Raw genomic sequence first — 56,749 nt, 5'->3', positions numbered from 1 at the left:
TGAGGCGGTCCCCCTCGTCGTGCGCCGCGATCAGACCGGAGATCAGATCGTCGCCCGGCTCCTTGCGCCGCTCGGCGATCAGCTCGCGCAGGTACTCCGAGAACTCGACCGACGCCCGCACCGCCTTCGCCGCCACGTCCTTCGGCGGGTTCAGCTCGTACATCCCGCAGATGTCCGCCGACCAGGGCCGCAGCGGGGCCCGGTCGGACTCGGGGATGCCCAGCATCTCGGCGATCACCGCGACCGGAAGCGGCTCGGCCACGTCCGCCAGCAGATCACCGCCGCCCGCCGCCACCAGCGCCGACACCAGCTCCCGCGCCAGCCCGTCCACATACGGCTTCAGCCGCTCCACCGTGCGCGGCGTGAACGCCTTCGACACCAGCCGCCGGATCCGGGTGTGGTCCGGCGGTTCCAGATCCAGCATCCCGTGGTCGTTGAGCACATGGAACGGCTCGTGCTCCGCCGGCGGCGCCGTCCGCCCGAACTCCTCGTGCGTGAACCGGTGCTGGTAGGCCCGGCCGAGGCGCCGGTCCCGCAGCAGCGCCGACACATCGGCGTGATGCGGCACCAGCCACTGGTCGGTGGGCTCGTAGTAGATCACCCGCCCCCTCTCCCGCAACTCGGCGTAGGCCGGGTACGGGTCGGACACGAACGCCGGGTCCCAGGGGTCGAACGCGAGGTCATCAACAGCTGCCATGAACGGACGCTAGCCCGGCTGAGCCCCTCCTGACCAGGGGGGTCTCAGCGGGGACCTTTGGTCGGTTGGTCGGTTGCGGTGGGGCCACGCCCACTACCCCGGCGTGACCAACCGCGCCTCGTAGGCGAACACCGCCGCTTGTGTCCGGTCCCTGAGGCCCAGTTTGACCAGGACGCGGCTTACGTGGGTTTTGATGGTGGATTCGGCTACCACCAGGCGTTCGGCGATCTCCGCGTTGGAGAGGCCCTGGGCTATGAGGATCAGGACCTCGGTTTCGCGTTCGGTCAGGTCGCCGTAGGCCGCTTGGGCCGTGGGTGGGAGGCGGGGGGGCTGGGCCAGTCGGGAGAACTCTGTGATCAGCCGCTTGGTGATGGAGGGGGCCAGCAGGGCCTCGCCGGCGGCCACCACTCGTACGCCGTCGGCCAGTTGGCGGGCCGAGGCGTCCTTCAGGAGGAAGCCGGAGGCTCCGGCGCGGAGGGCCTGGTAGACGTACTCGTCCAGGTCGAAGGTGGTGAGGACCAGCACCTTCGCCGCGTCGTCCGCGGCGACGATCTCGCGGGTGGCCTCGATGCCGTTCAGCTCGGGCATGCGGATGTCCATCAGCACGACGTCGGGAGAGAGTTCGCGGACGCGGTCCACCGCCTCCCGGCCGTTGACGGCCTCGCCGACGACCTCGATGTCCGGCATCGCGTTGAGGAGCACCGAGAAGCCCTCGCGCACCATCATCTGGTCGTCCGCGATCAGTACCCGGATGCTCATGCGGTCCCTTCGCTCACCGGGGCGACCGGCAGGAACACCGACACCTCATAGCCGCCGTCGTCCACCGGGCCCGCCGTCATCTCGCCGTTCAGCATGGAGACGCGCTCCCGCATACCGGTGATGCCGTGGCCGGCCCCGGGTGAGGGCTTGAGCAGGGACGGCGCGGGCGGCGGGCCGTTGACTACGCGCAGGCCGAGCCCGCCGAGGACGTAGCCGATCTCGACGCGGGCGCCGGCTCCGGGCGCGTGCCGGAGGGTGTTGCTCAGCGCCTCCTGGACGATCCGGTAGGCCGACAGCTCGACGCCCTGCGGCAGTTCGCGTACCGCGCCCGTCACCACCTTGTCGACGGTGAGGCCGGCCTCCCGCACATTGGCGAGCAGGGCGTCCAGGTCGGCGAGGGTGGGCTGCGGGGCGTCGGGAGCCTCGTAGTCCTCCGCGCGGACGACGCCGAGGACGCGGCGCAGCTCGGTCAGTGCCGCCACCGCGTTCTCCCGGATGGTGGCGAAGGCCCGCTCCAGTTCCGGCGGCGGGTCCTGCACCCGGTAGGGCGCGGCCTCCGCCTGGATGGCGACCACCGACATGTGGTGGGCGACCACGTCGTGCAGCTCGCGGGCGATGGTGGTGCGCTCCTCCAGCAGCGTGCGCCGGGAACGCTCCTGCTCGGTCGCGGTCTGCTGGGCGGTCACCTCCTGCCGGGCGTCGCGGCGTATGTGCCAGACGGTGACGGCCAGCAGGGCCATCGCGGAGAGGACCAGGAGGGGGGCGCTGTTGGCGTTGTAGTGGCCGCCGCCGAAGAGGTACTCGGCGACGGAGCCGTACGCGGCGGTGATCGCCCACATCCAGGCCGCCGTGCGCGGGCGGGTGCGTATCGCGACGACGGTGAGAACCACCAGGTGGGAGACGAGGCTGCCGGGCTGCCACGGCCAGTCGCCCCAGCCGGGGTCCAGGGCTATGACGGCCGTCGCCGACGCGAAGGACAGCCAGAAGGCACCGACCGGACGGACCAGGGTGAGCAGGACCGGGATGGCGACGATCAGACCGCACAGCAGGGACTGCGGACCGCCGCCGGTGTTGCCCGACCAGCCCACCAGCATCGCCAGCACGGCCGCGCCGGCCACCGCCCAGTGCCGGGCCCAGGTCGCGAACTCCCGCCACTGGCCGGTGAGCCGTCCGGTGAGGGGACCGTCCACGTTCATCCGGGCCAGCGGGCGGTAGGCGAACGCGTCGTGGAAGAGGTCCTGCCTGAGCCCGCGCAGGGCGTCCGCGGCCAGCCGGTACTCCGGGCTGCGCCGGCCGGCGCCCGCGCCCGGCGGTGGCGGTGTCGTGTGCATGTGAGTCGTCTCGGTCACGTTCACAAGGTAGGCGCGGGAGGGGGTCGCGGTCGTCACCAGCGAGAGGGGTACTTCGGTGTCCGTCTCAGGTACTACGGGTCGCCCCTCGGGGGTCTCAGCGGCCCCCCGGGCGGATCAGCCCCGACTCGTAGGCGAACACCGCCGCCTGGGTGCGGTCGCGCAGGCCGAGCTTCACCAGGATGCGGCCGACGTGGGTCTTCACGGTCTGTTCCGCGACGACGAGCCGTTCGGCGATCTCCGCGTTCGACAGGCCCTGGGCGATCAGGGCGAGCACCTCCGTCTCGCGTTCCGTCAGGTCGCCGACGCGTTGCTTCAGCGGTGCCCGGGGGCTGCCGTCCAGCCGGGAGAACTCGGCGATCAGACGGCGGGTGATCCCGGGGGCGAGCAGCGCGTCACCGGCGGCCACCACCCGGACCGCCTCGGCGAGCTGGTCGGCGGAGGCGTCCTTGAGCAGGAAGCCGGAGGCTCCGGCGCGCAGTGCCTCGTACACGTATTCGTCCAGGTCGAAGGTGGTGAGGACCAGAACCCGCATGTCCGGGTACTGGGCGGTGATGCGGCGGGTGGCCTCGATACCGCCCAGTTCGGGCATGCGGATGTCCATCAGGACGACGTCCGGGGCGAGTTCGGTGACCTTGCCGATCGCGTCCAGGCCGTCCACCGCCTGGCCGACCACGTCGATGTCGGGCTGGGTGTTGAGCAGCACGGTGAAGCCCTGCCGGACCATCTGCTGGTCGTCGGCGATGAGGACGCGGATGGGGCTGCTCGTCATGCGGTGTCGTCCTTCGGGTCGATGGCAAGGTCCGGGGCGTCGGCGAACGGGACCGTGGGGAGGTACACGAGCACCTTGTAGCCGCCGTCCGGCAAGGCGTGCGCCGTTATGGAGCCGTCGAGCATCGCGACCCGCTCCCGCATGCCGAGCAGCCCGTGCCCGGCACCCGGTGACGGCGGTGTGGGCCGTGTCGGCCGTGAGTTGACGACCTGCACGATCAACCCGTAGGTATACCGGAGTTGGACGTGGGCGGTCGCCCCGGGAGCGTGCCGCAGTACGTTGCTCAGCGCCTCCTGCACGATCCGGTACGCGGACAGCTCCACGCCCGGCGCCAGCGGTCGCCGCTCACCCTTGACCTCCAGGGTCACGGTCAGGCCCGCGGCCCGGGTGTTCTCCACGAGCGCGTCGAGCCGGTCCAGGCCGGGCTGCGGGGCGTGCGGGGCCCCACCGGTGGCCGCCCCGTCGAGGGCGTCGCCCGTTTCGGGATGCTCCGAGCGCAACACGCCGAGCACCCGGCGCAGTTCGGTCAGCGCCTCCAGCGCGTTCTCGCGGATGCCCGCGAGGTTCTCCTTGAGTTCCTCGGGCGGGTTCTGCACGAGGTGCGGGGCGACCTGGGCCTGGATGGAGATGACGGACATGTGGTGGGCGACCACGTCGTGCAGCTCGCGCGCGATGCGGCTGCGCTCCTCCAGCAGGGTGCGGCGGGCGCGCTCCTCGGCGGTGAGCTCGGTCTGTTCGATGAGTTCCGCGCGGGCCTCGCGGCGTCCGCGCAGCGCCATGCCGAGCACCACGACGACCGCGGACAGGGCGATCGCGACCACCCCGGTGGGCTGGTAGTTCGCGGCACCCCACAGTCCTTCGAGGACATAGGTGACCAGCGCGGTGATGGCCAGCGCCTCCGCGGACACCCTGGTGGGCACCCGCAGCGCGAGCAGCAGCAGCACAACCAGCTGGGCGATGATCCCGGCCGCGGTCCAGGGCCAGGTGAACTCCTGCGTGCCCTTCACGGACAGCCGGCCGTGCATCCAGACGGCCCCCGCCACCGTGGCCACCGTGGACAGCCACCACGCCGGGATCGGCCGCCACAGGGCGAGGACCACCGCGCCGCCCTGCGCGAGGGCGATCAGGAGGGCGTTCCCGAAGCCGAGCCTCCCGTCCTCGCCGAGCTGGGCCGCGCCGCCGAGTGTGATCCCGAACGCGACCAGGCACAGCAGGCCGTGCGGCAGCCGGCGCACCCACGCGGAGGCGGGCAGCGGGTCCGCCCTGACGGTCCACAGGTCGTCGCGCAGCACCCGCAGGACACGGCCGACGAGCGCATGCTGGGCCCCCGGTTCCGTCACGCGCCCCACCCTAGACACGGCGCCCCTCCGCCCGCGCTCCCCGATCCGACGGTCTGTGCGCACGGACGACGTGTGAACGCCGGTGGCCGGGCTGCTCGTAGCAGCGGAACGCGGCCCGGCAGAGGGCGAGGGCGCAGGCGAACACCGGCAGCCAGGCCAGGCGGGACGCCATCCAGGCGAGGCCGTCGGGGACGGTGTGCAGGCCTGGCAGGCGGCCCGCCGGGAGGGCGGTGGCGGTGGTCGCCATCAGGGCCGTCTGGTGCCAGAGGAAGATCGTCATCGCGGAGAGGTTCACCAGGGCGACCACCGCCCAGGCCAGGGGGCGTCGCATCGCGCCGCGCAGGCGATCCCGCAGCAGCAGGGCCAGACCGCACTGAGCCAGGCCGAAGGTGACGACGGCCAGTGTCGGCGGGTCGAGGTTGGAGACGGACGCGCCCGGAACGCCGACCATCGACGCCGGGTAGCCCGCCCAGGCGACGAGCGCCGCCGTCGCCGCCGTGCCGCCGGTGAGCAGGATCCATCCGGCGCGGCGGCGTTCCAGCTCGCCGCGGGTCCAGGCCGCGCCCAGGGTGTAGGGCACCAGCCAGCCCGCGGCCACGTTGACCCAGCCGAGCCAGGAGGCGTCGGCGTGCAGGCCGAATCGCAGGAGGTCCACGTGGAGGACGACGGCCAGCGGCCACAGCGGGTTGAGCCGGGTGACCAGAGGGGTCGCCGCCGTCAGTACCGCGAACACCAGCAGGAACCACATCGGGGACAGGGCCAGTTTGAGCAGGGTGCGGACCGTCTCGAACGGGACTCCCGAGGCGAGCAGGGCCGTCGCCGCCACCGTCCACAGGGTCAGTACGGCCGCCACCGGGCGGAACAGCCGGGACAGCCGGCCGCGCAGCCACGCGCCGTACGTCATGCCCCGGGCCCGCGCGGAGTCGTACCCCCGGGTGGCCACGTGTCCGCCCACCAGGAAGAACACCGCGAGGGTCTGGAAGGCCCAGGAGACGGGCGCCAGCCAGGGCATGTGCTGGAGCGGGCTCGCCGCGTGCAGCGTGCCGTCGTCCACGACCAGGGCGGTGACCAGCCAGTGGCCGAGGACCACGCCGAGGACCGCGAGGGCGCGCAGGGCGTCGACCGCGCGGTCCCGGGAGGCGGGGGTGGCATCGTCCAGGCGGCGGGCGGCCTGCCGTATGCCGTGCGGGAACGGGGTCCGGTGGGCCGGCTCAGGCACGGGTCACCTCCGAGGTCTCGCCCAGGACGATCCGGGCCAGGTTGGTGAGGACGGTCGAGCCCGGGGTGAAGTAGCCGCTGTGTTCGGCGTCCTGGGCGTCGAAGACGCGGGCGCCGAAGGCCGGGGAGACCGGGTCGGTGCCGAAGCCGACGGTGGTGACGAGCAGGTCCGCCCTGACGTGCGGCACCTGAGCCACCCAGTCCTCGCTGCCCCGGGCCGCCCAGACCCGGGCGGGGGTGTGCAGGGCCGTGACCGAGTCGGCGCCGGTGCCGGGGCTGCCTATCAGGGCGATGTCGTCCACTTCCAGGCGGGCGGCGGCGCGACCGCAGACCACCGAGCCGTAGGAGTGGCAGACCAGGGTGAGGCGGGCGTGCGGGCCGGTGATGCGGTGGAGCTCGCCGACGAAGTCCCTGAGGTGCGGGGCGGCTTGTCCGGCACGGCCCGCGGTGAGGACGGTCCCGCTGACCGTGCCGGGTGTCCGGTAGCCGAGCCAGGCGACCACCGCGGTGCGGGTGCCGCGCGGGGCCTGCCGGGTGAGTTCGCGGTGCAGGGCGGCGGCGGCCGTGTGGAAGCGGGCGTAGGTGTCGAGGGAGGTGTCGGAGCCCGGGACCACGACGGCCACCCGGTCCGCGTGGGCGAGGTCGCCGAAGACCTCCGTCGCCAGGCCGGGGCCCCGGCCGTCGAAGGCGAGCAGGTGACGGGCCGGGCCCGCGAGCGAGCGGTCCGCCGCGGCGCGGTGCCGGTCCCCGTGCGCGGCGGCCATCCGCGACGCCCGCGCGGCGTTGGCGCGGTTGGCCGCGTAGGCCTCGTCCAGGGTGGCCGCCGTCACGGGGGCGAGGGCGGCCGGGGCCGGGGCGGGGATCTCCGGGTGGGCGGCGGCGGAGAGGGGGACCACTATGGCCGCGGTGATCACGGCGGCCAGAGCGGTGCGACGCCATCTGGGGCCGCGGCGCCCTGCACCGGTGCGGTCGCGTGCCGTCCGTACGAGCCCCATGTCGGATTCCCCCTCCAGTCCGCGCCCGGCCATCGGGCTCGTCTGCAGGGGAAGTTACGGACGAGGGCTCATCGCCCGCGTCCCGCCCGGGAGCTGTCCTCGGACGTAGCTCTCAGGTATTACGGGTATGACCGGGTGCGCCACGGCCACCGTCGCGCGTACCGCCACGGCCACTGTCGCGCGTACCGCCACGCCCCTCGTCACCACGCCAGCTGCGCGATCTCCTCAGCCACCACCGCGCACGCGTCCGCAGCCGGATCGATCAGCGGGAAGTGGCCGACGTCCTCCAGGAGCGTCAGGCCCACCATCTCGCCCGCCTTCGCCGCCGCCTCCGCGTAGGACTCGGCGACCGCCTCCGGGACGTCCAGGTCCGTGCGGCCCTGGACGAGCGTGGTCGCGATGCCGGTGGGGAGGAGGAGGGCGGGGTCGGCGTACGGCAGGCGTTCGGCGAACGTCTCCTCACCGCCGAGGAGTTGGAGCGCCGCGTTGCCGCAGACGTCCAGTTTCTCGGCGATCGTGAAGTCCGCGATCGGGGCGAGGGCGACCACACCGCGCAGCGGGGCGGGGCGGCCGGTGCGCCAGGGGGCGTCGGCGGGCAGGACATGGCGGGCCGCCGCCCACAGGGCCAGGTGGCCGCCCGCCGAGTGGCCGGTGAGCACCATGCGGCGGGCGTCGGCCTGCGGGAGGGCCTCGCGGGCGAGGGCGGGGAGTGCGTCCAGGGCCGCCGCCACGTCGTCGAAGGTGTCCGGCCAGCGGCCCGCGACCGGCCCGTCCCCGCCCTGACCGGGACGCGTGTCGCCGCGCCGGTACTCGACGTTGGCGACGGCGAAGCCCCTGCGGGCCAGGAAGTCGGCGAACGGGGTGATGTGGCGGCGGTCGTACGGGGCGCGCCAGGCACCGCCGTGCAGGACGACGACCAGCGGGGAGGTTTCCCCCGGGCCGCTGTCGCCGCGCGGGGCGTAGAAGTCGATGACCTGGTCGGGGTGGTCGCCGTAGGCGCTGGTGGCGTCGGGCTCGACGGACGGGTGCGAGAAGGCCGACTCCTCCTCGGCGGCGGCGCGGGATGCTGCGGCGTCGTCCGGCATGCTCCAACCTCTCAGCGATGTAACGGGTTTGGCGGACCAGGGTGGGAAATCGGCCGTTGGCGGGGACGGTACCAGGCCGATGACGTGCGAGGACCCGGGGATGTCACGCTCGGTGAGAGACAAACGGATCAGTACCGGACGCAGCCGGGCGGGGGCGGCCCACGCGGTGGGCGCGGTGGCCGCGGTGGGTGCCGCCCCCGCCCTCCCTCACGGGGTCACCGTCTCCCCCAGCACCCGTGCCGCCCGCTCCACGTCCGCGAAACTCACGTACAACGGGGTGAAGCCGAAGCGGAGCACGTCGGGGTGGCGGAAGTCGCCGATGACACCCTGGGTGATCAGCCGCCGCATGACGGACCCGGCGTCGGCGCAGCGCAGTGCGACCTGGCTGCCGCGTTCCTCATGGAGCGCCGGGGTGACGGACTCGACGCGGCCCGGCGGGACGTACCGCCGCACGCACTCCAGGAAGAAGTCCGTCAGAGCCAGCGACTTGGCCCGTACGGCCGCCACCGACACCCCGTCCCAGACCTCCAGCGCCGCCTCCAGGGCCAGCATGGAGAGGATGTCCGGGGTGCCGACGCGACCGCGCAGGGCGCCCGGCGCCGGTTCGTAGGAGGGCCGCATGCCGAAGGGTTCGGCGTGGGAGTTCCAGCCGGGCAGCGGGCTGTCGAAGCGGTCCTGGAGGTCGCGGCGTACGTACAGGTAGGCCGGTGAACCCGGGCCGCCGTTGAGGTACTTGTAGGTGCAGCCGACCGCCAGGTCCACCCCGTGCTCGTCCAGGCCCACCGGCAGGGCGCCCGCGCTGTGGCACAGGTCCCAGACGGCGATGGCGCCCGCCGCGTGCACGGCGGCGGTGAGCGAGGGCAGGTCGTGCAGGCGGCCGGTGCGGTAGTCGACGTGGTTCAGCAGCACCGCCGCGGTACGGGCACCCAGCGCGTCCGGCACCTCCGCCGGGGTGAGCGGGCGCAGGGTGCGACCGGTCAGGCGGGCGGCCGACTCGGCGATGTAGCCGTCCGTGGGGAAGGTCGTCGCGTCGACGAGGATCTCGTCGCGGTCGTCGCCCGCCATGCGTACGGCGGCCACCAGTGCCTTGAAGACGTTGACGCTCGTGGAGTCGCCGACCACGATCTGGCCGGGTGCCGCGCCGACCAGCGGCGCGATGCGGTCGCCGATCCGCTCGGGCGCCGTCCACCAGCCGCTCTCCTCCCAGGAGCGGATACGGAGTTCACCCCACTGGCGGCGGACCACGTCGGCCACCCGGTCCGGGACGCCTGCGGGCAGGGCGCCCAGGGAGTTGCCGTCCAGGTAGACAGCCTCGTCGAGGATGAACCGGTCCCGCAGCGGGGCCAGTTCGTCCGCGCCGTCGAGCTTCTCCGCCTTGGCCATGAGCTCAGACATGGGACCTCGCCGTCCACAGCTCCGGGAAGACGTTCTTCCGCGCGCGCTTCTCCAGCCAGGCCACGCCCGCCGAGCCGCCCGTGCCGGGCTTGGCGCCCATCGCGCGGCGGGTGGCGACCAGGTGGTCGTTGCGCCAGCGCCAGACCAGTTCGGCCACGTCGGTCAACGCCTCGCCCAGGCGGGCGAGTTCGGCGTTCTCGTCGCCGGAGTAGATCGCCGTCCAGGCCGCCTCGACGGCATCCGACGGGTCGTGGCGCAGGGAGACGTCACGGTTCAGGACGGAGGCGGGGATGGCGTGGCCGCGGCGGGCCAGCAGCCGCAGCACCTCGTCGTACAGGCTCGGCTCGTGCAGGGCCTTCTCCAGCTCGGCGTACACGCGCGGCGCGGCCCGGTGCGGGACGAGCATCGACGCGGACTTCTCGCCGAGCAGGAACTCCATACGGCGGTACATCGCCGACTGGAATCCGGAGCCGTCGCCGAGGGCGGAGCGGTACGAGTTGAACTGCGCCGGGGTCAGCTGGCCGAGCGGCGTCCAGGAGGCGTTGAGCGCCTCCAGCTCCCGTACGGACCGCTTGAGCGCGGCGATGGCGGTCGGGACGTCGTCCGAGCGCAGGGCGCGGGCCGCGGTCTCCCACTCGTGGACGATGACGGTGAACCACAGCTCCATCACCTGGGTGGTGACCAGGAAGACCATCTCTCCGGGGTCGTCGGAGAGGGTGTGCTGGAGGTGGGTGAGCACGTCCGCCTTGACGTAGTCCTCGTACGGCGTGGTGCCCGCGAAGTCGAGATGCGGAGCCTCGGGCTCATGGGCCTCAGGGGGCTGAGAGGTCTGGTGAGCCTGGTGGGACATCACTGTCTCCTGTTGTTACTCAGGGTAGCGGTCCGCCCCTGCCGATGCCGGCACGGGGGCCCCGGTCCCCACCCGCATCCTCCGCAATCACCCCGGATCCGGCAAGGCCCGTCTGCTGCCGGACGGGCCACACCGTGTGCCTCCCCGGCGGGTCGGCCCACGCTCTGGGCCGACCCGCCGGGGAGAGTTCTTCGCAAACTGCGTGCAGCGCTCGCGGTCGGGAATCTGATCGTTCCCATGATCAGCCCACAGAGAAAGGGACGTTGTGTCACGTGACGACGCCGACGGCGAAAGCCTTCCCCCCGCGCCGGTGCAAGGAGCGGGGGGCGCTTCGGCCAGTCCCACCGGCGGATCACGCCACGGCAACGCCGAGGAGGACCCTCACCCGGTTGCCGATCTGGTCGAGCGGGTGGCCGATCTGGTCGAGCCGATCAAGCCCAAGCTGCGTGGCTGGCTCCATGCCGGGATGGTTCCCGCCTCGCTCAGCGCGGGCATCGTCCTGATCTGCCTGACCCGGAACCAGCAGGCGGCCCTGGCCTGCGGCGTGTACTGCGTCACCGCCTGGCTGCTGTTCGGAACGAGCGCCGTCTATCACCTGGGCACCTGGGGGCCGCTCGGCGAGGCCGTTCTGCGCCGCCTCGACCACGCCAACATCTTCCTGATCATCGCCGGCACCTGCACCCCGCTGACCGTGCTTCTTCTCTCCTCGGACCGGCGAGCCGTCCTGCTGTGGATCGTATGGACGGGCGCGCTGGCCGGCATCGCCTTCCGTGTCCTGTGGGTGAGAGCTCCCCGCTGGCTGTACACCCCCTGCTACCTCGCCCTGGGATGGGCACCGGTGCGCTATCTGCCCGACTTCCTGCACACCGGCGGAGCGGCCGTACTCACCCTGATCGTGACGGGCGGTCTTCTCTACAGCGCGGGCGCGGTGGTCTACGCTCTCCGCCGTCCCGACCCCTCACCCCGCTGGTTCGGCTTCCACGAGGTGTTCCACGCCCTGACCGTGGCCGGCTTCACCGCGCACTACATCGCCATCTTCCTGGCCGCGCACTGACCACGGCGGGTACGGCGCGGCGAGGGCCGCGCGGCGTGCGCCGCGCGGCCCTGGAGGTGCACTGCGGAAAGGTCAGGCAGGGGTGATGTTCTCCGCCTGCGGGCCCTTCTGGCCCTGGGTGACGTCGAACGTCACGGCCTGGCCCTCCTGAAGCTCACGGAAGCCCGAGGCGTTGATCGCGGAGTAGTGCGCGAAGACGTCCGGGCCGCCGCCGTCCTGGGCGATGAAGCCGAAGCCCTTCTCCGCGTTGAACCACTTCACAGTTCCCGTAGCCATAGTCATGCCTTCCAGTCGATGAACGCCTGCCACTTTGCGTGGACGGCGGAGGTGATCGCCCTGGTCCCTGCGGCACAGCACAGCAAAACGCCCACACCTAAGGCGTGGGCAAAGGGGAACGCCGAACCACGACAGCTGACGTAGACGTTACACGCCAACACGCCCCGTCACCAGGGGGAAAGGTTCCGCGCCACCTCGGACAGGCGCGTGCGTGGGGTCCCTGCCGATACCGGCGGGCACGCTCGCCTCAGGCCGCGGCCGAGGGATCGGACGATCCGGCGGCGCGGCGGTACTCGGCGTTGATGCGCTGGGCTTCTTCGAGCTGGTCTTCCAGGATGATGATCCGGCATGCGGCGTCCACGGGGGTTCCCTGGTCGACGAGTTCACGCGCGCGGGCCGCGATGCGCAGCTGGTAGCGGGAGTAGCGGCGGTGTCCGCCCTCGGAGCGCAGCGGTGTGATCAGCCGTGCTTCGCCGATGGCGCGGAGGAAGCCGGGAGTGGTACCGAGCATCTCGGCCGCCCGGCCCATGGTGTAGGCGGGGTAGTCGTCGTCGTCGAGACGGCCCAGCGAGTCGTCTGCTGTCATTTCACCTCTCTGCGGAACACGTGGAAGGGCCCTGGTGCCGTACGGCACCAGGGCCCCGAAGGAACTGCAACCATCTGCCGGCCCTAGTGTCGCACCGGCCTTCTGTTTCCGCCCAGCCGCCTGATACGCCGACGGGGGTGCGGGGATCGCGAATGCGTGACCGGAGACCACCTGCCTATCGATGTTCCGCGGTACCCGGGCTCACGTCCTGTGCCCGGGCGATCCTGATGGCGCTCGACTCCTCCGTTCCCTCTGAACCAATCCCGGTCCTGCTCACGGCGGCCCCTGATCACTGCTGGCCACCCGGTCCGGTCGTCAGTCCCGTCGCCGTCGTGCAACAAGCCTGGCTTCGCGACTCCACCACCGCACCGTCACGCGCGTACCACTGCCCGGCAGTTCATGTCTGCCGGGCCTTGCTCGATCTCGGCTACGACAGAAACCATAACTGTGCGAGCACCTAAAGTCTACTTCAGTCAGTGCAGATTTCCGGTCGTTCGGCAACGAGGTTGTCCCCCTCGGTGAACAGAAGCGCAGCAGTGAGGGCCCGACCGGTGCGCACCGGTCGGGCCCTCACTGCTGCGCGACTCGCGCCTGACCTGTCGGTCAGACGGAGAGGGGGATGCCGGCCATCATCGCCTCGGCCCGCTGGAGCGGGGTGAGGATGACGGCGGGCGGGGCCTTGGGGCGGGTGCGGCAGGTGAAGCCGAGCCGGGCCATGGCCCTCAGGACTTCGTCGGCGCTGAAATCGCGGCGGTCCTGGCGGGTGATGACCTGGCCGACCTGCTTGGGAGGGTAGTGGCGTCGTCCGATGATCACGGCCGCGTCGCCGGCCGGCTCGGGCTTGACGCCCTTCATCGATTCCAGGACGCCGCTCTTGGTCAGGTCGAACGGGAAGCGGGCGATGACACAGCGCATGGGGCCTCACAGGGAGAGGGGGACACGGGACCGACCGTGGTGAGGCGGTTCAGCGGGAGAGGGCGAGCACGCCCAGGGCGCTGCCGTGCCGGCCGGCGGGCGCGTTGCCGTCGGCGAGGTCGCGCAGGCGGATCCGGTCCGTGTATCCGGAACCGTCACGGACGGCGTTGAGCCGGGCCTGGGTGACCAGACCGGTGCGCAGCCCGTCCTCGTCGCAGACGACCAGGTGACCCGTGCGGGCGGCGGCCATGACGGACAACGCCACCTCGACGGTCATGTCGCCCCAGACCCGCGGTCCGGCCTGGTCGGTCGCGTCGGCCACCGGCGTGTGCACCAGGTCGGCGCTCGCCGGGCGGTGCTCCATCTGGATCAGCGTCAAGAGGTGCCTCCTACAGAGATGGGTCGGCTGCCTGGACCACGAGGGTTCTACGCCGCCGCGTCGAGGGTGGGCCGCCGTACGGGCGCGCGCCGGGTCGCCGAAGCGGGACGGCGCCGGCCGCGGGAGGTGGTGCCGCGCTTCTTGGAGCGTTCGACCACCGGTGCGGTGATGACGACCGGGATGCCGGAGGGGGCCTGGGCGCCGGTGATGCGGTGCAGGGCCTGGTCACCGGCGCGGACCTGGGTGGTCTGCGGGACGATGCCGGCCGTTGCCATGAGGCGGGTCATGTCTCGCCGCTGGTTCGGAGTGACCAGGGTGACGACGCTGCCGGACTCACCGGCGCGGGCGGTGCGGCCGCCGCGGTGGAGATAGTCCTTGTGGTCGGTCGGCGGGTCGACGTTGACGACGAGGTCGAGGTTGTCGACGTGGATGCCACGCGCCGCGACATTGGTCGCGACCAGCACGCTGACATGCCCGGTCTTGAACTGCGTCAGCGTGCGGGTGCGCTGCGGCTGCGACTTCCCGCCGTGCAGGGCGGCGGCCCGTACCCCGCTGTTCAGGAGGTGCTCGGTGAGGCGGTCGACGGCGTGCTTGGTGTCGAGGAACATGATCACGCGGCCGTCGCGTGCGGCGATCTCGGTGGTGGCCGCGTGCTTGTCGGCGCCGTGGACATGAAGCACGTGGTGCTCCATCGTGGTGACCGCCCCCGCCGAGGGGTCGACGGAGTGCACGACGGGGTCGCTGAGGTAGCGGCGCACGAGCAGGTCGACGTTGCGGTCGAGGGTGGCGGAGAACAGCATGCGCTGGCCCTCGGGGCGGACCTGGTCGAGGAGCGCGGTGACCTGCGGCATGAAGCCCATGTCGGCCATCTGGTCGGCCTCGTCGAGGACGGTGATGGCGACCTGGTTCAGCCGGCAGTCGCCGCGGTCGATGAGATCCTTGAGGCGTCCGGGTGTGGCGACGACGACCTCGGCGCCACCACGCAGCGCGCTCACCTGACGGCCGATCGACATTCCGCCCACGACCGTGGCCAGCCGCAGCTTCACGGAGCGGGCGTACGGGGTGAGCGCGTCGGTGACCTGCTGCGCCAGCTCACGCGTCGGTACGAGGACCAGCCCCAGCGGCTGCCCGGCCTCGGCACGCTGCCCGGCCGTACGGGCCAGCAGCGCCAGCCCGAAGGCGAGGGTCTTGCCGGAGCCGGTGCGCCCGCGGCCCAGTACGTCGCGGCCCGCGAGGGAGTTCGGAAGGGTCGCGGCCTGGATCGGGAACGGTACGGTCACGCCCTCCGAGCCGAGCGCGGCCAACAGCTCCACGGGCATGTCGAGGTCGGCGAAGCCCTCCACGGCGGGAATCGCGGGGGTGATCGTCCTGGGGAGAGCGAACTCACCCTGGACCCGTGCGGACCGGCGGCCGGCCCCGCTGGAACGGCTCGGCCCACCGGAACGGCTCGGAGCCGGCGAGCCGAATCGGCCGGCACCCTTTCCGGGGGCGGCACTGCCGTTACGGGTGCGGGCGAAGCGGTCGTTCGTGCGTGTGCGGTTCATGCGGAACCTTCCTCGATGCGGCGCATATCAAGGAATTCCCGCAGCAATGAGCGGCACGGAGAATTGCAAGAATGGGCCGGATGGAACGTGAAAGCGAGTCTGCCCGGACGGGAATTCGTGCGGGCGCAGGCACTGAAATGGACAGCGCGACGTGGGCGCCAAATCCGGGCGTCGACCGCGGTCCAGGCGGTGAAGGGGTGCGTCTGCATCCCTTGAAGGGGGATCCGTGTGCGATGAGCCTGCGGATTCCTCGGAGTCGTCCCAGAGGTGAAACACTGCCGGGAGTTGCGTGCAGCTGGGGCCCGCACCCCGGAGGATGCGGGCCCCAGCTGGAGAATACGCGTCAGTGTCAGGCGGGAACGATGTTCTCCGCCGTCGGGCCCTTCTGGCCCTGCGCGATGTCGAAGGTCACCTTCTGGCCTTCGAGCAGCTCGCGGAAGCCCTGGGCGGCGATGTTCGAGTAGTGGGCGAAGACGTCGGCTCCGCCACCGTCCTGCTCGATGAAGCCGAAGCCCTTTTCCGCGTTGAACCACTTCACGGTTCCACTGGCCATGTCATATCTCCTTCGGGGCAGTCCATCGGGATCCGCACTGCGCGGACGCCGTGTCGCCGCGATGATCACCCCGCCCGGAAAAAAGACCGGAAATACAAAAGTGCTTCCAGCGGCCGAGGCCGACCAGAGGGCACTTGAAGTTTCGGGAACCACACTGCAACTGAGATAGACGGTAGCACGCCGGAACGACCTGTGGGCGTCAAATAATTGCGCTCTGTTCACTGTGGCAAAAACTCTGCGAGCGCGGTCCGCCAAACTCTCATCTCGCGGGCACAGATATATTCACCCCGAGTGGCTTCGTCCACTTCCGTTCGCGAGAACGGCACCAAAGGCACCATGACGTCTTCGGGCAGGTGCCGGTGCACCGGCAGGGGCATCCCGAATGGCTCCGCGCAAGTGGCAGACTGCTCGCATGACGACGCACAAGAACCTGCTCGGCGGCCCGGAGCCGACGTACCTGCCGGAGAACGTAGAGGCGTACCGCCTGCTGGGCGAGGAGTCCGAGGCGCCGGCCGAGGTCGCGGCGAAGTATCCGACGTTCTCGCTCGCCTGGGCGATGCTCGCGGACGACGCCTTCGAGGCCGGGCGAGTGGTCGAGTCGTACGCGTACGCCCGGACCGGCTATCACCGCGGTCTGGACGCGCTGCGCCGGGCCGGGTGGAAGGGGCATGGCCCCATCCCCTGGGACCACCGGCCCAATCGCGGGTTCCTGCGCTGCCTCGCCGCCCTCGCTCGTGCCGCGGGCGAGATCGACGAGAAGGACGAGACGGAGCGTTGCTGGCAGTTCCTCAAGGACAGCAGCGCCGAGGCGTACACCGAGCTGAAGCGGTAATCACCGCGAGTTGGAGGGAGCGGCCCCGCGTTCCAGCGGCGGGGCCGTCACGCTGCCGTGCCTGCGGCATTCGGGGCGTCGGCAGCCCGGTGCCGGGCGGCGTACGAAGGCGAAGGCCAGGGCGGCGCCGGCGACCAGGACGCCCGCGCAGATGGGCATCGCCCGGTCGAAGGCGGCGTCGAAGGCGGAGGGCGAGCGGTAGGCGTCGGGGCCCATGCCGGCCAGGAGGGGCAGGGCGGCGACGGCGACCAGCCCGGCCGCGCGGGCCGCGGCGTTGTTGATGCCGCTGGCCAGGCCCGCCCGGGTGGTGTCGACGGAGGCGAGGACGGTGGCGGTGAGGGGCGCGACCAGGGTGACCATGCCGGTGCCCATGACCAGCAGGGCGGGCAGGACGTCGGTGAGGTAGTCGGCGTGCTCGCCGACCCGGAGCATCAGGAGCATCGCCGCCGCGCAGAGCAGGGGGCCGACGGTGAGGGGCAGGCGCGGGCCGATGCGGTCGGCGAGGGCGCCGGAGCGGGCGGAGAACAGCAGCATCAGGGCGGTCGTGGGGAGCAGGGCGGTGCCGGCCGCGAGGGGTGAGTAGCCGGCCACGACCTGGAGCTGGAGGGCCGTGAGGAAGAAGAAGCCGCCGAAGGCCGCGTAGACGCAGAGGGTGACCAGGTTGACGGCCGTGAACTGGCGCGAGGCGAAGATGTCGAGCGGCAGCATGGGGTCGGGGCGGTGCTTCTCGACGTAGCCGAAGGCGGCGGCCGTCGCCACTCCGGCGAGCCCGGTCAGCGTCACGACCAGGGAGCCGCCGTGGGCCTCGATCAGGGCGTAGGTCAGGAAGGCCAGGGCCAGCGCGGCCAGGGTCGCGCCGAGGACGTCGAAGCGGCCGTGCTCGGCGCTGTCGGCGGATTCCGGGACATGGCGTACGGCGACGAGGACGCACAGCACGGCCGGCGCGATGTTGATCAGGAAGACCCAGCGCCAGCCGGGGCCGTCCACCAGCCAGCCGCCGAGGAACGGGCCGACGGCCGCGCCGATCCCGCCGAAGCCCGACCACAGGCCGACCGCCCTGCTGCGGTCGTCGGGGTGGAAGGAGGCCTGGATCAGGGCGAGGGAGCCGGGGGTGAGGAGTGCGCCGCCGATGCCCTGCAGGGCGCGGGCGGCGATCAGGACGCCCGCGTTCGGGGCGAGCCCGCACAGCAGGGACGCGACGGCGAACCAGACCACGCCGAGGACGAAGATCCGGCGGCGGCCGTAGCGGTCGCCCAGCGAACCGCCCAGGAGGATCAGGCCGGCCAGCGTCAGCATGTAGGCGTTGACCGTCCACTGCAGGGCGGCCAGGTCCGCGTTCAGGTCCTGGCCGATGCGGGGCAGCGCGACGTTGACGACGGTCGAGTCCAGCAGGGCCATGCTGGAGCCGAGGACGGTGGTCAGCACGATCCACTTGCCCTGCGGGGAGGCCAGCCGGACATCGGGCATGCCCCCAGGTATACAGCGAGCCCGGCGTCGTAGACAGACGCCGGGCTCGCCGGGAAGTGCAGTACCGCGAACGGTTACTTGATCTTGTTGCCCGCCGACCGCAGGTTCCGCGTGGCCTCGACGACCCGGGCGGCCATGCCCGCCTCGGCCAGCTTGCCCCAGGTGCGCGGGTCGTAGGTCTTCTTGGAGCCGACCTCGCCGTCGACCTTCAGGACGCCGTCGTAGTTCTTGAACATGTGGTCGGCGACCGGACGGGTGAAGGCGTACTGCGTGTCCGTGTCGAGGTTCATCTTGACGACGCCGTTCTCCAGCGCGGTCGCGATCTCCTCCTCCGTGGAGCCGGAGCCGCCGTGGAAGACGAAGTCGAAGGGCTGGGAACCGGCCGGCCGGCCGTACTTGGCGGCGACGCCCTCGTTCAGCTCCTTCAGCAGGTCGGGGCGGAGCACGACGTTGCCCGGCTTGTACACGCCGTGCACGTTGCCGAAGGACGCGGCGAGCAGGTAGCGGCCCTTCTCGCCCAGGCCCAGCGCCTCGGCGGTGCGGACCGCGTCGTCGACCGTGGTGTACAGGGAGTCGTTGATCTCGTGGGAGACGCCGTCCTCCTCACCGCCGGTCGGGGTGATCTCGACCTCGAGGATGATCCTGGCGGCGCGGGCGCGCTCCAGGAGCTCCTGGGCGATGGCGAGGTTGTCGGCGAGGGTCTCGGCGGAGCCGTCCCACATGTGGGACTGGAAGAGCGGGTTCTTGCCGGCCTTCACGCGCTCCTCGGAGATCGCGAGCAGCGGACGTACGTACCCGTCGAGCTTGTCCTTCGGGCAGTGGTCCGTGTGCAGGGCGATGTTGACCGGGTACTTCTCGGCGACGATGTGCGCGAACTCGGCCAGCGCGACCGCGCCGGTGACCATGTCCTTGCTGTACTGGCCGCCCAGGAACTCGGCACCACCCGTCGAGATCTGGACGATGCCGTCGCTGTCCGCCTCCGCGAAACCGCGCAGGGCCGCGTGCAGGGTCTGGGTCGAGGTCACGTTGATGGCCGGGTAGGCGAACTTGCCTGCCTTCGCCCGGTCGAGCATCTCGTTGTAGACCTCGGGGGTTGCGATGGGCATGGTCCGCTCCTTGTATGTGCGGGTGGCGTTCTGCGATTACGGCCCTGACCTAGGGAGTGACGTCATCGTCGGGGCCATCTTTCCAGACGTGGCGGGATGCTTCGGACACCCTGTCCAGCCTGTGGATAACCGCTCAGTCGAGTCCCAGGTCGTCCTTCGAGTAGGCGTACAGGTAGGGCACGCCGGCCTGCTCGGCGATGGCCTCGGCGGCGCCCGTCGCCCGGTCCACGATGGTCGCCACGGCCACCACCTCCGCCCCGGCCTCGCGCAGCGCCTCGACCGCGGTCAGCACCGAGCCGCCCGTGGTGGAGGTGTCCTCGACGGCCAGCACCCGGCGGCCCTCGACCTCGGTGCCCTCGATGCGGCGCTGCAGGCCGTGCGCCTTGCCCGCCTTGCGCACCACGAACGCGTCCAGCGTCTTCCCGCGCGCGTGGGAGGCGTGCAGCATCGCCGTGGCCACCGGGTCGGCGCCCAGGGTGAGCCCGCCGACCGCCTCGTAGTCGAGGTCGGCGGTCAGGTCGAGCATGACCTGACCCACCAGCGGCGAGGCCACGCCGTCCAGGGTGATCCGGCGCAGGTCGACGTAGTAGTCGGCTTCCTTGCCCGACGACAGGGTCACCTTGCCGTGCACCACGGCCTTGTCCTTGATCTGCTGCAGCAGCTCGCCGCGTACGTCCGTCATGCCGGACAGCTTAGGGCGTGTCCCTACAGCCGCCGCCAGCGCCAGGTCGTCGTGGCCTCCAGCGGCTCCAGCGGTGTGACCAGGCGCGGGAGCGTGTTGAGGCCGTTGGGCGGGCCCGTCTGCGGTTCCACGCACACCGCGGCCTCCTGCTCGTCGTAGACGACGGCCCACTCCTCGCGGCTGGTCACCCTCAGCTCCAGCTGCCCCGGCCAGGTGAGCGTGACGTCCACTCCGCCCGGCATGCCGAAGCAGTCGTCCCAGGGGCCGGGCTTCGGCTCGACACGGTTGCCGGTGGGCAGGTGGTCCTCGCCGCGCTCCTCCTGCCAGGCGGGGTGGAAGTCCAGGAGCACGTCCTCGCCGCCGAGGTTGCGGTTGAACCACGGGTGCCAGCCGATCTGCGCCGGGAAGGACGACTCGTACGTCTCCACGGACATGGTGAGCGTCAGGCTGTCCCCGGTCAGCGTGACCACCTGGGTGACCCGGCCGGTGAAGGGCCAGGGCTCCACCAGGTCGTACGTGAGGACCGCCTCGTCGGTGCCGGTGCGGGCGGTGCGCCAGGCACCGTCGCGGGCGGTGCCGTGGATGGCGTGCGGCGGGGAGTTGAGCGGCATCTGGTGGACGGTGGCACCGTCCAGGAAGCGGCCCTCCCGGATCCGGCCGCACCAGGGGACCATCGGGAAGCAACCGAAGCGGTCGCCCTGCCGGAGGAGTTCGAGACCGGCGACCTTCAGCCCGCCGACCCTGCCACCGTGGGCGGGCCGCAGGGTCGCTTCCGCGTCGCCCGCGGTCAGCGTGATGTCCTTGTTACTCACGTGACGACCCTAGCGGGACGATCAAGAGGGCGGCCGGGCTTCCGCCGACCCGGTCAGCGCCGTCGGCGCAGCGCCCGGCCCACCACGATCGCCGACGCCACCACCAGCGCCGCCGCCGGGGCCGCCCAGCGCAGCACGGAGTTCGCGGCGACGGTCTGCGGCGCCGGGACGGGGGCGTACCGGCCGCGCGGCGGCGCGTGGTCCACCTCCTCCGCGCTGCGCCCGATCATGGTCCGCCGTGCGTGCGCCGCCTCGGCGGGCGGTTCACCGGTTCCGGGGAGGCCCTCGGCGTGGATGTCCGCCTCGACACCGCCGTCCAGGTCGTCATCGGCCGAGGGGTCGAGGGAGGGCGGCGGGATCTCGGTGTCGAGGACGGGCGTGGGTACGGGGGTCTCCGCGACGGCCTCCTCTTCCGGCTCCGCCTGCGCCCCCAGCCCCTCCAGGAACCGGTTCAGCAGCCGCAGCGCCGCCGAGGCCACCGCGTCCCGGGGCAGTTCCGCGACCCGCCCGTCGCCGGAGGCGGTGCCGTCGACGGTGACGGTGGTGCCGCCGTCCGCGTCCTTCAGGCGGAGGGTGAGCGCGAGGGCGACCGAGCCGGTGCCGCGGGTCTCGGTCGCGTCGCCCTGGACGGCGTACGAGCCGTCCGGGCCGGGCGAGACGCGGAGCACACCGCGATAGGTGACGGAGTGGCTGCCGACGCGCACCTTCAGCCGCCCCGCGACGGGCTCGGCACCGGCGTCCTGCTGGAGACCGGGAACCGCCCGGGCGATGCGCGCGGGGTCGGCGAGCGCCTCCCTCAGCCGCTCGGCCGGAACCGGAAGGAAGACCTCGTGCTCCATGTCGGCTGAGCCTACCCAGGACTGGCGGTTGCGTACCCCGCTCAGTAGCGCGGATGCACCAACGTGGACGCGGGCAGCCCGGCGACCCGCGTACCGGCGGCCGAGCGGGCGGCGGCCAGCAGGCCGGCCCGGGTCAGGGTGTGCGGGAGTGGGGCGCGGGGGTCCAGGCGCAGCGGGGGTGCGGTCGCTCCCGGCGCGGCCAGCAGAAAGCCCCAGTCGGGCGGGGCGTGGGAGGCGCCGGCGGAGCGGGCGGGGCCGGGGACGCGGTAGGGACTGGTGGCGAGTCCGGCGGCGCGGAGCGTGGACCGCACCGTCCAGAAGACGCGGGGGCGGCCGGAGACCGGACCGGCGTGCACGACCAGGCGACCGCCCGGTGCCAGGACCCGGCGGGCCAGGCCGTAGAACTCCACGGAGTACAGCTTGGCGCTGGCCGTGACGCCGGGGTCGGGCAGGTCCAGGGCGACCACGTCGTACGCCGCCGGGGGCGCTCCGCGCAGCCAGCGGAAGGCGTCCGCCGTGGTGACGTGGACGCGGGTGTCGTCGTACACGTGTCCGTTCAGCCGGGACAGCGCGGGGTCGTGGCGGGCGAGGCGGAGCAGACCGGCGTCGAGTTCGACCACGTCCACGCGGCGCACGTCCCGGTGGCGCAGCACCTCCCGGGCCGCCAGCCCGTCCCCGCCGCCGAGAATCAGCACGCGCGCGTGGGGGCCGCTCATCGCGGGGTGGACCAGGGCCTCGTGGTAGCGGCGCTCGTCCCGGCCGGCGACCCGCAGCCGGCCGTCCAGGAAGAGGTCGAGCGGCCGGCCATGTGTGCCGCCGGTGAGGACGACCTCCTGGACGCCGGTCTGGAGGGCGACGCGTACGTCGTGGCCGTACACCGCGTGCCGGGCGGCCCGTTCGAAGTCGTCGACGAGTACGGCGGCGCAGGCGAGGACGCCGAGGACGGCGAGGTTGGCGACCAGCAGCAGCCGGCGGGCCCGGCGGGTCAGGTCGCGGCGGAACAGGCCGAGGACCAGGGCGCCGCCGGCCACCAGGTTGACCGTGCCGGTGAGCAGCGCGCCGGTCAACTGGCCGAGCCGGGGCAGCAGAAGGAAGGGAAAGGCCAGGCCGCCGACCAGGGCGCCGACGTAGTCCGCCGCGAACAGGTCGGCCACCGCGCCGCCCGCGTCCTGGTGCCGGATACGCTGGATCAGCTCCATCAGCAGTGGGACCTCGGCGCCGATCAGCAGGCCGATGGCGAGGGAGAAGACGACCAGGAGGCAGCGCGGGCCGTCGGCCCACATGCCTCCCCAGTCGCCGGTCCAGGCGAAGACCGCGTACAGGGCCATCGCGCTGCAGCCCCCGACCAGCGCGAGCGCCGCCTCGACCGCGCCGAAGCCGGCCGCGGCGAGCCGGCGCAGCCGCTTGGCGGCGAGGGAGCCGATGCCCATCGCGAAGACCATCACGGACAGCACCACGGAGGCCTGGGTGACCGAGTCGCCGATCAAGTAGGAGGCGAGCGCGACGAGTTCCAGTTCGTACACGAGTCCGCAGGCCGCGCAGACGAAGACGCCCGCGAGGACCAGGAAGCGTCCGGTCCCCGGCCGGACGGGCAGCCGCGCGGGGCCGCCCCAGGACGGCGGTGTGCCGGGCGGGGCGGGCGCGTGCGGATCGATCACGCTGCGACGTTACGTCACGGGTGCGCTGCGCTTCGTCACCCACACGTGTGAAACTCCTGGTGCCGTGGGGGCCTTGTTTCACTTCACCGCCAGGCCGCCCGCCGGTGTCCGCACCCCCACCTTCGTCCGGGTCGCCACCAACTGCCCGTCCTGCGGGTACGCGTGCCAGGTCCGCCAGTGCACCTGGCCCTCGTGCCGCTGGGCCAGGAGGGCGGTGAAGGCGTGGGGGCTGCCGGGGAAGACGCCGGCGAGGCCGTGCGGGTGTTCGGAGACCAGGGCCAGCAACTCCTGGGCGCGGCGCGCGAAGGAGCGGGGTGAGAGGACCTCCACGCGGGCCGCGAACTCGTACTCCCAGTCGTCCACCCGCTTGACGACGCCCAGCGGGAGCGGCGTGCTGGACCCCGCGAGGCAGGCCACCGTCTCCGAGCAACTCCCCCGCTCGTCCTCCAGGAGCACCTGGTGGGACGCGCCGAGGAGTCTCAACTGCAGCTTCGTGCCGGTCAGTTCCAGGTCGCGGGTGGCAAGGGCGGGGAGCGGCTCGCGTCCCAGGGCCCAGGCGAGGTCGGCGGCACGCGTATCGGTGTAGGAGGTGTTCAGGGTCGTGAGCATGGATCGGCTCCGCTAGCACGCAAAGAAAAGGAAGGAAGAGAAGGGGAGTTGGTCCGGCGCACCTCGGTCGACACCGGGCCCCAGAGGGTTTCGAGGGAATCATGAACGGTGGCGGCGCCAAAGCGTTTTTACCCAACTTCATGGGGTTTCCATCCCTCAGGGGGCTGCACAGCTCAACTGTTCAACCAGCGGGTACGGCACCCGTGCCCGAGTCACATGCCGGGTGCGCACACGGATGAGCGCCCGCCGGATGTCCTTCCCGGCGGGCGCTCGGTTGTGCGGCCCGGATGCGGCTTCCCCAGAATGAAGCTCAGCTGCCCCGTGTCAGCTGCCTCCGCCGCATCCGCCCCCGCCGCCGCAGGACGAGCCGCCACCGCAGGACGACCCGCCGCCACAGGAGGAGCCGCCCCCGCAGGAGTGACCCCCGTGACCCCCGTGACCGCCATGGTGACCGCCGTGTCCGCCCGACGACGAGCTGCACGACGTGGCGGCGCCCGCGCTCCCGGCCACCCACCAGCTGTTGTCGCCGTCGCGGGACGAGGACGTCCCGGACGACGACCGGGCGGGCCGGCCCCTGTAGCCCTTGCCGTAGGACCCCTTCCTGCGCCGGCCGCTCAGCTTGGCCGCGACGAACAGGACCGCGATCACTGCCAGGATGATGCCGATGGTCATGGCGTCACCCTCCTTCCGTTCCCCCGTGACTGTGGTGAACGGGGGATGCCCATCCGTCTCGCGGGCCAAAGCGGAGTTGAGGAAGTCCAGAGCTTCGGCGCAGGATGACCGGCATGACCTCCAGCGCTCGCCCTCTCCTCAACCGCCGGCTCGCCGAGTTCGGGACGACGATCTTCGCCGAGATGTCGGCCCTGGCCGCGCGGACCGGGTCGATCAACCTGGGGCAGGGCTTCCCGGACACGGACGGCCCCGAGGAGGTGCGGGAGGCGGCGGTGCGCGCGCTGCGTGACGGGCGCGGCAACCAGTACCCGCCGGGCCCGGGCGTCCCCGAGCTGCGCACCGCGATCGCCGCGCACCAGCGGCGGCGGTACGGCCTCTCCTACGACCCCGACACCGAGGTCCTGGTCACGGCCGGCGCCACGGAGGCGATCGCCGCCGCGCTGCTCGCGCTGCTGGAGCCCGGTGACGAGGTGATCGCCTTCGAGCCGTACTACGACTCCTACGCGGCGAGCATCGCGATGGCGGGCGGCACGCGGGTGCCGGTGACCCTGCGGCCGCACGTCGGCGAGACGGCGAGCTTCCGGCTCGACCTGGACGAGCTGCGCGCGGCCGTCACCGACCGCACCCGGCTGCTGCTGATCAACACCCCGCACAACCCGACCGGGACCGTGCTCACCCGGGAGGAACTCGCCGCCATCGCCGAGCTGGCGGTGGAACGCGATCTGCTGGTGGTCACGGACGAGGTGTACGAGCACCTGGTCTTCGACGAGGCCGAGCACCTGCCGCTGGCCACGTTCCCGGGCATGCGGGAGCGCACGGTGACGATCGGTTCGGCGGGCAAGACGTACTCCTTCACCGGCTGGAAGGTCGGCTGGGTGACGGCCGCGCCCGGCCTGGTCGCCGCCGTGCGCTCGGCCAAGCAGTTCCTGACGTACGTGGCCTCGGGCCCCTTCCAGTACGCGGTGGCCGAGGCGCTGTCCCTCCCCGACTCCTACTTCGCCGACTTCCGCGCCGACATGCTGGCCAAGCGGGACCTGCTGACGGCCGGGCTGGCGGACGCCGGCTTCGGGGTCTTCCGGCCCGCCGGCACCTACTTCGTCACCACCGACATCCGCCCCCTCGGCGAGAAGGACGGCCTCTCCTTCTGCCGCGCCCTGCCGGAACGCGCCGGAGTCGTCGCCATCCCCAACGTCGTCTTCTACGACGACCGCGAGGCCGGCGCCCCCTTCGTCCGCTTCGCCTTCTGCAAGCGCCGGAAGGTCCTCCAGGAGGCCGTGGAACGCCTGCGGCGCCTGTGAGGCTTAGGGGCTAGGCGTCGGTCGCCTGGCACCGGCGTACCAGGTCGGCCGCTGTCACCAGGCTCAGGCCGGGGTCGGCGCGGCGGACGGCGCGGATCGCGTTGATCTCCCGTTGCTTCGGGTCGATCCGTGCCTCGGCGAGGATCCGGCGGGTCCAGCGCACGCGTGGGTCGACGCCCGCGCCGATCCCGTCCGTTATCTCCAGGGCGAGGCGGAGGCCGGGCGCCGTCTGCGCGTCGGCTTCCTCCAGTGCCGCGCGCAGTGCCGCGCGGGCGTCGTCGAAGTCGTTGAGTACGACGACGTGCGTTTCCTTCTTGCCGAACATGTCGGCCCCCGTTCCGGTCGGCTGTGTGGTCGTGCCGATCTTGCCAGGGCCCCGCCGTCACACGCTCGGCGGCGCCCGTCTCGCGTCCGTGGCCGTCTCGCTGCAAGGTGCGGAGGTGTGACCCACGCCAGCACCGCCATCCCCGCCCCCGCAGTCCCGCACGACCCCGGCCGCAACAGGGCCCGCACCCGGCCGCCACTGTCCCTCGCGGCGGCGAGCGGAGTCGCCCTGGGGCTGTTCGCCGCCGCTCGGCTGGCCGGGGTGACCGTGCTCGCCCTGGTCGCCTGGGCCACCGGACGACAGCCGCTGGCGCTGCTCGGCCGGTCCTGGGACTCCTCCTGGTACCTGGGCATCGCCGCGCACGGCTACGGGCGCACTCTGTACTTCCACCCGACGGTCATCCACAGCGACCTGGCCTTCTTCCCGCTCTACCCGGCGCTGGTGCGGGTCGTCACCGCGCTGACCCCGCTGGGCGGCGGCGCGGCGGGGCTGGTCGTGTCGTGGACGGCGGCGGGGGCCGCCGCGTGCGGCGTGTACGCGGTCGGGGCCCGGCTGTACGGGCGGGCGGTGGGCACCGCCCTGGTGCTGCTGTGGGGGCTGCTGCCGCACTCGGTGGTGCTGTCGATGGCGTACACGGAACCGGTGCTCACCGCGTTCGCCGCCTGGTCGCTGTACGCGGTGCTGGCCGGCCGCTGGGTGTGGGCGGGCGGCCTGGCCGCGCTGGCGGGACTGTCCCGGCCCAACGGCTTCGCGGTCGCCGCCGCCGTGCTCGCCGCGGCGGGCTGCGAGGCGTACCGCGCCCGCCGCGAGCGCCGCCCGGTTTCCCACAGCCTGTGGACGGGCGCCGCGCTCGCCCCCCTGGGCTGGCTGGCGTTCGTGCTGTGGGTCGGCCGGCGCAAGGGAGACCTGCTGGGCGGCTACTTCGAGGTGCAGCGCCTGTGGGGGTCGCGGTTCGACTTCGGGCGGGGCTCACTGCACTTCGTCAAGCAGTTGCTGCTGCACGGCAACCGCTTCGTCTTCCCCATGACGATGGTGATCGTCGCCGTGGCCGTCCTGCTGTACGTACTGCTGCTCCTCGACCGCGCCCCGCTCCCCCTCCTGGTGCACAGCGGCGTGCTGCTGCTGATCGCGCTCGGCGGTTCGGGGTTCTTCGAGTCCAAGCCCCGCTTCCTGCTGCCCGCGTTCCCGCTGCTGCTGCCGCTTGCCCGGGCCCTGGTGCGGACGGCGAAAGCCCGGCCCTGGCACGCGACCGCGGTGGTCGGCGCCCTGGCCGGGCTCAGTTACGTCTACGGCGCGTATCTGGTCGTGATCGCCCACACGCCGCTGTAGGCCTTGAGCTCCTACTCCTCGTCGTCCTCGGGCTTCTCCGCCTCGTTGACCTCCTGCTCCAGGCCGAGCTGCTCGACCAGCCACTTGTCGAACTCGATCGCGGCGCGCACCCAGCTGACCGTGGAGGAGACGAAGTGGTTGAGGTCGACGCCGGTGCCGATCAGCATCTGCGCCTCACCGATGAGGCGGACGGTGCCGTCGTCGTGGGTGTGGGTGTACACCTTGGGCCACAGGGTGCGCCGGTTCCAGTCGTCGATGGACTCCAGCAGCTGCGGCTTCTCGTCGATCTTGTGGGGACGGTCGTAGAAGGTCCGCACCGAGAAGACGGCCTGCTCGTCCTCTCCCCGGAACATGAAGTACGTACGGAACTGCTCCCACGGCGCCGCGAGGTCACCCTCGTCGTCGACGACGTACTTGAGCTCCATCTGGTCGAGGAGCTGCTTCACGAGATCCTGATCCGGGACGACGGGGCCCGCCGGTCCTTGCGGCTGCGGCTCGGGCTGGCCCCCGAAGTTCGGAATCGAGGACGGGTCGATGGTCACCGTGATTTTCCCTTCGTACGGATCCCGCCATCCTCCCTCAGAGGGGGCGGGGGATGGCAACCCCGGCCCGCCCTGTCAGCCGTCGGCTGACAGGATCCGGCCGTCCGTCCCGTCCTGCCGTGCGGCGAGGCGGGCCGCCACCGCGCGGCGGTCGGTCTTGCGGTTGGCGTTCAGCGGGAACGCGTCGAAGTGGGTGAAGCCGCGCGGCAGCATGTAGACGGGCAGACGCTCCGCGAGGTGGGCGCGCAGCGCCAGGGGCTCCTGCGGGGTGCCGGTGTAGGCGGCCTCCAGGGCGGACTCGGCGCCCTCGGCGGCCCGGACCGTCACGACCGCCTCGGCGACGCCGGGGGCCGTGCGCAGGGCGGCCTCGATGTCGCCGAGCTCGATGCGGTGGCCGCGGATCTTCACCTGCTGGTCGAGCCGCCCCAGATGCAGCAGCGCGCCGTCCGCGCCGCGCCGCACCCGGTCGCCGGTGCGGTAGTACAGCTCCGCGCCGGGCGCCTGCCGCTCCTCGTACACCGTGCCGCGCCGCCCGTCGAAACGGAGGAACCGGCCGGGGTTCTCGGCGGGGTCGAGGTAGCCGGGGAAGCGCTGCGGGCCGCGCAGGCACAGCTCGCCCTCGTCCGCCGGGCGGCCGTCCTCGTCCAGGACGAGGGCGTCCAGGTGCGGGTAGGGCGTGCCGATGGGCACCGTGCCGTTGGCGGTGGCGGGCCAGTCGGCGGGGTCGGCGGGCAGGCGGTACTGGGTGCAGGCGACGGTGACCTCGGTGGGGCCGTAGAGGTTCTCCAGCACGCTGCCGGGTGCCGCGGCCCGCCAGGCGGCGGCCTGGTCCAGGGTGAGCGGTTCGCCGCCGAACAGGGTCCAGCGCAGCTCGGGCATGCTGTGCGGCGCGAGGTCGCGCAGCCGCCGGGCGTAGGAGATCACCGACGGGACGGAGAACCAGTGGGTGATCCGGTGGCGGCGGATGAAGCGGGCCGGCCGGACCAGTTCGGCGCGGGACGGCACGACGAGGGCCGCGCCGGCGCTCCAGGCGGTGAACATGTCCCACGCGGTCGGGTCGAAGGTGAGGTCGAAGGTCTGCGAGACGCGGCTGCCGGGTCCGATGCCGTAGCGGTCGACGGCGTAGTCGAGCATGGTCGCCGCGTTGCGCTGGAGCACCGGTACGCCCTTGGGGGTGCCGGTGGAGCCGGAGGTGAAGACGATGTACGCGACCGCGTCGGGGCGGGCGGCGTACGACGGGAGGGCGGCGGGGGGTTCCGCGGGGCCGGGCTCGGTGAACGGCAGGACGGGGCACGGGAACGCGGCCTCCCTCGCCGGGCCGGACGCCTCCGGCCCGGCGAGCACCGCGTCCAGTCCCGCCAGCCGGGCGATGGCGGTGAGCCGGGCCGGGGCCACCTCCGGGCCCAGCGGTACGGCTGCCGCGCCCAGCCGCTGGGCGGCCAGGTACCCGGCGTAGGCGGCGACGCCGCGGTTGGCGAGGACGCCGACGCGCTCGGGGCGCCGCCCGCCGGCGGCCTCCAGTACCCGGGCCGCGGTGTGCTCGGCGAGGCGGCGCAGGGCCGCGTAGTCGAGGACGCGGCCGGCGGTTTCCAGCGCGGGCCGCCCGGGGTGGGCGTCGGCGGACGCGGTGAACCGCTCGTAGAGGGTGCGCGCGTCAGCCACGGCCGCCGCCTTCGCCGTCCCGCGGTGCGGGCGTCACGTACGCGTCGTAGTACACCGGTGTACCGAGGAACGACGAGGTGAACACCCCGCCGACCCGCGAGCCGCTGACCGCCAGGTGCAGGTAGGAGAAGACCGGTACCAGCGGCACATGACGGCTCGTCAGGGTCTCGTCCAGGGCCGCCCATTCGGCGGCGGCGCGGTCGGCGGGCAGGGCGGAGATCCGGGCGATCTCGGCGTTGACGTCCGGGTCGTCGAGGTAGGTGTAGTTGGCGTTCCCGGCGGCCCGGAGGGTGCGTCCGTCGAAGCCGGTGAGCAGGGTCGACGCGCCGGGCCAGTCGGCGGCCTGGCACATCAGGTACAGGTCGTGGTCGTGGCCGCGGGTGAGGACCGCCGCGTTGTGCCGGGGCCGTTCGATCTCCACCAGTTCGACGGCGAAGCCGGCCGCCTCCAGGGCACGCCGGACCTCCCGGGCGCCGGCGGTGAAGTACGCGCCGTCGCGGCTGAGCAGCCTGAGCGTACGGCCGTCCCAGCTGTCCGGGATGCCGCGTGGGCCGCCCGCGTGCGGGTCCGGGTAGGGGCGGTGGCCGATGGTGGCCGGGGAGAGGATGGTGTGCGTGACCTCGCCCTGCGTGGCGCCGGCCATCGCGTGGAGTACCGCCTCCTTGTCCAGGGCGCGGGCGATCTCGCGGCGGACCTCCACGTCCGTCACCCGGGCCGTGTTGATCGCCAGGTACCAGACGAGCGGGGTGCGGTCGCGGCGCAGCCGGGGGGCCACGGACGGGTCGGCCAGCAGCGCCGCGGCGACCTCCTCGGGGGCGTTGTTCTCGGCGACGGCGAAGGCGTCCGTGCCCTCGTCGGCGTGGGCGCGCCGGTTCTGCGCGGCCCCTTCGACGCCGAGTTCGATCTCGATCCGGTCCGGGTGGTCGTGCCGTACGGCGTCGGTGGCCGGGTCCCAGTGCGGGTTGCGCTCCAGCACCAGGCGCTCGCCGGGGACGTGCGCGGCGATGCGGTACGGGCCGGAGGCGAGCGGCGCCTTGCCGTAGCTCTCGCCGGTGTCGGCGTCCCTGGGGACCGGCACGGTGGTCACCAGGGACGCGGCGAACGGCAGGTCGGGGCGCGGCTCGGGGAAGCGGAACACCAGGGTGCGCGCGTCCGGCACCTCCAGGCCCGGTACCTGGTCGGTGCCGTCGGTGAAGGGGCCCGCGTAGGGGCCGCCCGCGCGCAGCCAGTCCTGGAGGTGGTGCGGGCCGTCGGCGAGGGACTCCTCGAAGGAGCGGGCGATGCCGTGAGCCACGTCGGCCGCGGTGATCTCCCGCCCGTCCTCGTATCTGAGGCCCGGCTTGAGGGTGAACTCCCAGGTGCGTCCGTCGCCTTCGACGTCCCGGCCGGGGTGCTCGGCGAGGTCGCCGACCAGCCGCCAGCCGCCCTGTCCGTCCTCGGCGAACATCGTCAGGGTGCGGAAGAGGAGGTGGCCGAGCGCGGTGGCCTGGAGGGTCTGGATGCGCTGCGGGTCCAGGTGGTCGTAGTCGCCGTCGCGCAGGATGCGCAGGGTGCCGCCGCGCACCGCGCCCGGCACCGGGCGGGCCGGTCCCCGCGAGTCGCGCGGGTCCCAGGCGATGGATGCCTTGCTCATGTACGTGCTCCGAGGGGTCCGGGTGGGCTGAGGGAGGGGTCGGTGGCGGCGAAGGCGCCGTCGGCGAAGACCAGCGGGCGCTGGCCGCCGAGCGGGCCGAAGTCCTCCACCCGGCCGACGACGAGGGTGTGGTCGCCCGCGGGGTGGGCGGCGTGCACCGCGCAGTCGAAGTAGCCGACGCCGTCCGGCAGGACCGGGCAGCCGGTGACCGGGCCCGCCGTCCAGTGGTCGGCGGCGAACGCGGCCTCGCCGACGGGCCGCGCGGGGTCGGCGAACCGGCGTGCGGCGGCCGTCTGCCGGTCGCTGAGCACGGTCACCGCGAACCGGCCCGAGCGCAGCACATGGGCGTGTGCGCGGGAGCGGACGCCGATGCCGACGGCGACCAGCAGCGGGTCGAGGGAGAGCGTCATGAAGGCGTTGGCCGTCATGCCGTACGGCTCGCCGTCGGCGAACGTGGTCAGCACGGTCACCCCGGTCGGGAACCGGCCCGCCGTGCGCCGGAACAGCGCGGTGCGCTCGGCCGCCGTGGACACCGTCACGCGGCGGCCCCGCGCAGCGCGTTCAGGTGCTCCAGACCGGCGAGCACCTCGTCCTTGCCCACTCCGAAGTCGATCAGGCAGGCCAGTTCGTCGACCCCGGCGGCCCGCGCCCGTTCCACGACGGCCGAGGCCTGCTCGACCGTGCCGAACAGGCCGCTGGTCGTGTAGTACGTGTCGAAGGAGCGCCGGACCAGGAAGTCGATGTCGGACTCGCGCAGCTTGTCGGGGTCGAAGCCGGACAGGATGCTGCCCGCCGAGCGGGCGATGAGGCCGAAGGAGCTCTTCAGGTAGGCGGTGAACGGCTCGCGGACGGTCTCCTTCACCTTCTCGGGGTCCTCGCCCAGGTAGGTGTGGAGCATCAGCGCCACATGGCCGGGCCACCCGTCGTGGCCGGGGCGTTCGGCGAGCGCCTTGCGGTACAGGGCGATCTTCTCGGCGAGCTGGTCGACGTCCTGGCCGAGCAGATGGGTCAGCACCCCGGCGCCCGCCGCGCCGGCCGCGCGGAACGTCTCGGGGCCGCCCGCGCTGGTCACCCACACCGGCAGCTCGGGCTGGACGGGCGGCGGGAAGACGCGTACCTCGGCCGGGTTTCCGGCGCCGTCGGTGACGGAAAGGGGCTCGCCCCGCCACAGGGCGCGCACCTGTTCCACGGCGTCGATGACGGCGGTCTTGCGGCCCGCGTAGCCCTCGGGGCGCAGCGCGAAGTCGACCGCGTTCCAGCCGGAGGCCAGCGACAGCCCGGCCCGGCCGCCGGAGAGGTTGTCGACGACCGACCACTCCTCGGCGATGCGCAGCGGGTGGTGCAGCGGGGCGACCACGCTGCCCGCGCGGACGGCGACCCGTTCGGTGACGGTGGCGACGGCGGCGCCGGTCACCGACGGGTTGGGGTAGAGCCCGCCGAAGGGGTGGAAGTGGCGCTCGGGCGTCCACACGGCCGAGAAGCCGTGCGTGTCGGCGTACTTGGCGCCTTCGAGCAGCAGGTCGTAGCGGCCGGCGCCGCTGTCGCCGACGCCGTCGCCAACGCTTCCGTCGGCGAAGTAGAAGAGGCTGAAGTCCATCGCGGGGCCTTCCGGGGCGTGTCGTCGGTGCGGGTCAGCGCAGGCTGAGCGGGCGCAGGTCGGTCCAGACGGTCTCGATGTGCGCGAGGGCGTCGGCGCGTGTGCCCTCGAAGCCGGTGGCGCGCCAGCCGTCGGGCACGGGCAGCGGGGCGGGCCACACCGAGTACTGCTCCTCGTGGTTGACGACCACGAGATGGCGCGGCTCGGTGCTGTCGGGGGTCTCCTGGGTGTCGTACGACTGGGACATCAGGCTGCTTCCTTGCTCTCGGGCGTGGTCTCGGACGGGATCTGGGGCGGAAGGGCGAACTTGATCCGGGCCAGCGAGGACAGGGCCAGCGGGACCAGCGCCGAGGACAGGCCGATCGCGGTGATCAGGACCGTGGCGCGCAGGCCGAGGGCGCCACCGAGCAGGCCGCCGAGGAGGGCGCCGACGGGGGCGATGCCCATGGCGACGAAACGGTTGGTTGCGGCGACCCGGCCCTGGAGGGAGTCGGGGGTGAGGGTCTGCCGGATGCTGAGCACGGTGACGTTGTTGGCGACGCCGAAGGACGCGAACAGGAAGTTGATCAGCATCAGGGTGGCGACGGCCAGGAACCCGGAGCCGTGCACGGCGGAGAGGCCGAGCATGACGAGGTTGGCGATGGCGGCGGTGGTGAGCATGGTGCGGCCGTAGCCGAACCGCTGCGGCAGCCGGCCCGCGAAGGCCGCGCCGACCAGGAAGCCGGGGCCGAGCGCGGCCATCACCAGGCCGATCTCGCCTGCCGACAGGCCCAGGGTGCGCGGCATGAACTGGACGAAGGCGACCTCCAGCGCGGTGAACGACAGGTTGAAGATCGAGGCCATGATCGTCATGGCGCGCAGCGGTTCGTTGCCGAAGACGAACCTCAGGCCCGCCCACACCTCGCTCAGTGTCCCGGCGGGCGTGGCACCCTCGGCGTGCTCGGCCCGGTCCTCCTGGTGCCGGATGGTGGCGATGGTCAGCGCGGAGACCAGGTACGACACCGCGCCGGCCAGCACCGCGACGGGCGCGGTCAGCCACTGCACCAGCACACCGCCGAGCGCGGGCCCGCCGATGGTGGCGGCGGACTGGCTGGCGCCGAGCGCCGAGTTGCCCCGGGTGAGCTGCTCGCGCTCCACCAGCCGGGGGAGGTAGGCCTGTCCGGCCACGTCGAACAGCACGCTGCCGCAGCCGGCGAGGAAGCCGAGGACGTACAGCCAGCTGATGCCGAGCCGGTCGGTCCAGTACAGGACGGGCACGACGGACAGCACGAGCGCGCGGCCGAGGTCGGTGGCGATGAGGATGTTCTTGCGCCGGGCCCGGTCCACGAGCACGCCCGCGAACAACGAGACCAGCAGGTAGGGCAGTTTGACCACCGAGGTGAGCAGGCCGACCTGTTCGGAGCTGGCGGCCAGGGCCAGCACGGCGACCAGGGGCAGCGCGAGTTCGCTGACCTGGGCGGCGAACAGGGAGGCGGTCTGCCCGGTCCACAGCCGGGTGAAGTCGGCGTTGCGCCACACGCTGGGGGCGGGCGGGGCGGCCTGCTCCTCGGCGGTCGCGGCGCCGGTCGTGGGGCCCGTCGTGGCGTCCGTCATGGGGGTAACTCCTACGCAGGGGGTGGGTCAGGACTCGGCGAGGACGCCGCGCGGGCGGCCGGTGGCCGCGTCCTCCAGGCGGCGCGCGACCTCGGGGACGTTGGGCTGTTCGAGCATGCTGAAGTGGTTGCCGGGCGACTCGTCGATCAGGAGGGTGCCGCCGACGCGCGGCTGCCAGCCCATGTGCCAGCCCTCGAACAGCTCGGTCTCGGCGCGGATCAGCACCGCGTCGCCGCGCAGCGGCTCGCGCGGGGTGTCGCGGTAGGTGAGCAGGGCGCGGGCGTGCCGGGTGTAGAGCCGCACCAGGCGGCGCAGGTCCTCCACCGAGCGGGCGTCGGCGCGTTCGTCGCTGGTGCCCTGGGTGAGCCGTACGACGTGTTCGAGGCGGGCCTCGGGGTCGAGGGCCTCCAGTTCGGCCTCGGTGACGTCGAGGCGGCCGGCGAACGCGCCGAGGATGGCGGCGGACTCGCTGGTGGCGTAGCGCGGCGGGACCGGGTCGTCGATGCTGGCGCTGATGATGGTCAGCATGCCGACCTCCTCGCCGGCTGCCTCCAGTTGGCGGGCCATCTCGTAGGAGACCATGCCGCCCATGCACCAGCCGCCCAGGTAGTACGGGCCCTCGGGCTGGATGGCGCGCACCTCGGAGAGGTACAGCGCGGCGATCTCCTCGACGCTGTCCGGTCGGGGCGCGTCGGGGCCGGCGTACTCCGGTGCCTGGAAGGCGTAGAGCGGGCGGTCGGGGTCGAGGACGTCGACGAGTTCGGAGTAGCAGAAGACGCTGCCGCCGAGCGGGTGGACCAGGAAGAACGGCGCCTTGGTGCCGGTGGAACGCAGCGGTACCAGGGTGGAGGCCGCCTGCTGCCGTTCGCCGCTGACGATCCCGGCGAGCTTCTCGATGGTGCCGCCCTCGAACAGCGCCGCGACGGGCACCTCGACGTCCGTGATCTCCGGGAGCCGCATGATGACGCGCAGCGCGGAGATGGAGTTGCCGCCGAGGTCGAGGAAGGCGTCGGTGACACCGACCTCCGCGACCCCGAGGACGTCCCGCCAGATCGCGGCGATGGCCTCCTCGGTGGGGGTGCGGGGTGCGACGAAGGCGCCGGCGGTGGTCTCCTCGCGGCCGGGGGCGGGCAGCGCGAGCCGGTCGACCTTGCCGTTGGGGGTGAGCGGGAAGGCGTCGAGGAGGACGAAGGCGCTGGGCACCATGTACTCGGGCAGCGACTCGGCGGCCAGGGCGCGCAGTTCGGCCGCGGTGGGGGCGGTGCCGCCCTCTGGAGTCCCGGGGCTCTCGGGCGTCTCGGGGGTGAGGTAGGCGGCGAGGCGGGCGTCGCCGGGCTGGTCACGGCGGGCCATGACGACGACCCGGCCGACGCCGGGGTGGCGGGCCAGTACGGTCTCGATCTCGCCGAGTTCGATGCGGAAGCCGCGCACCTTGACCTGGTGGTCGGAGCGGCCGAGGAACTCCAGGCGGCCGTCGGGCAGCCACCGCGCCACGTCACCGGTGCGGTACATACGGGCGCCCGCCTGCTCGGCGTACGGGTCGGGCACGAAGCGGTCGGCGGTCAGGTCGCCGCGCCGGGAGTAGCCGCGGGCCAGGCCGTCACCGGCGATGTACAGGTCGCCGGGGACGCCCTCGGGGACCGGTGCGAAGGACTCGTCGAGGATGTAGACGCGGGTGTTGGCTATGGGGCGGCCCAGGGTGACGGGCTCGCCGTGCCGCACCCGGTCCAGGGCGGACCAGATGGTGGTCTCGGTGGGGCCGTAGGCGTTCCACACCACCGGGAAGCGGGCGGTGAGCTCCCGGGCGAGGTCCTCGGGGAGCGCCTCGCCGCCGGAGACCACCCGCAGCCGCTCGTCGCCGGTGAGGCCCGCCTCGATCAGCAGCCGCCAGCTGGAGGGGGTGGCCTGGACGACAGTCGCGCCGGAACCCTCCACCGCCTCGCGCAGCCGGGGCCCGTCCACCGCGATGTCCGGGGCGACGATCAGTTCGGCGCCGCTCAGCAGCGGCAGGTACACCTCCAGGGCGGCGATGTCGAAGGAGAGGGACGTGACCGCCAGCAGCCGGTCTTCCTCGGTGAGTTCGAGGTCGCGGCCGAAGGAGTACAGCAGGTTGAGCAGCGCGCGGTGCGGGATCTGCACGCCCTTGGGACGGCCGGTGGAGCCCGAGGTGTAGATCGTGTACGCCAGGTGCTCGGGTCCGGCCTGCGGCAGCGGGTCGGTCTCCGGCCGGTCCGCGGCGACCGTGCGGTCCACCTCGACGACGACGGTGCCCTCGGGGACGGCGGGCGGGGCGAGCGCGGCGCCGGTCAGCAGGACCGGGACGCGGGCGTCGTCGAGCATGTACTCCAGGCGCTCGCGCGGGTATCCGGGGTCCAGCGGCACATAGGCGCCGCCCGCCTTCAGCACCGCGACCAGGGCGACGATCAGCTCGGCGGACCGCTCCAGGTGGACGCCGACCAGGGTGTCGGGGCCGACGCCGAGGCCGCGCAGCTCGTGGGCGAGGCGGTTGGCCCAGGCGTTGAACTCGCCGTAGGTCAGGGCGGTGTCGCCGAAGCGTACGGCGGTGCGGTCGGGGTGCTTGGCGGCGCGCTCGGCGAGCAGCTCGGGCAGGGTGCGGTCGAGGTCCCAGTCGGCGGCCGTGCCGTTCCACTCGGTGAACAGCCGGTCGAGGTCGGCGGGGGCGAGCAGCGGGGTGGCGTGCACGGCCGCGTGGGGGTCGGCGACGAGCGCGGCGAGCGCGGCGGCGTAGTACCCGCCGACGGTGTCGATCCAGGCGTCGGTGAACTCGGCGGCATCGTAGTTGACGCGCAGCCGGACCTCGCCGGTGACCGGGTCGGTGCCGAAGTTGGCGGTGAACGGGAAGTTCGTCTGCTCGAAGAACTCGCCGCCGGTGACGGCCAGGTGGTCCAGCGTCATGTCGTAGCTGCGGAAGCTGCGGTGGTCGACGACCGTCTCGAAGAACTGCGGCCGGCGCTGGTCCTGGAGCATCTGGGCCAGCGGGTAGCGGCGGTGCGGCAGGGCGCCGCTCTCGGCGGCGTGGACGCGGCGGGCCAGTTCGATCCAGCTGGTGGCGGTGACGTCCACGACGAGCGGCAGGGTGTTGAGGAACAGGCCGACCACCTGGTCGCCGTCGGCGGTCTCCGGGCGGCCGTTGCCGACCAGCCCGGTGACGACGCGGCTGCGGCCGGACAGCAGGGACAGCACGCGCGCGTGGGCGGCGAACATCACGGACTTCACCGGCACCCGGGCCTCGGCGGCCACCGCGCGCAGCTTCTCCCCGAGGCCCTGGGGCAGCGGTACGTCGTGCACCCGGGCCTCGCGCACGGCGGCGAGCGCGGGGTCCGCGCGGCGGGGCAGGCCGGTGAAGTCGGTGTCCTCGAGGATGTCGGCCCAGTAGGCGCGGGAGTCGTCGCTCGCCAGGGCCTGCTGCTCCAGTGCCAGGTAGTCGCGGAACCGGGTGGCCGGGGCGGGCGCCGGGTCGGGGCGGCCGGCCAGCCGGGCGTCGTAGCCGGTGATCAGCTGGGAGGTGACGAGGGACAGGCTCCAGCCGTCCAGGATCGCGTGGTGGAAGCTCAGGTTGAGCCGGAAGTCGTCGTCGGCGAAGACGTGGACATGGAGGGTGAGCAGCGGCGCGCTGGTCAGCACGAACGGCGTCGCCTTCTCCCGCTCGGTCCACGCGGCCACCCGCCGCTCCTGCTCGGCCGTGTCCAGGCCGCGCAGGTCCTCTACGGTCAGCGGGGTGTCCACGGACGCGTGCACCAGCTGCGTCGGCTTGCTGAAGCGGGTGAGGTCGAAGGAGCTGCGCAGGATGTCGGCGCGCTCGATCACCGCGGCGAGGGTGGCGCGCAGCGCGGCCTCGTCGAAGCGGCCGGACAGCCGGACGGCGGAGATGTCGTGGTAGGTGGGGGTGTCGCCGTCGGCGTGGCTGTGGAACAGCATGCCGGACTGCAGGAGGGTCAGCGGATAGGCGTCGATGATGTCGTCGTGGGACGGCACGGGGTTCCTTCCGGGGAGCGTCTGGGGGCCGGGGCGGGGGCGTGGTCAGGACCTGAGGCGGGCCAGGTCCTCCGGGGACAGCAGGCCGAAGGCGGAGACCTCCTGCGGCGCGGGCCCGGCGCCGGTGGTCGCGTCGGTGTTGGCGGCGGTGTTCTCGGCCAGCCAGTGGGCGAGGGCCTCGACGGTCTGCGCGGCGAACAGCCGCTGGAGCGGGATCTCGTGGCCTGACTCGCGGGCCAGGCCGACGATCCGTACGGCGTGCATCGAGTCGCCGCCGATCTCGAAGAAGTTATCCCGGGTACCGACCCGGTCCAGGCCGAGGACCCGCTGCCAGAGCCCGGCCAGCAGCTCCTCCTCGGGGGTGGCGGGCGCGACGTGCCCGGCGGCCGTGCCGGCGGTGCGGTCGGGGGCAGGGAGGGCCCTCCGGTCGACCTTGCCGTTGGGGCTGAGCGGCAGCGCGTCGAGGACGACGAAGGCGCTCGGCACCATGTGCTCGGGCAGCCGCTCGCCGAGCGCGGCCCGCAGGTCACCGGCGGACGGGACTCCGGCAGCCGGGTCCGCCGTCACATAGGCGACGATCCGCCGGTCCCCCGGCCGGTCCTCGCGGACCACGGCGACCGCCTGGCCGACGCCGTCCAGGTCGAGCAGCGCCGCCTCGATCTCGCCGAGCTCGATACGGAAGCCGCGCACCTTGACCTGGTGGTCGGCCCGCCCCAGGTACTCGATGTGGCCCTCGGCGTGCCGGCGGGCCACGTCCCCGGTGCGGTAGAGGCGGGCCCCGGGCGGCCCGAACGGGTCGGGCAGGAACCGGTCGGCGGTCAGAGAGGGCCGCCCGCCGTAGCCGCGGGCCAGCTGCACTCCGCCGAGGTACAGCTCGCCGGGGACGCCGACGGGGGCGGGCCGGAGGCGGGCGTCGAGGACGTAGGCGCGGGTGTTGGCGATGGGGGTGCCGATGGGGACGGCCGCGCCGGTCCAGTCGGGGCGGGACGTCCAGCGGGTGACGTCGACGGAGGCCTCGGTGGGCCCGTACAGGTTCTCCAGGGCGGCCTGCGGCAGCGCACGGTGGAAGCGCCGGGCCAGGTCCGCCGGGAGGGCCTCGCCGCTGCACACCACCAGCCGCAGCGAGCCGCAGTCGGTGGCCCGGCCGGCCGCGAGGAACGTGTCCAGCATGGGCGGCACGAAGTGGCAGACGGTGACCCGCTCGTCCCGCACCAGACCGGCGATGTGCTCGGGGTCGCGGTGTCCGCCGGGGGCGGCCAGGACCATGCGGGCGCCGGTCAGCAGGGGCCAGAACAGCTCCCACACCGACACGTCGAAGCTGATCGGCGTCTTCTGCAGCACGGTGTCCGCGCCGGTCAGCCCGTACGCGTCCTGCATCCAGCGCAGCCGGTTGACGATCCCCCGGTGCGGCACCTGCACGCCCTTGGGGCGGCCGGTGGAGCCGGAGGTGTAGATGACGTACGCCAAGTGGTCCGGTCCGGCCGCAGGTTCGGGCTCGGTGTCCGGGAAGCCGTTCCCGGCACGGTCGTCGACGGCGACCACGGTGAGGCCGTCGGCGGCGAGCGTGGCGCCCCCTCCGGGGTGCGCGAGCAGCACCGGCACCCGGGCGTCGGCGAGCATGAACGCCAGCCGCTCGTGCGGGTATCCGGTGTCCAGCGGCAGATAGGCGCCGCCCGCCTTGAGCACGGCCAGCAGGGCCACCATCAGCTCCGGCGACCGCTCCAGGTGGACGCCTACCACGGTGTCGGGGCGGACGCCGAGCGAGCGCAGGCGGTGCGCGAGCGCGTTGGCCCTGCGGTGCAGTGCGGCATACGTCAGCTCGCGGCCCGCGAACCGCACGGCGACCGCGTCGGGGTGCCGGACGGCCGCCTCGGCCAGCAGCCCGGTCAGGGTGTCGTTCTCGGGCCAGTCCACGGCGGTGTCGTTCCAGGCGTCGAGGAGCCGCCCCCGCTCGGCGGGCCCGAGCGGGTCGACGAGGGAGACGACGGCGGCCGGGTCGGCGGCCACCGCGGTCAGCACGTTGGTGAAGTGCTCGACGAACCGCTCGACGGTGGCCGCGTCGAACAGCTCCACGTCGTAGTCGAGCCAGCCGACCAGCTCACGCCCGCTGTCGATCATCCGCAGGTTCAGGTCGAACTGGCTGTTGGCGGCGGACACGTCCACGAACTCGCCGGTGACGCCGGGCACGTCGAGCGTGCCCAGCTCGACGTTCTGCAGGGCGAACAGCACCTGCGTCAGCGGTCCGCGCGACAGGTCGCGCTCCGGTGCCAGCTCGCTCACCAGCCGCCCGAACGGGACGCGCTGGTGCGCGAACGCCTCCAGTGCGCTGTCCCGGACCCGGCCCAGCAGCTCGCCGAAGGCCGGGTCGCCATGCAGGTCGACACGGAGCGGCAGGGTGTTGAGGAAGCAGCCGAGCAGGTCCTCGAACTCGGCGCGCGGCCGGTTGGCGACAGGCGTGCCGACCAGCAGCCGCTCCTGGCCGCTCCAACGGGACAGCACCACCGAATAGGCCGACAGCAGCGTCATGAACAGCGTCGCGCCGTGCGCCCGGGACAACTCGCGCAGCGCGGCGGAGGTGTCCGCGTCCACGGTCAGCCGGCGGCGCGCCCCCCGGTGGGCGCTCACAGCCGGGCGCGGCCGGTCGGTGGGCAGCTCCAGCACCCGCGGCGCCCCGTCGAGGTGCCCGCGCCACCAGTCGACGAGGCCGTCGAGCACGGGACCGTCGAGGTCGGCGCGCTCCCAGCGGGCCACATCGGCGAACTGGAGTCCCGGGGAGCCCAGTTCGTCCTCCCGGCCCGCGTAGGAGGCAGACAGCTCACGCAGCAGCACACCGAACGACCAGCCGTCGAAGACGATGTGATGGACAGTCAGCACCAGCACATGGTCGTCGTCGGCAACGCGCAGCACCGCCGCGCGCAGCAGCGGGCCGCGCGTGAGGTCGAAGGGTTCCTTGACGGTGTCCATCGCCGCGGCGACGGCGGCCCCGTGCGGGTCGGGGCGGTCCGACAGGTCGGTGGCGCGTACGAGGACCCGGGCGCCGGGGACGGCACGCTGGCGCGGGGTGCCGTCCGGGCCGCTCTCGAAGACGGTGCGCAAGGCCGCGTGCCGGGCCACGACCGTGTCCACGGCCCGTTGCAACGCCGCCGGGTCCAGCGGGCCGCGCAGCCGCAGCACCACGGGCATGTTGTAGGCCGCGTCACCGGGGCGCAGCTGCTCCTCCAGCCAGAGGCGTTCCTGGGTCCAGGACAGGGGCGCGGGCTCGGCGGGGTCGGTGCGGGGGATGTCCGTGCGGGAGGTCCCGGCGGAGTCGTGGGTGTCCTCAAGCAGTTCCGCGAGCGCTGCGACCGTCGAGCGGTCGAACAGGTCCTGGAGGGTGAGGCGCTCGGCCGCCGGGCCGGGGAACTCGCGGCGGATTCGGGCCAGCAGCCGGGTCAGCAGCAGCGAGTGCCCGCCGAGGGCGAAGAAGTCGTCGGTGGCGCCGACGCGTTCGCGGCGCAGCAGGATCCGCCACTGCTCGGCCAGCCGCTCCTGGACGGGACCGCGCGGGGCTGTGTAGGTGCCGGTGGCGGCCTCCGCGCGGTGCTCCTGGGCGCGCAGGGCCGCCCGGTCCACCTTGCGGTGGGCGGTCAGGGGCAGGGCGTCGAGGACGACGTACGAGGACGGCACCAGATGGTCGGGCAGCCGCCGGGTCAGCGCGGCGCGCACCTCGGCGAGGTCCGGGGACGCGCCGCCGCTGGCGAGGAAGGCCACGAGCCGGTGGTCGCCGTCGCCGTCCGGCACGGCGAGGACGGCGCTCTGCCGCACGCCGGGCAGTGTGTCGAGCGCGGCCTCGGTCTCGGCGGGCTCCACCCGGAAGCCGCGCACCTTGACCTGCTGGTCGGCGCGGCCGAGGTGGTCCACGAGGCCGTCGGGGCGCAGCCGGGCGAGGTCGCCGGTGCGGTAGAGGCGGTCGCCGGGGCGGCCGGAGAACGGGTCGGGGGCGTAGCCGGAGCCGTCCTCGTCGTCGGCGTAGCGGGCCAGGTACGGGGTGCGCACGGCGAGTTCGCCGATCTCGCCGAGGCCGGCCGGGCGGTCGCCCGCGAGGACGAGGAGCTGGACGCCCTCGATGCCCGGGCCGAGCGGCACCGGACCGGCCGGGAGCGCGTCGGCCGGTGTGCCCGCGCGGTGGGCGACGTGGACCGAGATCGCCTGCGGGGTCTCGGTGGCGCCGTACAGGTTCAGCAGGTCGGCGCCGGGGGCGAGCCGGGCCCAGGCGCGCAGGGTGCGGCCGGTCAGGCTGTCGCCGCCGAACCCGGCCAGCCGCAGCGCGGGCCAGGTGGCCGGGCCGGTCTCTCCGGCCCGGTCGGCGAGGGCCCTGCCCAGTGCCGGGGTGAGGTGGGCGACGGTCGGCGCGGCCTCGGTCAGCCAGGCGGCGAGGGCGGCGGTGTCCCGTACGTCGGTGTCGGGGAGGACGGCGGCGCCGCCCGCCCACAGCGGGGCGAGGACGTCCCGCAGGAAGGGGTCGTGGCCGAGCCCGGACAGCGCGGCGAACCGGTCGGCGGGGCCGAGGGCGAAGGTGCGGGTGTACCAGTCGAGGAAGTGGGTGAGCGGCCGGTGCGTGCCGATGACCCGGCGGGGCCGGCCGGTGGTGCCGGAGGTGAAGGCGATGTAGGCGTCGTCGTCGGGGCCGGGTGCGGGGACGGGGGCGCCGTCGGGCAGGCCGGACAGGGCGCGCTCCAGGGCCTCGCCGGGTTCGACGCGCAGGACCGGGCCGGTGACGAAGCCGGGCAGCGGCAGGCCGGGGGCGCAGGCGAGCCAGGCGCGGGGCGCGAGGGCCTCGGCGCGCGAGCGCAGGGCGTCGTCCGGGTAGTGGGCGTCCAGCACCGAGAAGACCGCGCCCGCCTTGACGGCGGCCAGGATGCCGAGGACGACGGCCGGGTGCCGGTCGGCGTGCACGGCGAGTACGTCGCCGGGCCGGATGCCGCGCTCGTGCAGCAGCCGGGCGAGGCGGTCGGTGGTGCGCTCGACCTCGGCGTACGTCCAGACCCGGCCGCCGCCGACGAGGGCGGGGGCGTCCGGGGCGGTGGCGGCGTGCTTGGCCAGCCGGTCGGTGAGCGGCTCGGGCGCGACGGGCTCCAGGACGGTGGTGGGGTCGGGCAGCAGCGCGGTGGAGCGGGCGGTGGCCAGGTCGAACCCGCTGACCCTGCGGGTGGGTTCGGCCGCCGCCTGGGCGAGCACCGCGCGGAGCTGGCGCAGCAGGTCGTCGACGCGTTCGCCGTCGTACAGCCCGGCGTCGTGGACGGCCTCCAGCGCGTAGCCGCCGTCGGGGGTGGCGCCCGCGTACAGCGTGAGGTCGAACTTGTTGTCGACGTCCCCGAAGGGCAGCAGCTCCACCGTGCAGCCGGGCAGGCCGGGGGCGGTGGCGGGCGGCAGCATGTTGAAGAACACCTGCACCAGTCGGCCCCGGGACAGGTCGCGCTCGGGGGCGAGGTCCGCGACCAGCCGGGCGAAGGGCACCCGCTGGTGGGCGAAGGCGTCCAGGGCGTCCCCGCGGACCCGGCCGAGGAGTTCGGTGAACGCCGGGTCGTCCGCCGCGTCCACCTTCAGGGGCAGGGTGTTGAGGAAGCAGCCGACCAGGTCGCGGCTGCCCGCGCCGCGGGTGGACGCCGGGGTGCCGACGACCATCCGTTCCCGGCCGGTCTGCCGGGCGAGCACCACGCCGAACGCGGCGAGCAGCGCCATGAACGGGGTCGCCTCGTGGGCGCGGGCCAGTTCGCGCACGGCCTGTCCGGCCGCCGCGTCCAGCTCCAGGCGGCGGCTCGCGCCGCGGTGGCCGCGCACGGCGGGCCGGGGGCGGTCGGCGGGCAGGTCGAGCACCCGGGGCACCCCGTCCAGGTGCCGCCGCCACCACGCCACCAGTTCCTCGGCGGCGGCCTCGCCGAGCCGGGCGCGCTCGTCCCGCACGGCCTGCACGAAGCCTCGGCGGGGCGGCTTCAGGGCGGTGGCGGGGTCGGCGTACAGCCGGGACAGCTCGTCGAAGAGGATCGCGAACGAGTGGCCGTCGGCGATCAGGTGGTGGGCGGCCAGCAGGAGCAGGTGCGCGTCATCCGCGTAGCGCACCGCCAGGACCCGCAGCAGCGGGCCGTGGGCCAGGTCGAACGGCTCCCGCGCGGCCCGCCGCAGGGCCGCCCGCGCCGCCGCCTCCGGGTCCGCGAGCCCGCGTACGTCCTGGGTGCGGACGGTGACGGTCGCCTCGTCCAGGACCCGCTGCCGCGGCTCCCCGTCGTCCGCGGTGAACACCGTACGCAGCGCGTCGTGGCGGGCCACGAGGACGTCCACGGCGCGCTGCAGGGCCGGTACGCCGAGCGGGCCGCGCACCCGCAGGGTGACCGGCATGTGGTAGGCGGCGTCGCCCGGGCGCACCTGCTCCTCGAACCAGATCCGCTCCTGGGTCCAGGAGAGCGGGGCGGTGGAATGGTCGGTCATATGAGGTCCTCGGGTGCGCGGGGGACGGGAGGTGCGGGCGCGGCGGGCGTACGGGAGGCGGCCGTCGCCGCCGGGCCCGTGAGGTCGGTGAGGGCGGTGGTGAACAGGGCCGCCAGTTCGGCGAGCGCCGTGGCGTCCAGCAGGCCCTCGGGGGCGGTGACGGCGCCGGTGAAGGTGCGGCCGTCGTCCCAGAGTTCGCAGCAGAGTTCGGCCTGGGGGCCGAGTGCGGGCGCGGGCAGCGGCGCGAACCGGAGCCCGTCGGCCTCGGCGGGAGCCGCCACCCGTTGCAGCACCAGCAGGTTCTGGTAGAGCGGGGCACGGCCGCCGGGCGGGCGCGGGGCGAGCGCGGCGATCTCGTCGGTGCCGAGCGCGGTGTGCGCGAAGACCTCCAGAAGCCGCTCGCGGACCAGCGCCGTCAGGGCCGGAGGGTCCAGCGCCGGGTCGGCGGCGACCCGTACGGGCAGGCCGTTGGCGAAGTAGCCGACGGTGCGCTCGTGGGCGGCGGCGCGGTCCTCGACGATCGTGCCCACGGCGAGGTCGCCCTGCCCGGTGACCTTGGCCAGCGCCCGCCACCAGGCGGCGAGCAGCGGCACGAGGACCGGGTGGCGCTCGCGGGCGGCCGACTCCCGCAGCCAGGAGGTCGTCTCTGCGCCGAGGTCCAACGGGTGCGCGACGAGCGGGCGGGCCCACAGCTCCCGCATGCCGAGCGTCCTGCCGCCGGGCCAGTCGGGGGCCCTCAGCCCGGCGAGCCGCTCGCGCCAGAACTCCCGCGCCTCGGCGGCACCGGGACGCGGCTCGTCGGAGGGCGGCGCGGGCGCGGTGTCCAGGGCCTCGCCCGCGTAGGCGGCGGCGAGGTCCGCCACCAGGATCTCCTCGGACCGGGCGTCGTACACGATGTGGTGCACGGCGAGGAGCAGCAGGTGCCGCCCGTGACCCATGTCGAGCACCCCGGCGGCGAGGAGCGGTCCGCCGTCCAGGTCCCGTACCAGCGCGGCGAGTTCACGGGTCAGGGTGTGCTCGTCGGGGGCGGCTTCCCCGTCCGCGGCGGTACGGATCAGCAGCGGCGGCGGCACCGGCGCCCCGGCCACCGCCCGGCGCGGCCGGCCCGCCTCGCGGGGGAACGTGGTGCGCAGCGCCGGATGCGCGGCGACGACGGCCGTCAGGGCCTGCCTTAGCCGCTCCGGGTCCAGCGGACCGGTCATCGCGATCCGGCTGACGGCGATGTGCCCGGGGGCGTCGGGAGCGAGCCGTGCGGCGAGCCAGAAGCGGCGCTCGCCCGGGGAGAGGGCGGAGGGGTCGGTGGGGGTGGCCGGGAGGGCGTCGACCGGCCGCTTCGGCCGCCGGGTGACGGCGAGCGCCTCCAGCGCGCTCACGCTGGGGTGTTCGTACACGTCCCGGGCCGACAGCGGCACGCCCAGCAGCCGCGAGAGCCGGGAGGCCGTCCGCAGCACGTGCAGTGAGGTCGCGCCGGAGGTCAGCAGGTCGTCCTCCGGGCCCAGCCGGGGCGCCGAGAGGATGGCGCGGGCCTCGCGCAGCGCGGGGGTGACGGGGCCGGCGTCGGGAGCGGCGGCGACCGCCTCCCCGGCCGCCCTCACCCGTTCTGCCACCCACGCCTCCACCGCCCGCAGGTCCGCCTTGCCGGTCGGCCCCAGCGGTACGGGGTGCAGGTGCAGGAAGCGGTCCGGACGCAGGTAGGCGGGCAGGGCCTCGGCGGCCGCGTCGCGCAGCGCCTCCTCGGGCAGCGGGACGGCGTCCTCGGTGGCGTACGCGCAGACGGTGCCGGTGACGGTGGAGTGCCCGTCGCGCAGCGGTACGAGGAAGGCGTGCCGGACGCCGGGGAATCCGGCCACGCGCCGCTCCACCTCGCCGGGCTCCACCCGGTACCCGCGGATCTTGAACTGGCGGTCGGCCCGGCCGACGTAGGACAGCCGGCCGTCGTCGTCCATGCGGACGCGGTCGCCGGTGGCGTACGCCCGCAGACGGCCGTGTCCGGGGAGGTCCAGGCGGGTGAAGCGGCGGGCGTCCTCCTCGGGCCGGTTCAGATAGCCGAGGGCGAGCCCGTCGCCCGCCACCCACAGCTCGCCCTCGGTGCCGCGGGGCACGGGGCGCAGGGTGACGGGGTCGAGGACGGCGAGGAGGGTGCCGCGGATGGCACGGCCGACCGGGATGCCGTCCGGGTCGGCGGTGTCGGCGGGGCGGATGTCGTGGGTACTGACGAACACCATGGACTCGACGGGTCCGTAGCCGTTGGTGACGCGCAGGCCGGGGTGCCGGTCGAGGAGGGCGGCGATGTGCGGCGGGGAGAGCCGTTCACCGCCGCACAGCAGGTGCCGTATCCCGGTGAACGCGCCGGGGTCCTCGTCGACGACGAGGTTGACGAGGGAGCTGGTGAGCCAGAGCGTGTCGACGCCGTGCCCGGTGACCAGGCCGCGCAGTCCGTCGGGGGTGATCAGCGGCTCGTCGGGGGTCACGCAGGTGCCGCCGTTCATCAGCGGCCCGAACACCTCCAGCGCGCCCGCGTCCCAGTACGGCGCGGCGAGCAGCGGCATGACCGTGCCGGGTCCGAACGCGGCGTACCCGCCGTCGAGGAAGGTGCGTACGAAGGCCCGGTGCGGCAGGACCACGCCCTTGGGGCGGCCGGTGGAGCCGGAGGTGAAGAAGACGCAGGCGGGGTCGTCGGCGCCGGCGGCGGGGTGGTCGGTGTGCGCCGCCCCGGGCCGTACGTCGGTGTCCGGCAGCCGGAGGGTCGGCACTCCTGCCGGGAGGGCGGCGGCGCCGCCGGTCGCGTCCAGGACGAGGCGCGCGCCGAGGTCCTCGGCCACGCCGCGCAGCCGCCGCTCGGGCCAGGCCGGGTCCACGGCGGCGTAGGCGGCGCCCGCCAGCAGCACGCCGAGCGCGGCGACGGCGAACTCCTGGCCTGCCGTCGCCGCCACCGGCACGAAGCCGCGCGGCGGGACGCCCGATTCCACCAGCAGGTCCCGTACCGCGCGGGCCCGGTCGGCCAGTTCGGCGTAGGTCAGGCGGGTGCCGCCCGGTCCGCGCAGGGCGGTGGCCCGCGGGGACCGGGCGGCGTGCCGCAGCACCGCCTCGTGGGCGGTGGCGCCGGCCGGGACGGGACGCCCCGGGCCGACGGCGACCGAGGGGTGCCGACGTGTCATGACGGACGGGGCGCCGCGCTGAGCGCACCGGCCAATTCGGCGGGGGTCGACCGGAGTACGGCGGTGAAGTCGGCCTCGATTCCCCAGAGCTCTTCGATGCGCTCGACGACGAGCACCGCGTGGAAGGAGTCGCCGCCCTGGGCGAGGAAAGTCCAGTCGTCGCGGATTTCGCTGCCCAGGATGTCCGCGAAGAGGAGCCGGATGCTTTCCGTGTCGATTACGGGGGTGACGTCGAGTCGTGTCATGGCGTTTTCTCCACTGTTCCGTGAGCCGGTGCGGACGGTCGGGCGGCTAACTCCAGCCGCTGTCGGCCGGTGCGGGCGTTTCGGCCACCACGGCGGTCCGCGCGGTCTCCGGCTGCTGTGCGGCGACCGTGTGCGCGCCGCCGGTGAGCCCGGCCACGACCAGAAGAACGAAAGCGGAGAATCTGGACTTCATTCTGGAAAACACCCCCGGATTGAGACTCTCTGTGCAGGACCGACCGCACGGACGGTCGTTTCACGATGTTGTAATCCCGCCGCCGTGGCCGTCCAGGGAGCCCAGCGCGCATGATGATGCGAACAGGAAACTGCAGGGGGGAAGAAATGGACAAAATCCTCGATAGCGACCCTTCCCTGCTCCTTCAGCAGCTGGCGCCGGACCATATACGGCTTTATCGCTGGGGAGCGACCCAGGCCTTTTTCACCACGGAAGAGGCCGCCCAAGCACTGGACATCACCGAAGCGGCGGCGAGATCGGCGATAGACGCACTGGAGGAATTCCATCTGCTCGATCAGGCCCATGGCTCGGAAAACCTCCAGGGGCTTTACAACTACGGTCCGTCATGGCGCACCATCCATCCGCACATGGCCGCCGCCCACATGGCCAGCGCGGAATCCAAGCTGCGCCGGCGCCTATTCGAACTGAACGCGCGGCGGGACTCCCTGAGCGCGCTCGCCTCGGCGTACGCGACCGGGCCGCGGGAGCGGACCGAGGCCTCCGACGCCGTCGAGGTGGTGGACTCGCTCAGCGACGTGATCACACTGATCGAGCAGGCCAGCGCCGAGTGCGAGCACGAGATGATCACCTGTCAGCCCGGTGGCGGCCGTCCGACCGAGGAGCTGGAGCAGGCGGTCGCCCGGGACACCGCGCTACTGGCCCGGGGCGTGCGGATGCGCACGCTCTACCAGCACTCGGCGCGGCACCACGCGCCCACCCAGGCCTACGCCGAGCGGATCGCCCCCGCGGGGGCGGAAGTGCGCACGATGACCGAGCTGTTCGGGCGCCTGATCGCCTTCGACCGCAGGATCGCCTTCGTCCCGCACCACCAGCGCCGGGGCGGGGCGGTGGTGCTGCGCTCCCCCGCCGCCGTGGCGTTCCTGTGCGGCGCCTTCGACCGCGCCTGGGACCTCGCCGTACCGTTCGGCGAGCCGGAGCGCGCCCCGGTCGCCGTCGACGATCTGCGCCAGGGCATCCTGCGGCTGCTCAGCACCGGCCACAAGGACGAGGTGATCGCCCGCCGTCTGGGCATCTCGCTGCGCACCTGCCGCAAGCACATAGCGGACCTCTTCCAGGAACTGCACGCCGAGAGCCGTTTCCAGGCGGGCTATCTCGCGGCCACCCGGGAGTTACTGCGGGACACCCGGCGGTAGCGGCAGCGGGCATGATGCGGTCATGCGCATACGGAGAGAGGTGCGGTGGCTGCTGTGGGCCCTGTGGTGGGCCTGCCTGGTGTTCGCGGTGTGGTTCTTCGTGATGGTGTACATCGTCTACACCACTGACACCTGACCCGGCCGCCGGAGAACGGCGGCCGGGTCAGGTGCCTGCTGCAGCCGGGCGGGTGCCCGCTACAGCGTCTTGCCCGTCGCCGGGCCCACGATCAGCCCGTCGCCGAAGGCGTCCACGCGGACCGTGTCGCCGTCCTTGACCTCGCCGGCCAGGATCTCCTTGGCCAGGCGGTCGCCGATGGCGGTCTGGACGAGGCGGCGCAGCGGACGGGCGCCGTACGCCGGGTCGTTGCCCTCGTCGGCGAGCCAGGCCAGCGCCTCGGGGGTGACCTCCAGGTTGAGCCGCCGCTCGGCCAGGCGCCGGGCGAGCCGGTCGATCTGGAGCTTCGCGATACGGGCCAGCTCCTGCTTGTCGAGCGCGGAGAAGACCACCAGGTCGTCGAGCCGGTTGAGGAACTCCGGCTTGAAGGAGGTCCGTACCGTCTCCAGTACCTGCTCCTTCTTCTCCGCCTCGCCGAGCACCGGGTCGACCAGGTACTGGCTGCCCAGGTTGGAGGTGAGTACGAGGATCGTGTTGCGGAAGTCGACCGTGCGGCCCTGGCCGTCCGTCAGGCGGCCGTCGTCCAGTACCTGCAGAAGGATGTCGAAGACCTCGGGGTGGGCCTTCTCCACCTCGTCGAGCAGGATCACGCTGTACGGGCGGCGGCGCACCGCCTCCGTCAGCTGGCCGCCCTCCTCGTAGCCGACGTAGCCGGGAGGCGCGCCGACCAGCCGGGCCACGCTGTGCTTCTCGCTGTACTCCGACATGTCGATACGGACCATGGCCCGCTCGTCGTCGAAGAGGAACTCCGCGAGCGCCTTGGCCAGTTCGGTCTTGCCGACACCGGTCGGGCCGAGGAAGAGGAAGGACCCGGTGGGCCGGTCGGGGTCGGCGATCCCGGCGCGGCTGCGGCGCACGGCGTCGGAGACCGCCCGGACCGCCTCGGCCTGTCCGATGAGCCGCCTGCCGATCTCGTCCTCCATGCGCAGCAGTTTCTGCGTCTCGCCCTCCAGCAGACGGCCGGCCGGGATGCCGGTCCAGGAGGCGACGACGTCGGCGATGTCGTCGGCGCCGACCTCGTCCTTGACCATGGTGTCCTGGGCGACCTCCTCCTCGGCCGCGGAGGCGGCCTCCAGCTCCTTCTCCACGGCCGGGATCTCGCCGTACAGCAGCTTGGAGGCGGAGTCGAAGTCGCCGTCGCGCTGGGCGCGTTCGGCCTGCCCGCGCAGGTCGTCGAGGCGTTCCTTCAGCTCACCGACCCGGTTGAGGGACTGCTTCTCCTTCTCCCAGCGGGCGGTGAGGCCGCGCAGCTCCTCCTCCTTGTCGGCGAGGTCGCGGCGCAGCTTCTCCAGGCGCTCGCGGGAGGCCGGGTCGGTCTCCTTCTCCAGCGCCAGCTCCTCCATCTTCAGCCGGTCGACGGCACGCTGGAGTTCGTCGATCTCGACGGGCGAGGAGTCGATCTCCATTCGGAGGCGCGAGGCGGACTCGTCGACGAGGTCGATGGCCTTGTCGGGCAGGAAGCGGGAGGTGATGTACCGGTCGGAGAGGGTGGCCGCCGCGACCAGCGCGCTGTCCGCGATCTGCACCTTGTGGTGGGCCTCGTACCGGCCCTTGAGACCGCGCAGGATCGCGATGGTGTCCTCGACGGTCGGCTCGGCGACCAGCACCTGCTGGAAGCGCCGCTCCAGCGCCGGGTCCTTCTCGATCCGCTCGCGGTACTCGTCCAGGGTGGTGGCGCCGACCATGCGCAGCTCACCGCGCGCCAGCATGGGCTTGAGCATGTTGCCGGCGTCCATGGCGGAGTCGCCGCCGGCGCCCGCGCCCACGACGGTGTGCAGCTCGTCGATGAAGGTGATGATCTGCCCGTCGGAGTCCTTGATCTCGGCGAGGACGGTCTTCAGCCGCTCCTCGAACTCACCCCGGTACTTGGCGCCCGCGACCATCGCGCCCAGGTCGAGCGCGACCAGCCGCTTGTTCTTCAGCGACTCGGGCACGTCGCCCTTGACGATCCGCTGGGCGAGGCCCTCCACGACGGCGGTCTTGCCGACACCCGGTTCACCGATGAGCACGGGGTTGTTCTTGGTCCGGCGGCTGAGCACCTGCACGACCCGGCGGATCTCCTGGTCCCGCCCGATGACCGGGTCGAGCTTGCCGTCGCGCGCGGCGGCGGTGAAGTCGGTGCCGAACTTCTCCAGGGCCTTGTACTGGCCCTCGGGGTCCGCGGTGGTCACGCGTCGCCCTCCCCTCGCCTTCTGGAAGGCCTCCTGCAGCTTCTTGGCGGTGGCGCCCTGACGCGACAGCACCTCGCCGGCCGCGCCGCCCTTGGCGGCGATGCCGATGAGCAGGTGCTCGGTGGAGAGGTACTCGTCGCCGAGGTCCTTGGCCCGCTCGGTCGCGTCCGCGATCACGGCGAGCAGCTCACGGTTGGGCTGCGGCGGCGCGACGGTGGAACCGGTCACGCTGGGCAGTCCGGAGAGTACGCGCTCGGCACCGGAGCGCACGGCCGCCTGGTCGGCGTCGACCGCGGCGAGCAGGTCGGTGATGTTCTCGTTCTCCTGCCCCTGGAGCAGCGCGAGCAGCAGGTGGGCAGGGGTGAGGTCCGGGTGCCCCTCGGTCACGGCCCGGTTGCTGGCCGCGTTGATCGCGTCCCGGCTCCTGTTGGTCAGCTCGGCGTCCACGTATCCGTTCTCCTCCTCGGCGTCGGCTCGTCGGCCGCGTCTCCCACGGTGTCTCCCACTGCTGACTTAACCAACGTACACAAAGTTGAGTCTATTCCACTCAAGGTTTCGCTCAAGGTGGAGCCGGGAGGCCGTTCGGGTAACTTCCGGTCCCATGAGCAAGTACTCCGTGGATCCGAGTGCCCCGGACGAGCCGTATCTCCTCTTCTGGCGGGAACGGCACATATGCACGCTGACGACCCTGCGCCCGGACGGCAGCCCGCACGTCGTGCCCGTCGGAGTGACATACGACCCCGGGGCGCGGCTGGCTCGGGTGATCACGAACAAGATGAGCGCGAAGGCGGCCCATGTGCTGGCCGCCGGGCCGGACGGGGCCCAGGTCGCGGTGTGCCAGGTGGACGGCCGCCGCTGGGCGACGCTGGAGGGGCGCGCGTACGTCCGCACCGAGCCGGACCGGGTCGCGGAGGCGGAGCGGCGCTACGCCGAGCGCTATGAGCGGGCCCCGTCACCGAACCCGTCACGCGTGGTGATCGAGATCGAGGTGGAGCGGGCCCTGGGGCGGGGTTGAGCCGGTTTCGGCCACGGTGAGGCGCCGCCGAAACCGCTCGTACGGGGAAATGTCCGCCAAAACTGCAGCGGGGTCACCGTGTTCAGGTCACGGTGACGCCGCTGCGGGGGGAAGCACCTGAGCGATCTTTTACGACGGGGGAATCGCGTCAGGCACTGCGGGGGGTGGCCGAGATGGTCCTCACATCCGAGACGTCCGGCTCTGCCAGCCGGTGGTCTCGCTGGTCCAGGTTCACAAAGATCATTCCGTACCGGATGGCACATCGCACGGGCTGTGGCGCCCCTCGGGGCTTTCGCAGGCACCGGTACGCCCGCACGTCCTCGTCCTCGTCCCGCGTGACGACGACCGGCTCACCGAAGACGGTCACCATCAGCGAGTCACCGCTGTGGGGGATGGCGGTGACCAGGTCGATGAAGTGCCAGCCGGAGCGATAGGCGGTGGCCATCTCGCGGCGGAACGAACGGTCGTCGGGCGGAGTCGTCACGTCAGCTCCCGGCTCCGCCTGCCGCTGCGCCGGTGTTCACGGCCACCAGGGGCCACTCGGTGATCGCCTGGACCTGGGTCTTCCCGGCCGACGGCCACTCGGTGATCGCCTGGGCACCGCTCTTCGTACCGGAGACGCCGCTCAGCACCCCCAGGCCCACCAGGGCGGAAAAGGCGGCGACGACCGCCGAGCGAAGCAGTCTGTTACGCATAGTCGGCTTCATCCTCACTTGAAGGTCCCCTTTTCCCCCGTCAGGTACGACGATGGCTCATTCGGGCACGTGGTGGCCACACAATCAGTGCATCATGTTCCTGCATGTTCAGGACCCTGGGGGGTGGAGATTTGACAACAAATCAGGCGAAAGGGACACATCCTCATGCGGTGACCGCGCTGTGCGAGGACGGAAGCCGCCTTTACGCCACCGCTCTGCGCACCGGCCGTGTCGCCCGCGCCGACGCGGAAACCGCCCCCTGCCTGACCGAACTCGCCCTGCTCCACCCGGATCCCGACGATCCCACCTGGCTGCGCCCGGTGCCGCCGGCGGTCGCCCTGGCCCGGCGGCTCAATCCGATCGAACGCGAGATCACCGAGCGCAGGCGGCTGTCGATCGAACTCTCCCAGATCTTCGAGCCGTTCATGGCGCTCAGCACCGAGGAGAACACCTCCAGCGACTCCATCACCGTCCTGGAGGGCGGCGAGCGGATCAACGCGGCGCTCAACCTGGCCACGTCCCAGTGCCAGACGGAACTCGTCACGGTCCAGCCCACCGACCGCATCCCCGAGAACAGCCTCCTGCGAGGGCTGGAGCGGGACCGGCCCCTTATCGAACGTGGTGTGAAGGTCCGGAGCCTGTATCAGCACACGGCCCGCTACAACCCGGAGAAGCTGGCCTACGCGGCCCAGCTGTCCGAGGGCAAGGTCGAGTACCGCACCATCGACGAGCTGGTCGAGCGCCTGATCATCTGCGACGGCGCCGTCGCCTTCATCCCGGCCCGCGACGACCAGGGGATCGCCCTGGAGCTGCGCCATCCCGGCCTGGTCCGCTACCTCATGAAGGTCTTCGAGTACCTGTGGGACCGGGCCGTCCCGATGAGCGCCGGCGGCCCCTACGAGGCCGACTCCGACGGCATCACCGAGATCCAGCACTCCATCGCCAAGCTCCTGGTGGAGGGCCACGTCGATGAGGCCATCGCCCGCCGCCTCGGCATGAACGTACGCACCTGCCGCGCCCACATCGCCAAGCTGGCCCAGGCCCTGGGCAGCGGCAGCCGCGCCCAGCTCGGCTATCTCATCGCCCACTCCGGGATCCTCGACCAGGACACCTCGGCGGCCGCGCACCGCGCCCGCGGCTGACCGGGCCGCCCGGCTCGCATTCCCGACCAGGAGGGAGCCCGGCAGTGACCCCGGCGCCGCACCCGGAGCACAGCCCGGAGGAGCTGTGCTCCGCGGGAACGGAGCTGTACGCCCAGGCCCTGCGCGACGGCCGGGTGAGCACGGCGCAGGCACAGGCGGCCCCCTGTCTGCTGGAGTTCGGCCTGCTGCAGCCCGCCCTCACCGACCTGAGCCGGCTGGAGCCGGTCCCCCCCCCGGCCCTGGCCCTGCACCAGCTGCTGCGGGCCGGCGCGGAGCGCATCGCCGACGAACGGCGGCGCGAGGCACGGCTGGCGAAGACCTTCGAGCCGTTGCTGCGGGCCGGCGCCCTCCCGGACGCCGGGACCGCGCCGATCCGGGTCGTCAGCGGGCTCGGCCGGATCAACGAGGCCATCTCCGTCGCCATGACGGACGCCTCCGAGGAACTCCTCGCCATCCAGCCGCACACCAGCCACACCCACACCGCCCCCGAGATCAACGCCCGCGCCCTCGACGAGGTGACCGATCGGCTCCTCGTCCTCGACCGCGCGGTCGCCTTCGTCCCGGCGAGCGAGGACCGCACCCTCGCCCTGGAGATCCGTCACCCGGCCCTGGTGGACTATCTGGTGACGGTCTTCGACCGGTTCCGGCACCTGGCCACCCCCATGCACCCGCAGGCCGTGCACCGCCCGTCCCTGGGCGGCGTCAGCCCGCGCCAGCGCCGCCCTCCTCGTCGAGGGCCGCACCGACGCCGTCATCGCCGACCGCCTCGGCATGAACGTCCGCACCGCCCGCGTCCACGTCGCCAAGCTCGCCGCCACCCTCGGCAGCGAGAGCCGCGCCCAGCTCGGCTACCTCATCGCACGGTCGGGGATTCTTGACCGGGAATGACGACCGCGTCCCGGCGCGGGGCCGCCTCCGCCGTGCGCGGCGGGCCGTCCAGACCCACCTGGGCGATCCGCACGCCCAGTTGGGTACGGCTGGCCGCCCCCAGCGTCTCCGACAGCCGGGCGATGTGCGCCCGGCAGGTACGGACGCTGATGCCCAGACGCTCGGCGATCACCGCGTCCTGGTGGCCCTCCGCCAGCAGCGCCGCGATGGACTGCTCACGGTGCGAGATGCCCTCGATGCCGGTGTCGGGCAGCGGCGCGGTCAGCGGTATCGCCAGCCGCCACAGCCGCTCGAAGACCGTCACCAGGTATTCGACCAGCGCGGGGTGGCGCAGCTCCAGCGCCATCGTGCGGTCGGCGTTGGCGGGGATGAAGGCCACCGTGCGGTCGAAGAGGATCAGCCGGTCGATGACCTCGTCGAGGGTGCGGGCCTCGACCGCGTCACCCATCAGCTCCAGGTAGTTCAGCAGCCCCTGCCCGTGCCGGGCCACGTGCGTGTACAGGTCGCGCATGCGCACGCCCCGGCCGCGCAGCGCCAGCGCCCGGTGCAGGCCCTCGGTGAGCTCGGCCTCCCGCCGGATGCCGCCGGGCTGCACCGTGAGCACCTCGGTGGTGCACGCCTCGGTCGCCTCGTCCATCGCGGCCTGGATCCGGGACAGCCCGTCCAGGACGCGAATGGCGGTGCCCTCCGCCGAGGCCGACGCGGAGGCCTGCAGCTGCCGGCCCAGACCGGCGTACCACTCGAAGGCGGCCACCGCCGACCCCACCCGCCGCTGGCTCTCCCTGACCTCGTCGTGCACCCCGCGCAGCAGCCGGGTCATGACCTCCTGCGGGGAGGTCGGCACCAGCCAGTCCATGTCGTCCGGATCCGGGTGCAGCAGCGCCAGTTCCAGCAGGCAGGGCACCGGCTCGGCGTCCGTACGGGGCACGCGGCCGCGCCGTACGGCCCGGGAATACACGCGATCCCCGGCCCCGCACAGTCGGTCGGCAC

General features: G+C 73.0%; 48 protein-coding genes and 1 pseudogene (2 of these 49 cut by a window edge). 8 read left to right on the top strand and 41 right to left on the bottom strand.

Annotated elements, in window-relative coordinates; all coding sequences use genetic code 11:
- From ACZ7L0_RS16660 to ACZ7L0_RS16615, 10 genes are all read right to left on the bottom strand, one after another.
- Positions 1-697 carry the 5' portion of a cytochrome P450 gene (locus tag ACZ7L0_RS16660; protein ID WP_471243175.1) on the bottom strand. The gene continues 524 nt to the left of window position 1, outside the view, so the window shows 697 of its 1,221 coding nt (coding positions 1-697); its start codon is at positions 695-697; the stop codon falls past the left edge of the window.
- A gap of 93 nt (positions 698-790) precedes the next feature.
- Positions 791-1,456, bottom strand: coding sequence for a response regulator (locus ACZ7L0_RS16655; protein WP_471243174.1), 666 nt, complete (start codon positions 1,454-1,456; stop codon positions 791-793).
- On the bottom strand, positions 1,453-2,805 hold the full coding sequence (locus ACZ7L0_RS16650; protein ID WP_471243173.1) for a sensor histidine kinase: 1,353 nt from the start codon (positions 2,803-2,805) through the stop codon (positions 1,453-1,455). Before ACZ7L0_RS16650 ends, ACZ7L0_RS16655 begins: the two co-directional genes overlap by 4 nt.
- A 97-nt stretch (positions 2,806-2,902) precedes the next feature.
- Positions 2,903-3,577: a response regulator gene (locus ACZ7L0_RS16645; RefSeq protein WP_471243172.1), complete on the bottom strand. Its 675-nt coding sequence runs from the start codon at positions 3,575-3,577 to the stop codon at positions 2,903-2,905.
- A complete protein-coding gene (locus ACZ7L0_RS16640) occupies positions 3,574-4,935 on the bottom strand; it encodes a sensor histidine kinase (RefSeq protein ID WP_471243171.1) in 1,362 nt (453 codons plus the stop codon). Before ACZ7L0_RS16640 ends, ACZ7L0_RS16645 begins: the two co-directional genes overlap by 4 nt.
- Positions 4,928-6,136: an acyltransferase family protein gene (locus tag ACZ7L0_RS16635; RefSeq protein WP_471243170.1), complete on the bottom strand. Its 1,209-nt coding sequence runs from the start codon at positions 6,134-6,136 to the stop codon at positions 4,928-4,930. Before ACZ7L0_RS16635 ends, ACZ7L0_RS16640 begins: the two co-directional genes overlap by 8 nt.
- Complete coding sequence (locus ACZ7L0_RS16630; RefSeq protein ID WP_471243169.1) at positions 6,129-7,130, bottom strand: alpha/beta hydrolase; 1,002 nt, start codon at positions 7,128-7,130, stop codon at positions 6,129-6,131. Before ACZ7L0_RS16630 ends, ACZ7L0_RS16635 begins: the two co-directional genes overlap by 8 nt.
- Positions 7,131-7,330: 200 nt before the next feature.
- Positions 7,331-8,215 (bottom strand): alpha/beta hydrolase, encoded by an 885-nt coding sequence (locus tag ACZ7L0_RS16625; protein WP_471243168.1) that lies wholly within the window; start codon positions 8,213-8,215, stop codon positions 7,331-7,333.
- 207 nt (positions 8,216-8,422) lie between these two features.
- A complete protein-coding gene (gene kynU / locus ACZ7L0_RS16620; protein ID WP_471243167.1) occupies positions 8,423-9,610 on the bottom strand; it encodes a kynureninase in 1,188 nt (395 codons plus the stop codon).
- Positions 9,603-10,460, bottom strand: coding sequence for a tryptophan 2,3-dioxygenase family protein (locus ACZ7L0_RS16615; RefSeq protein WP_471243166.1), 858 nt, complete (start codon positions 10,458-10,460; stop codon positions 9,603-9,605). Before ACZ7L0_RS16615 ends, kynU begins: the two co-directional genes overlap by 8 nt.
- A 265-nt stretch (positions 10,461-10,725) precedes the next feature.
- Between ACZ7L0_RS16615 and trhA the strand changes: the two genes are divergently transcribed.
- Entirely contained in the window at positions 10,726-11,514 is a 789-nt protein-coding gene (gene trhA, locus ACZ7L0_RS16610; RefSeq protein WP_471243165.1) for a PAQR family membrane homeostasis protein TrhA, read from the top strand.
- A 72-nt stretch (positions 11,515-11,586) separates the two neighbouring features.
- On the opposite strand, the gene ACZ7L0_RS16605 is transcribed toward trhA, so the two are convergent.
- From ACZ7L0_RS16605 to ACZ7L0_RS16580, 6 genes are all read right to left on the bottom strand, one after another.
- Positions 11,587-11,790, bottom strand: coding sequence for a cold-shock protein (locus ACZ7L0_RS16605; protein WP_150504806.1), 204 nt, complete (start codon positions 11,788-11,790; stop codon positions 11,587-11,589).
- Between the two features lie 247 nt (positions 11,791-12,037).
- Positions 12,038-12,376 (bottom strand): helix-turn-helix domain-containing protein, encoded by a 339-nt coding sequence (locus ACZ7L0_RS16600; RefSeq protein ID WP_471243164.1) that lies wholly within the window; start codon positions 12,374-12,376, stop codon positions 12,038-12,040.
- 603 nt (positions 12,377-12,979) lie between these two features.
- Entirely contained in the window at positions 12,980-13,291 is a 312-nt protein-coding gene (locus tag ACZ7L0_RS16595) for an SCO5918 family protein (protein WP_471243163.1), read from the bottom strand.
- 49 nt (positions 13,292-13,340) lie between these two features.
- Positions 13,341-13,670 (bottom strand): CBS domain-containing protein, encoded by a 330-nt coding sequence (locus ACZ7L0_RS16590; protein WP_471243162.1) that lies wholly within the window; start codon positions 13,668-13,670, stop codon positions 13,341-13,343.
- A gap of 47 nt (positions 13,671-13,717) precedes the next feature.
- On the bottom strand, positions 13,718-15,214 hold the full coding sequence (locus ACZ7L0_RS16585; protein WP_471243161.1) for a DEAD/DEAH box helicase: 1,497 nt from the start codon (positions 15,212-15,214) through the stop codon (positions 13,718-13,720).
- Between the two features lie 349 nt (positions 15,215-15,563).
- Complete coding sequence (locus ACZ7L0_RS16580) at positions 15,564-15,767, bottom strand: cold-shock protein (RefSeq protein ID WP_018529187.1); 204 nt, start codon at positions 15,765-15,767, stop codon at positions 15,564-15,566.
- A gap of 412 nt (positions 15,768-16,179) precedes the next feature.
- Between ACZ7L0_RS16580 and ACZ7L0_RS16575 the strand changes: the two genes are divergently transcribed.
- Positions 16,180-16,599 (top strand): DUF3151 domain-containing protein, encoded by a 420-nt coding sequence (locus tag ACZ7L0_RS16575; protein ID WP_471243160.1) that lies wholly within the window; start codon positions 16,180-16,182, stop codon positions 16,597-16,599.
- Here the strand turns inward: ACZ7L0_RS16575 and ACZ7L0_RS16570 are convergent, their stop codons facing one another.
- The 8 genes from ACZ7L0_RS16570 to ACZ7L0_RS16535 all read right to left on the bottom strand — a co-directional run bounded on the left by ACZ7L0_RS16570 (position 16,600) and on the right by ACZ7L0_RS16535 (position 24,444).
- Positions 16,600-18,066, bottom strand: a complete 1,467-nt coding sequence (locus tag ACZ7L0_RS16570) for an MFS transporter (RefSeq protein ID WP_471243159.1) — start codon at positions 18,064-18,066, stop codon at positions 16,600-16,602.
- 74 nt (positions 18,067-18,140) lie between these two features.
- Entirely contained in the window at positions 18,141-19,172 is a 1,032-nt protein-coding gene (gene fbaA, locus ACZ7L0_RS16565; RefSeq protein ID WP_471243158.1) for a class II fructose-bisphosphate aldolase, read from the bottom strand.
- A 133-nt stretch (positions 19,173-19,305) separates the two neighbouring features.
- Entirely contained in the window at positions 19,306-19,854 is a 549-nt protein-coding gene (gene pyrE / locus ACZ7L0_RS16560; RefSeq protein WP_471243157.1) for an orotate phosphoribosyltransferase, read from the bottom strand.
- 23 nt (positions 19,855-19,877) lie between these two features.
- Positions 19,878-20,666 carry an aldose epimerase family protein gene (locus ACZ7L0_RS16555; protein WP_471243156.1) on the bottom strand — a complete coding sequence of 263 codons (789 nt, stop codon included), beginning with the start codon at positions 20,664-20,666 and terminating at the stop codon, positions 19,878-19,880.
- A gap of 53 nt (positions 20,667-20,719) precedes the next feature.
- The gene (locus tag ACZ7L0_RS16550; RefSeq protein ID WP_471243155.1) at positions 20,720-21,505 is read right to left on the bottom strand and encodes an SRPBCC family protein; all 786 of its coding nucleotides are present in this window, start codon (positions 21,503-21,505) and stop codon (positions 20,720-20,722) included.
- A 41-nt stretch (positions 21,506-21,546) separates the two neighbouring features.
- Entirely contained in the window at positions 21,547-23,163 is a 1,617-nt protein-coding gene (locus ACZ7L0_RS16545) for a polyamine aminopropyltransferase (protein ID WP_471243154.1), read from the bottom strand.
- A 78-nt stretch (positions 23,164-23,241) separates the two neighbouring features.
- Positions 23,242-23,772 (bottom strand): DUF2617 family protein, encoded by a 531-nt coding sequence (locus tag ACZ7L0_RS16540; RefSeq protein ID WP_471243153.1) that lies wholly within the window; start codon positions 23,770-23,772, stop codon positions 23,242-23,244.
- Between the two features lie 324 nt (positions 23,773-24,096).
- Positions 24,097-24,444: a hypothetical protein gene (locus tag ACZ7L0_RS16535; RefSeq protein WP_471243152.1), complete on the bottom strand. Its 348-nt coding sequence runs from the start codon at positions 24,442-24,444 to the stop codon at positions 24,097-24,099.
- Positions 24,445-24,548: 104 nt separating this feature from the next.
- Here ACZ7L0_RS16535 and ACZ7L0_RS16530 point away from each other — a divergent pair, with 104 nt between their 5' ends.
- A complete protein-coding gene (locus ACZ7L0_RS16530) occupies positions 24,549-25,742 on the top strand; it encodes a pyridoxal phosphate-dependent aminotransferase (protein ID WP_471243151.1) in 1,194 nt (397 codons plus the stop codon).
- 10 nt (positions 25,743-25,752) lie between these two features.
- On the opposite strand, the gene ACZ7L0_RS16525 is transcribed toward ACZ7L0_RS16530, so the two are convergent.
- Positions 25,753-26,067 carry a hypothetical protein gene (locus tag ACZ7L0_RS16525; RefSeq protein ID WP_471243150.1) on the bottom strand — a complete coding sequence of 105 codons (315 nt, stop codon included), beginning with the start codon at positions 26,065-26,067 and terminating at the stop codon, positions 25,753-25,755.
- Positions 26,068-26,184: 117 nt separating this feature from the next.
- On the opposite strand from ACZ7L0_RS16525, the gene ACZ7L0_RS16520 reads away from it, so the two are divergent.
- Positions 26,185-27,396 (top strand): hypothetical protein, encoded by a 1,212-nt coding sequence (locus tag ACZ7L0_RS16520; RefSeq protein WP_471243149.1) that lies wholly within the window; start codon positions 26,185-26,187, stop codon positions 27,394-27,396.
- An 11-nt stretch (positions 27,397-27,407) separates the two neighbouring features.
- Here ACZ7L0_RS16520 and ACZ7L0_RS16515 read toward each other — a convergent pair whose 3' ends face one another.
- The 12 genes from ACZ7L0_RS16515 to ACZ7L0_RS16460 form a co-directional block, all read right to left on the bottom strand.
- Entirely contained in the window at positions 27,408-27,938 is a 531-nt protein-coding gene (locus ACZ7L0_RS16515) for a type III secretion system chaperone family protein (RefSeq protein WP_471243148.1), read from the bottom strand.
- Positions 27,939-28,013: 75 nt separating this feature from the next.
- Positions 28,014-29,600, bottom strand: coding sequence for an amino acid adenylation domain-containing protein (locus ACZ7L0_RS16510; RefSeq protein WP_471243147.1), 1,587 nt, complete (start codon positions 29,598-29,600; stop codon positions 28,014-28,016).
- Positions 29,593-31,233, bottom strand: coding sequence for an ABC transporter substrate-binding protein (locus ACZ7L0_RS16505; RefSeq protein WP_471243146.1), 1,641 nt, complete (start codon positions 31,231-31,233; stop codon positions 29,593-29,595). Before ACZ7L0_RS16505 ends, ACZ7L0_RS16510 begins: the two co-directional genes overlap by 8 nt.
- On the bottom strand, positions 31,230-31,772 hold the full coding sequence (locus ACZ7L0_RS16500) for a flavin reductase family protein (protein WP_471243145.1): 543 nt from the start codon (positions 31,770-31,772) through the stop codon (positions 31,230-31,232). The genes ACZ7L0_RS16505 and ACZ7L0_RS16500 overlap by 4 nt, the downstream gene beginning before the upstream one ends.
- Positions 31,769-32,830 (bottom strand): MupA/Atu3671 family FMN-dependent luciferase-like monooxygenase, encoded by a 1,062-nt coding sequence (locus ACZ7L0_RS16495; RefSeq protein ID WP_471243144.1) that lies wholly within the window; start codon positions 32,828-32,830, stop codon positions 31,769-31,771. Before ACZ7L0_RS16495 ends, ACZ7L0_RS16500 begins: the two co-directional genes overlap by 4 nt.
- A gap of 34 nt (positions 32,831-32,864) precedes the next feature.
- Positions 32,865-33,077 (bottom strand): MbtH family protein, encoded by a 213-nt coding sequence (locus ACZ7L0_RS16490; RefSeq protein ID WP_471243143.1) that lies wholly within the window; start codon positions 33,075-33,077, stop codon positions 32,865-32,867.
- Entirely contained in the window at positions 33,077-34,423 is a 1,347-nt protein-coding gene (locus ACZ7L0_RS16485; protein ID WP_471243142.1) for an MFS transporter, read from the bottom strand. The genes ACZ7L0_RS16490 and ACZ7L0_RS16485 overlap by 1 nt, the downstream gene beginning before the upstream one ends.
- A 27-nt stretch (positions 34,424-34,450) precedes the next feature.
- Positions 34,451-38,419: a non-ribosomal peptide synthetase gene (locus tag ACZ7L0_RS16480; RefSeq protein ID WP_471243141.1), complete on the bottom strand. Its 3,969-nt coding sequence runs from the start codon at positions 38,417-38,419 to the stop codon at positions 34,451-34,453.
- A 45-nt stretch (positions 38,420-38,464) separates the two neighbouring features.
- On the bottom strand, positions 38,465-44,884 hold the full coding sequence (locus ACZ7L0_RS16475; RefSeq protein WP_471243140.1) for an amino acid adenylation domain-containing protein: 6,420 nt from the start codon (positions 44,882-44,884) through the stop codon (positions 38,465-38,467).
- A complete protein-coding gene (locus ACZ7L0_RS16470; protein ID WP_471243139.1) occupies positions 44,881-48,042 on the bottom strand; it encodes an amino acid adenylation domain-containing protein in 3,162 nt (1,053 codons plus the stop codon). Before ACZ7L0_RS16470 ends, ACZ7L0_RS16475 begins: the two co-directional genes overlap by 4 nt.
- Positions 48,039-48,287 (bottom strand): phosphopantetheine-binding protein, encoded by a 249-nt coding sequence (locus tag ACZ7L0_RS16465; RefSeq protein WP_471243138.1) that lies wholly within the window; start codon positions 48,285-48,287, stop codon positions 48,039-48,041. The genes ACZ7L0_RS16470 and ACZ7L0_RS16465 overlap by 4 nt, the downstream gene beginning before the upstream one ends.
- A gap of 46 nt (positions 48,288-48,333) precedes the next feature.
- Complete coding sequence (locus ACZ7L0_RS16460; RefSeq protein ID WP_471243137.1) at positions 48,334-48,480, bottom strand: hypothetical protein; 147 nt, start codon at positions 48,478-48,480, stop codon at positions 48,334-48,336.
- 146 nt (positions 48,481-48,626) lie between these two features.
- Here ACZ7L0_RS16460 and ACZ7L0_RS16455 point away from each other — a divergent pair, with 146 nt between their 5' ends.
- The gene (locus tag ACZ7L0_RS16455; RefSeq protein ID WP_471243136.1) at positions 48,627-49,673 is read left to right on the top strand and encodes a helix-turn-helix transcriptional regulator; all 1,047 of its coding nucleotides are present in this window, start codon (positions 48,627-48,629) and stop codon (positions 49,671-49,673) included.
- 195 nt (positions 49,674-49,868) lie between these two features.
- Here ACZ7L0_RS16455 and clpB read toward each other — a convergent pair whose 3' ends face one another.
- Positions 49,869-52,466: an ATP-dependent chaperone ClpB gene (clpB, locus tag ACZ7L0_RS16450; RefSeq protein ID WP_471243135.1), complete on the bottom strand. Its 2,598-nt coding sequence runs from the start codon at positions 52,464-52,466 to the stop codon at positions 49,869-49,871.
- A gap of 154 nt (positions 52,467-52,620) precedes the next feature.
- On the opposite strand from clpB, the gene ACZ7L0_RS16445 reads away from it, so the two are divergent.
- Positions 52,621-53,034: a pyridoxamine 5'-phosphate oxidase family protein gene (locus ACZ7L0_RS16445; protein ID WP_471243134.1), complete on the top strand. Its 414-nt coding sequence runs from the start codon at positions 52,621-52,623 to the stop codon at positions 53,032-53,034.
- 148 nt (positions 53,035-53,182) lie between these two features.
- Here ACZ7L0_RS16445 and ACZ7L0_RS16440 read toward each other — a convergent pair whose 3' ends face one another.
- Both ACZ7L0_RS16440 and ACZ7L0_RS16435 read right to left on the bottom strand, forming a co-directional pair.
- Positions 53,183-53,479, bottom strand: a complete 297-nt coding sequence (locus ACZ7L0_RS16440) for a (2Fe-2S)-binding protein (protein WP_471243230.1) — start codon at positions 53,477-53,479, stop codon at positions 53,183-53,185.
- Positions 53,480-53,519: 40 nt separating this feature from the next.
- Positions 53,520-53,729, bottom strand: coding sequence for a hypothetical protein (locus tag ACZ7L0_RS16435; protein ID WP_471243133.1), 210 nt, complete (start codon positions 53,727-53,729; stop codon positions 53,520-53,522).
- A gap of 104 nt (positions 53,730-53,833) precedes the next feature.
- Here ACZ7L0_RS16435 and ACZ7L0_RS16430 point away from each other — a divergent pair, with 104 nt between their 5' ends.
- Together ACZ7L0_RS16430 and ACZ7L0_RS16425 are read left to right on the top strand one after the other, a co-directional pair.
- Positions 53,834-54,871: a helix-turn-helix transcriptional regulator gene (locus tag ACZ7L0_RS16430; RefSeq protein ID WP_471243132.1), complete on the top strand. Its 1,038-nt coding sequence runs from the start codon at positions 53,834-53,836 to the stop codon at positions 54,869-54,871.
- A 44-nt stretch (positions 54,872-54,915) separates the two neighbouring features.
- Positions 54,916-55,759, top strand: a pseudogene (locus ACZ7L0_RS16425) (helix-turn-helix transcriptional regulator).
- Here the strand turns inward: ACZ7L0_RS16425 and ACZ7L0_RS16420 are convergent.
- Positions 55,725-56,749 carry the 3' portion of a helix-turn-helix transcriptional regulator gene (locus tag ACZ7L0_RS16420; protein WP_471243131.1) on the bottom strand. The gene runs 34 nt beyond the window's last position, so only the last 1,025 of its 1,059 coding nucleotides appear in the window; its start codon lies off the right edge, out of view; the stop codon is at positions 55,725-55,727. The pseudogene ACZ7L0_RS16425 and the gene ACZ7L0_RS16420 overlap by 35 nt on opposite strands.

The organism is Streptomyces sp. NPDC039424 (assembly GCF_055639495.1).
This window is presented reverse-complemented; position numbering and strand designations above follow the sequence as displayed.

Bases quoted from the DNA above. Each gene is read 5' to 3' on its own strand.
- ACZ7L0_RS16655 (WP_471243174.1), bottom strand. From the start codon at position 1,456: ATGAGCATCCGGGTACTGATCGCGGACGACCAGATGATGGTGCGCGAG.
- ACZ7L0_RS16645 (WP_471243172.1), bottom strand. From the start codon at position 3,577: ATGACGAGCAGCCCCATCCGCGTCCTCATCGCCGACGACCAGCAGATG.
- ACZ7L0_RS16630 (WP_471243169.1), bottom strand. From the start codon at position 7,130: ATGGGGCTCGTACGGACGGCACGCGACCGCACCGGTGCAGGGCGCCGC.
- ACZ7L0_RS16625 (WP_471243168.1), bottom strand. From the start codon at position 8,215: ATGCCGGACGACGCCGCAGCATCCCGCGCCGCCGCCGAGGAGGAGTCG.
- kynU (WP_471243167.1), bottom strand. From the start codon at position 9,610: ATGTCTGAGCTCATGGCCAAGGCGGAGAAGCTCGACGGCGCGGACGAA.
- ACZ7L0_RS16615 (WP_471243166.1), bottom strand. From the start codon at position 10,460: ATGTCCCACCAGGCTCACCAGACCTCTCAGCCCCCTGAGGCCCATGAG.
- ACZ7L0_RS16605 (WP_150504806.1), bottom strand. From the start codon at position 11,790: ATGGCTACGGGAACTGTGAAGTGGTTCAACGCGGAGAAGGGCTTCGGC.
- ACZ7L0_RS16600 (WP_471243164.1), bottom strand. From the start codon at position 12,376: ATGACAGCAGACGACTCGCTGGGCCGTCTCGACGACGACGACTACCCC.
- ACZ7L0_RS16595 (WP_471243163.1), bottom strand. From the start codon at position 13,291: ATGCGCTGTGTCATCGCCCGCTTCCCGTTCGACCTGACCAAGAGCGGC.
- ACZ7L0_RS16585 (WP_471243161.1), bottom strand. From the start codon at position 15,214: ATGAACCGCACACGCACGAACGACCGCTTCGCCCGCACCCGTAACGGC.
- ACZ7L0_RS16580 (WP_018529187.1), bottom strand. From the start codon at position 15,767: ATGGCCAGTGGAACCGTGAAGTGGTTCAACGCGGAAAAGGGCTTCGGC.
- ACZ7L0_RS16575 (WP_471243160.1), top strand. From the start codon at position 16,180: ATGACGACGCACAAGAACCTGCTCGGCGGCCCGGAGCCGACGTACCTG.
- ACZ7L0_RS16570 (WP_471243159.1), bottom strand. From the start codon at position 18,066: ATGCCCGATGTCCGGCTGGCCTCCCCGCAGGGCAAGTGGATCGTGCTG.
- fbaA (WP_471243158.1), bottom strand. From the start codon at position 19,172: ATGCCCATCGCAACCCCCGAGGTCTACAACGAGATGCTCGACCGGGCG.
- pyrE (WP_471243157.1), bottom strand. From the start codon at position 19,854: ATGACGGACGTACGCGGCGAGCTGCTGCAGCAGATCAAGGACAAGGCC.
- ACZ7L0_RS16550 (WP_471243155.1), bottom strand. From the start codon at position 21,505: ATGGAGCACGAGGTCTTCCTTCCGGTTCCGGCCGAGCGGCTGAGGGAG.
- ACZ7L0_RS16540 (WP_471243153.1), bottom strand. From the start codon at position 23,772: ATGCTCACGACCCTGAACACCTCCTACACCGATACGCGTGCCGCCGAC.
- ACZ7L0_RS16535 (WP_471243152.1), bottom strand. From the start codon at position 24,444: ATGACCATCGGCATCATCCTGGCAGTGATCGCGGTCCTGTTCGTCGCG.
- ACZ7L0_RS16530 (WP_471243151.1), top strand. From the start codon at position 24,549: ATGACCGGCATGACCTCCAGCGCTCGCCCTCTCCTCAACCGCCGGCTC.
- ACZ7L0_RS16525 (WP_471243150.1), bottom strand. From the start codon at position 26,067: ATGTTCGGCAAGAAGGAAACGCACGTCGTCGTACTCAACGACTTCGAC.
- ACZ7L0_RS16505 (WP_471243146.1), bottom strand. From the start codon at position 31,233: ATGAGCAAGGCATCCATCGCCTGGGACCCGCGCGACTCGCGGGGACCG.
- ACZ7L0_RS16495 (WP_471243144.1), bottom strand. From the start codon at position 32,830: ATGGACTTCAGCCTCTTCTACTTCGCCGACGGAAGCGTTGGCGACGGC.
- ACZ7L0_RS16490 (WP_471243143.1), bottom strand. From the start codon at position 33,077: ATGTCCCAGTCGTACGACACCCAGGAGACCCCCGACAGCACCGAGCCG.
- ACZ7L0_RS16485 (WP_471243142.1), bottom strand. From the start codon at position 34,423: ATGACGGACGCCACGACGGGCCCCACGACCGGCGCCGCGACCGCCGAG.
- ACZ7L0_RS16475 (WP_471243140.1), bottom strand. From the start codon at position 44,884: ATGACCGACCATTCCACCGCCCCGCTCTCCTGGACCCAGGAGCGGATC.
- ACZ7L0_RS16470 (WP_471243139.1), bottom strand. From the start codon at position 48,042: ATGACACGTCGGCACCCCTCGGTCGCCGTCGGCCCGGGGCGTCCCGTC.
- ACZ7L0_RS16465 (WP_471243138.1), bottom strand. From the start codon at position 48,287: ATGACACGACTCGACGTCACCCCCGTAATCGACACGGAAAGCATCCGG.
- ACZ7L0_RS16460 (WP_471243137.1), bottom strand. From the start codon at position 48,480: ATGAAGTCCAGATTCTCCGCTTTCGTTCTTCTGGTCGTGGCCGGGCTC.
- ACZ7L0_RS16455 (WP_471243136.1), top strand. From the start codon at position 48,627: ATGGACAAAATCCTCGATAGCGACCCTTCCCTGCTCCTTCAGCAGCTG.
- ACZ7L0_RS16445 (WP_471243134.1), top strand. From the start codon at position 52,621: ATGAGCAAGTACTCCGTGGATCCGAGTGCCCCGGACGAGCCGTATCTC.
- ACZ7L0_RS16440 (WP_471243230.1), bottom strand. From the start codon at position 53,479: ATGGCCACCGCCTATCGCTCCGGCTGGCACTTCATCGACCTGGTCACC.
- ACZ7L0_RS16435 (WP_471243133.1), bottom strand. From the start codon at position 53,729: ATGCGTAACAGACTGCTTCGCTCGGCGGTCGTCGCCGCCTTTTCCGCC.
- ACZ7L0_RS16430 (WP_471243132.1), top strand. From the start codon at position 53,834: ATGTTCAGGACCCTGGGGGGTGGAGATTTGACAACAAATCAGGCGAAA.